Here is a 54,579-nt window from a genome sequence, read left to right as displayed (position 1 = left end):
GCCTTACGGGCCTTCTTGAGACCGGCCTTCTTGCGCTCGACCGCACGGTCGTCACGCTTGAGGTAACCGGCCTTCTTCAGCGCCGGGCGGTTGTTGTCCACGTCGGCCTCGTTCAGCGCGCGGGCCACGCCGAGGCGCAGGGCACCGGCCTGACCGGAGACGCCGCCACCCGAGATACGGGCGATGACGTCGTAGCGACCGTCGAGCTCAAGCACCTTGAAGGGCTCGTTGACTTCCTGCTGGTGGACCTTGTTCGGGAAGTAGTCCTCGAGCGTGCGCCCGTTGACCTTCCACTTGCCGGTGCCGGGCACGATGCGAACGCGCGCGATGGCGTTCTTGCGGCGGCCCAGGCCGGCGGCGGGCTGCGGGTCACCGAAGCGCGCCGGGTTGGACTCCGAGGTGTACTCGCCCTCGACGGGCGCGTCCGACTCGGTGGTGTAGCTCTCGACGTCGACGATCTCGGTCTCTTCGACCGGCGTCTCGGCAGTGGTCTCGGCCACGATTCTCCTCAGATTCTTTTCTGTCTTAGGGGGTGGCCGGAACTACTGCGCGACCTGGGTGATCTCGAACGGCACCGGCTGCTGGGCAGCGTGCGGGTGCGTGTCGCCCGAGTAGACCTTCAGCTTCGAGAGCATCTGACGGCCCAGGGTGTTCTTGGGGATCATGCCCTTGACGGCCTTCTCGACGGCCTTCTCCGGGTTGTTCGCCAGGAGGTCGTCGTAGCGCACGGAGCGCAGACCGCCCGGGTAGCCGGAGTGGCGGTAGGCCATCTTCTGGGTCTTCTTGTTGCCGGACAGGTGAACCTTGTCGGCGTTGATGATGATGACGAAGTCGCCCATGTCCATGTGCGGGGCATAGGTCGGCTTGTGCTTGCCGCGGAGGAGGTTCGCGGCAGTGGTGGCCAGACGTCCCAGGACGACGTCCTGCGCGTCAATGACGTGCCACTGGCGAGTCACATCGCCGGGCTTGGGGCTGTACGTACGCACTTCGCAGCCTTCTTCTTCAGTGGATGGGTGCTGAAACATGGCATCACTGAAGCGATCGTGCAGCTGGGGACGACAGTGCCGGTTTCAGCGCCCGTATGCCGCCCACTGGTAACTGCTCCAGGGAACCTGCGTACCGGCCTCTCACCTGAGGATGAGCAAGCCAATACACACAACGACTAGGCAGAATACCCGGGCCGCCCCGGATGGGTCAAAACGTGCTCGGACCTCGGCTCCGGAGCGGCCCCGTCGGAGGGGCGTCTAAGATGCGCCCCATGAGTTTCGGGCAGGGGGGACCCCAGTGGGGGTCCGGTGACAGCGGGGGCGCTCCGGACTGGGCGGCACTGGCCGAGGCCTCGGAGGCCCGCGCGCGCAAGAAGCGGTGGATGCTGATCGGCGGCGCCGTCCTCGCCACCCTCGCGGTCGGTTCGGCCGTCGCCTGGGGCATCGTCTCCGCGAACGGCGACAGCGAGGCCGCGAGCAAGCCGGCCGACGAGCTGCCGGGCACGGCGGACATCCCCAGCGCCGGAAAGACGCCCGGGCCCACCTTCGCGGAGACCACACCGCCGCCGCCGCTGAACCCGAACGACTTCATCGACAGCGCGGCCAAGGACAAGGCGCCGCTGACCCCGGACGCGCTCTACCCCGGCCCCTCGCTCACCATCGGCGGCCACGTCTACAAGAGGGGCGCGACAGCCCGTACGACGGACTGCGCCTCGGTGGGCACGAAGGGCCTGCCCGCGCTCCTGAAGAAGAACGGCTGCACGCAGGTCATCCGCGCCACCTACTACAAGGACGGCGCGGCCGTCACCATCGGCCTCGCCGTCTTCGACACCAAGGCCGCCGCGACGCGGGCCAAGGAGAGTTACGCCTTCGACGGCACGATCCTGTCGCTGCCCGGCTCCGGGGTCCCCACGTTCTGCCGCACGACGCGCTGCCGCCTCACCGCGAACTCGGTGGGCCGCTACGCGTACTTCACCAACGGCGGCCGGACCAACGGCACGGACGCCACCCCCAAGGACACCGGCATGTACGCGCTGGGCGACGACCTCCAGGAGTTCACGTTCCAGCAGATCAAGCGGCGCGGCGAGGCCCAGGCGTCGGCCGCTGCGACGGCGGGCTGACCGCGCGCAGCGTCAGCGTCTCCTCGACCGACTCGACGAAACCGGCCGTGTCGAAGCCGTGCGGGACCACCGGCGCCTGCGGGGCGCTCTTGAACACCCAGGTCCGGTACGACCAGAAGCGGAACAGCGTCGCGACACCGATCCCCGTGAACTTGAAGAAGTTGCTCCACACGGCGTCGTGCAGGCCGAGGCCGTACGTCGCCCCGTAGAGCACCCCGTTCTCGATCAGGAGGCCGACGGCGCTGAAGAAGGCGAACAGCGCCATCTCGCGCCGCCGGCTGACGGCCGACTCACGGTCCCGGTACGTGAAGTACCGGAACCCCACGTAGTTGCCGACGATCGCGATCGCGGTGGCGGCGACACCGGCACGCACCGTCTGGAGCTGCGTGGCCCAGCGCAGCAGGTTGAAGGCCGCGAGGTTCACGACGATGCCGAGCAGACCGACCACGCCGAACTTGGCGATCTCGGCGTACAGCCTGCTCAGTGCGGACGGGGCGCCCCCGTGCCGGTCGGTCACCGGCGTCACGCCCCGCGGTAGCGGCGGCGCAGCCGCAGCGGGATCATGGCCGACTCGACCTGGGTGGCGAGGCCCATCTTGGAGACGCCCTCGGTGCGCTCCTCGAAGCGGATCGGGATTTCCACGACCTCGCACCCGCCACGCACCGCCTTGTACTTCAGCTCCACCTGGAAGCTGTAGCCCGCGCTGTCCAGGGACCGCACGTCGACGGCGGCGAGCACGTCCGCGCGCCACATGGTGAACCCGGCGGTGATGTCGGAGATCTGCCGCGTCCCGAGCACGGTGCGCGCGTACCCGTTGGCGAACCGCGACAGGGCCTTGCGGTGCCAGCCCCACTCCTCGTCCAGGGAGCCGCCCTCGACGTACCGGCTGCCGATGACGAGCCCGGCGTCGTGCGCCAGCGCCGCCTCCAGCATCCGGGGCAGCGCCTCCGCCGGGTGCGAGCCGTCGGCGTCCATCTGCACCACGTACCGGGCGCCCTCCTCCAGCGCCGCGCTCATCCCGGCCGCGTAGGCGCGCCCGAGCCCGTCCTTCTCCACCCGGTGCAGCACGCTCATCCGGCTCTGCCCCGCGGGCAGGTCGGCGTTGTACTTCTCGGCGAGCTCCTCCGCGAGCCGGCCGGTCCCGTCCGGGCTGGAGTCATCCACGATCTTCAGGTGCAGCCCCGGCACCGGCTGGCCGAGCACCAGTTCGGCCACGCGCGGCAGGTTCGCCGCCTCGTTGTAGGTGGGCATCACCACGGTCACGGCGACGTCGGGTCTCCCCTGGTCCCGGCGATCCCTTGCGTACGTCATCCTCTTCCCCTCCCCACCGGGGGCCTCCCCGGCCCCCGGACGTCCCAGCCCGCCGCGGCCCATGCGACCGCGTCGAGCGCCCCGCGCCCGTCCACGACGGACTCGGCCCATTCCGTCAGATGCGGCTCGACGTCCGCGCGTTCCAGCGTCTCCCGCACCGACAGCGCGTACCCGAGCAGGCGTGTTACCTGAGGGTCTCGTCTCTTCTCCGCCGACCCGTACAACCGTCAAGGGCTTTCGGTCGCCGTCTCAGCAGCATCCGGCCCCCGGCAGCGTCCGCCGATTCCTGGCCTCCTTGTTCCGGGCCGCCAGCAGCTCGTCGGCGGGGTAGCCGACTTCCTCCAGGGTCAGCCCGTGCGGGCGCACCACGTGCACCGCGGAATCCCGCACTCCGGCGGCCAGCACCTTGCCCGGCCAGTCGGCGTCCCGGTGCCCGTCGCCCACGAACAGCAGCGCGCCGATCAGCGACCGCACCATGTTGTGGCAGAACGCGTCGGCCCGCACGGTCGCCGTGATCACCCCGTCGTCGCCGCGCACGAGGCTCAGCTCCTGCAACGTACGGATGGTCGTGGCGCCCTCACGCTTCTTGCAGTACGCGGCGAAGTCGTGCTCCCCCAGCAACCGCTCGGCCGCGGCGTTCATCGCGTCGACGTCCAAGGGCCAGTCGTGCCAGAGCACATGACCGCGCAGCAGCGGATCGACGCCGCCCGGGTGGTCGGTCACGCGGTACGCGTAGCGCCGCCACACCGCCGAGAACCGGGCGTTGAACCCGTTCGGCGCCTCCCGCACCGACCAGATCCGCACATCCTTGGGCAGCCGCCCGGCCAGCCGCTTCAGCAGCTTCTCCCGGTGCTCGTCCCACACGGCCTCCGGCAGGTCCACGTGCGCCACCTGCCCGCGCGCGTGCACCCCGGCATCGGTCCGCCCGGCCACGGTCAGCTCGTACGTCTGCTCGGACCGGGTCACCGTCCGCAGCGCGTCCTCGATCTCCCCCTGCACGGTCCGCCGCCCGCCGGCCTGCTTGGCCCACCCGGAGAAGTCCTTGCCGTCGTAACTCAGATCGAGCCGTACGCGCACGAAACCGTCCGCCACTTCATCACTCACCCGTAGATCCTCTCAGCAACGCGAAAGCGGGCCCGCCCCCGAAAGGGAACGGGCCCGCCATGCGCGGACGACTAGGCGTCCTTCGACTCCTCGTCGGCAGCCGGCTTGGCGTCCTCGACGGTCTCGGCGGCCGGAGCGGCAGCCTCGGTGTCCTTGGCGGCACGCTTGGTGGCGGCCTCGGCCTCACCGGTGGCCTGCTGCGCGACCGTCAGGGCCTCGACCAGCTCGATGACGGCCATGGGCGCGTTGTCGCCACGGCGGTTACCGATCTTGGTGATACGGGTGTAACCACCCGGACGGTTCTCGTAGCGCGGGCCGATCTCGGTGAAGAGCGTGTGGACGACGCTCTTGTCCGTGATCACCTGGAGCACCTGACGGCGGTTGTGAAGGTCGCCCTTCTTCGCCTTGGTGACCAGACGCTCCGCGTACGGGCGCAGACGACGGGCCTTGGCCTCGGTCGTCGTGATCTTGCCGTGCTCGAAGAGCGACTTCGCGAGGTTCGCGAGGAGCAGCTTCTCGTGCGCGGCGCTGCCGCCCAGACGGGCACCCTTGGTGGGCTTCGGCATGGTGTTTCTCCTTGTGATCTGCCCCGGCCGTATCAGGTACCGGGGTCAGCGGCCGCACCCCGAGAGGGGCGCGGAAAACCTAGTACTGCTCAGTCTCCACGAACCCGGCGTCCGCGTCGTCGTCGGCACCGAAGGCGTCGGCGGCGGCGGTCGGGTCGAATCCGGGCGGGCTGTCCTTGAGCGCGAGGCTCATACCGGCCAGCTTCGCCTTGACCTCGTCGATCGACTTCGCACCGAAGTTGCGGATGTCGAGCAGGTCGGCCTCCGAGCGGGCGACGAGCTCACCCACGGAGTGGATGCCCTCACGCTTGAGGCAGTTGTACGACCGAACGGTGAGCTCCAGCTCCTCGATCGGCAGTGCCAGATCGGCGGCCAGGGCGGCATCCGTCGGGGACGGACCCATGTCGATGCCCTCGGCGTCGATGTTCAGCTCACGGGCGAGACCGAACAGCTCCACCAGCGTCTTGCCCGCCGAAGCCATGGCGTCACGGGGACGCATGGCCTGCTTGGTCTCGACGTCGACGATCAGCTTGTCGAAGTCGGTGCGCTGCTCGACACGCGTGGCCTCGACCTTGTACGTGACCTTGAGAACCGGCGAGTAGATCGAGTCGACCGGGATGCGCCCGATCTCCTGACCGAGCTGCTTGTTCTGCACGGCGGAGACGTAGCCGCGACCGCGCTCGACGGTCAGCTCCATCTCCAGCTTGCCCTTGCCATTGAGCGTGGCGAGGACGAGGTCGGGGTTGTGCACCTCGACACCGGCCGGGGGCGCGATGTCGGCGGCGGTGACCAGACCCGGGCCCTGCTTGCGCAGGTACATCACGACCGGCTCGTCGTGCTCCGAGGAGACCACGAGCTGCTTGATGTTGAGGATCAGGTCGGTGACGTCCTCCTTGACGCCCGGCACGGTGGTGAACTCGTGCAGGACACCGTCGATACGGATGGACGTGACCGCCGCACCCGGGATCGAGGAGAGCAGAGTCCGGCGGAGCGAGTTGCCGAGGGTGTAACCGAAGCCCGGCTCCAGCGGCTCGATCACGAACCGGGAGCGGAACTCGTCGACGACCTCTTCGGTCAACGAGGGACGCTGAGCGATCAGCATGAAATGAATTCCTTCAGTTCAGGGGCACCCACTATTTGATGCCCTGAGTACTTCAAGGGTACGGGCGGCACGGCTCACCGGAGCCGTACCGCCCGAAGACCTCAGACCAAGCGGCCCGCGCCGAGAGAACTCAGACGCGGCGGCGCTTGGGCGGACGGCAGCCGTTGTGCGGGGTCGGCGTGACGTCCTGGATCGAGCCGACCTCGAGGCCGGTCGCCTGGAGCGAACGGATGGCGGTCTCACGACCGGAACCCGGGCCCTTGACGAAGACGTCGACCTTGCGCATGCCGTGCTCCTGCGCGCGGCGGGCGGCCGACTCGGCAGCCATCTGCGCGGCGAACGGCGTGGACTTGCGGGAGCCCTTGAAACCGACGTGGCCGGCGGAGGCCCACGAGATCACGTTGCCGGACGGGTCCGTGATGGACACGATCGTGTTGTTGAACGTGCTCTTGATGTGCGCGTGGCCGTGAGCGACGTTCTTCTTTTCCTTGCGGCGCACCTTCTTGGCAGCGCCCTGACGTCCCTTGGGGGGCATGTCGTTCTCCTACGGGAGGTGGTCGGTCCTACAGCGAAGACCGCTGAAAAGCGTCCGCTGAGGACTACTTCTTGCCCGGCTTCTTCTTACCGGCGATGGCGCGACGCGGGCCCTTGCGGGTGCGGGCGTTCGTGCTGGTGCGCTGACCGCGGACCGGCAGACCACGACGGTGCCGCAGACCCTGGTAGCAACCGATCTCGACCTTGCGGCGGATGTCGGCCTGGATCTCGCGACGGAGGTCACCCTCGGTCTGGAAGTTCTGGTCCACGTACTCGCGGATCTTGACGAGGTCTTCCTCGGTCAGGTCGCGGACGCGGGTGTTGCGGTCCACACCGACGGTGTCCAGCGTGAGCTGGGCGCGCGTACGGCCGATGCCGAACACGTAGGTGAGGGCAACCTCGATGCGCTTGTCGCGCGGGAGGTCAACGCCTTCAACGCGTGCCATTCATGGCTCCTGTTGATTTTCGGAGGTCTGTAGCAGAGCCACTCCCCGACGCCGTCCCCGCTGCGTTGAGCGGTTCGGTACGACGGGGTCCCCGGCCTCCGACCGAAGGTGTCGTCGCGGTGTCCAGCGTGCTGTCCACTGCCGACGGGCCCTGCATATGTACTCGATGTGTTGCGTGCGTCGCGCGAAACTCTGCGAACGAACTGCAGTCAGTCGTGCGTCAGCCCTGGCGCTGCTTGTGGCGCGGGTTGTCGCAGATCACCATGACCCGACCGTGACGGCGGATCACCCTGCACTTGTCGCAGATCTTCTTGACGCTCGGCTTGACCTTCATGGGTGAGGTTCTCCGGGTCAGTTGCCGGCGTCCCGCCGGAAAGCGGGACCGGGCAAGATCTACTTGTACCGGTAGACGATCCGGCCACGCGTCAGGTCGTACGGAGACAGCTCCACCACGACCCGGTCGTCAGGGAGGATGCGGATGTAGTGCATACGCATCTTGCCGCTGATGTGAGCCAGGACCTGGTGGCCGTTCTGGAGCTCCACCCTGAACATGGCGTTCGGAAGAGACTCGACGACAGTGCCTTCGATCTCGATGGCACCTTGCTTCTTGGCCACGCTTCGCCCTTCGAATCGACTACCTTGATCGACTCTCGCCACGCATGCGGACATGCAGATACACGAGAGCCGACGAGTCAGTCTACGTCAGCACCTCTGGAAAGACGAATCCGAGAATTCTGCCCTGCCGGAGAGATCCCTAAGCCCCCCACCACCACCTCTACTCCAACGGATCAGGCGCCGCCACCACACCCAGCTCCGCCAGCTTCTCCCGGCCGCCGTCGGGGGACGTGAGGACCAAGGGGCCCTCCTCCGTCAGCGCCACCGAGTGCTCCCAGTGCGAGGACCAGGTGCCGTCCGTGGTGATGACCGTCCAGTCGTCCTCCAGGACCTCCGTGCGCGGGGTGCCGAGGGAGACCATGGGCTCGATCGCGAGGCACAGGCCGGGGACGAGCTTGGGGCCCTTGCCGCGGCGGCGCTCGACGTAGTTCAGGAGGTGCGGGTCCATGTGCATCTCGGTGCCGATGCCGTGGCCGCCGTAGTCCTCGACGATGCCGTACTTGCCGCCGCCGGGCTTGGGCTGGCGGCGGATGTAGGTCTCGATGGCGCGGGAGACGTCGACGAGACGGTTGCCGGCCTTCATGGCGGCGATCCCGGCCCACATCGACTCCTCGGTCACCCGGGACAGCTCGATGAGCTCCGGGGCGTGCCCCGAACCGACGAAGGCGGTGTACGCGGCGTCACCGTGCCAGCCGTCCACGATCGCGCCCGCGTCGATGGAGATGATGTCGCCGTCCTCCAGGACGACCTTGTCGCTCGGGATGCCGTGGACGACGACCTCGTTCTTCGAGGTGCAGATCGTCGCGGGGAACCCGCCGTACCCGAGGAAGTTCGACTTGGCGCCGTGCTCGGCGATGACCTTGCGGGCGACCTCGTCCAGGTCCTTCGTGGTCGCGCCCGGCACGGCCGCCTCACGGGTCGCGGCGTGGATCGCCGCGACGACAAGCCCCGCCTCCCGCATCTTGCGAATCTGGTCGGGGGTCTTGATCTGCACCATGGGGGCCTGCGCTCTCCGTCATCCGGTACGAGGTGTACGTACGCCACCAACACTAAGGCCGCGGCCCCCGGAGCAGGGAACCGCGGCCTCAGCCACGTACAGGACGGAAGGGCTAGCGGCCCAGGGCCTCCATGGCCCGCGCCGTGACCTCTTCGACCTTGCCGAGGGCGGAGATCGTCTTCACGAGCCCCTGCTCCCGGTAGTAACCGATGATCGGCTCGGTCTGCGTGTGGTAGACCTCGAGCCGCTTGCGCACGGTCGCTTCCTTGTCGTCGTCACGCTGGTACAGCTCGCCACCGCAGACGTCACAGACGCCCTCGGTCTTGGGCTGCTTGTACGTGACGTGGAAGACGTGCGCCGAGTCGTTGCGGCAGATGCGGCGGCCGGCGATGCGCTTGACCACCTCGTCCTCGGGGACCTCCAGGTCCAGGACCGCGTCCAGCTTCATGTCGTCCGTCTTGAGGGCGACGTCGAGCGCCTCGGCCTGCGAGACGTTGCGGGGGAAGCCGTCGAGCAGGAAGCCGTTCCCGGCGTCCGGCTGCTCCATGCGGTCCTTGGCCATCCCGATGGTGACCTCGTCCGGTACGAGCTGACCCGCGTCCATGAACGACTTGGCCTGCTTGCCCAGCTCCGTGCCCTGGCTGATGTTGGCACGGAAGAGGTCGCCCGTGGAGATGTGCGGGATCGACAGGTTCTGGGCAAGGAACGCGGCCTGCGTTCCCTTGCCTGCACCAGGCGGCCCGACGAGGACGATTCGCATCAGCGGAGGAACCCTTCGTAATTGCGCTGCTGGAGCTGGCTCTCGATCTGCTTCACCGTCTCCAGACCAACACCCACGATGATCAGGATGCTGGTGCCGCCGAACGGGAAGTTCTGGTTTGCCCCGAAACCAACCAACGCCATCGTCGGTACGAGAGCGATCAGCCCCAAGTACAGCGAACCCGGCCAGGTGATCCGATTGAGCACGTACGAAAGGTACTCAGCGGTCGGTCGGCCAGCCCGGATGCCCGGGATGAAGCCACCATACTTCTTCATGTTGTCCGCGACTTCCTCGGGGTTGAACGAGATCGCCACGTAGAAGAAGGCGAAAAACACGATCAGGAGGAAGTACGTAACGATGTAGATCGGGTGATTTCCCTTGGTCAGGTGGTCGTCGATCCACAGCTTCCACGACGAGTCGCCACCCGCGAACTGGGCGACGAGCGCGGGGATGTAGAGCAGCGACGAGGCGAAGATGACCGGGATCACACCCGCCTGGTTCACCTTGAGCGGGATGTACGTAGACGTACCGCCGTAGGAACGGCGGCCGATCATGCGCTTCGCGTACTGCACCGGGATACGGCGCTGGGCCTGCTCGACGAAGACCACCAGGCCGACCATGAACAGGCCGACGAGGATGACGGTGCCGAACTCGATCCAGCCGTCGGCCAGCGAGCCACCCTGCTTGATCGCCCACAGGGCGGACGGGAAGGTGGCGGCGATCGAGATGAACATCAGGATCGACATGCCGTTGCCGATGCCGCGGTCGGTGATCAGCTCACCGAGCCACATCATCACGCAGGTACCGGCGGTCATCGTGATGACCATCGTGATCGTGACGAAGATCGACTGGTCCGGCACGACCTGGCTGGCGACCGGACACCCTGGGAAGATGGCACCGGTCCGCGCGGTGGCGACCAGACCCGTGCCCTGGAGGATGGCCAGCGCCACCGTCAGGTAGCGCGTGTACTGCGTGATCTTCGCGGTACCGGCCTGCCCCTCCTTCTTGAGGGCTTCGAGGCGCGGGATCACTACGGTGAGCAACTGCAGAATGATGCTCGCGGTGATGTACGGCATGATGCCGAGCGCGAAGACCGTGATCTGCAGCAGCGCGCCACCGCTGAACATGTTGACCAGACCGAACAGGCCGGTGCTGGACTTGGCCACGTCCATGCACGTCTGGACGTTCGAGTAATCCACACCGGGGATCGGGATATGGGCCCCGAGCCGGTAGATCACGACGATGCCCAACGTGAAGAGCAGCTTCTTGCGCAGGTCGGGCGTCTTGAACGCCCGGGCGAACGCGGTGAGCACGGTGCCTCCTGCGACCCCCGCGCGCGTGCGTCAGAGGTGACGGTCTTGAGGATTCGACGAATGGGTAACGGTCAACATCCGGGATTGGTGCCGGGAGCACTCAACTAGCCCGCAAATTAACAGCGGACGCCACCTTACCGGCGTACATGCCCCCCTAGGAACGACCAACCGGGGATACCCCTTTTGTGGGGTATCCCCGGTCGGGATCGCTCATGTCATCGAGACGGCGTCTGGACTCAGACGAGCTCGGTGACCGTGCCGCCCGCGGCGGTGATCTTCTCCTTGGCGGAGCCGGAGACGGCGTCGACCGTCACCTGCAGCGCCACGGAGATCTCGCCCTGGCCCAGGACCTTGACGAGGCTGTTCTTGCGGACAGCGCCCTTCTCCACCAGACCCGCGACGGTGACTTCGCCACCCTCGGGGTACAGCGAGGCGAGCTTGTCCAGGTTCACGACCTGGAACTCGACCTTGAAGGGGTTCCGGAAGCCCTTGAGCTTCGGAAGACGCATGTGGAGGGGCATCTGGCCACCCTCGAAGCGCTCCGGAACCTGGTAACGGGCCTTCGTGCCCTTGGTACCACGACCGGCCGTCTTACCCTTCGACGCCTCACCACGACCGACACGGGTCTTCGCGGTCTTGGCACCGGGGGCCGGACGGAGGTTGTGGATCTTCAGCGGGTTGTTCTCCGCCATGATCAGACCTCCTCAACCGTCACGAGGTGGCGGACGGTGTGCACCATTCCGCGGAACTCGGGGCGGTCCTCCTTGACGACCTGCGTGTTGATCCCCTTGAGACCGAGGGAACGCAGGGTGTCGCGGTGGTTCTGCTTGCTGCCGATGTACGACTTCGTCTGCGTGATCTTGAGCTGAGCCATTACGCAGCACCAGCCCCGGCACGCGCACGCAGCAGAGCCGCGGGAGCGACGTCCTCGAGCGGCAGACCACGGCGGGCCGCGATCTCCTCGGGACGCTGCAGACCCTTCAGGGCCTCCACGGTCGCGTGCACGATGTTGATCGCGTTCGACGAGCCGAGCGACTTCGACAGGATGTCGTGCACGCCGGCGCACTCGAGCACGGCACGCACCGGGCCACCGGCGATAACACCGGTACCGGGGGAAGCAGGCTTGAGCAGGACGACGCCCGCGGCCTTCTCGCCCGTGATCGGGTGCGGGATGGTGCCCTGGATACGGGGGACCTTGAAGAAGTGCTTCTTGGCCTCCTCAACACCCTTGGCGATGGCGGCCGGCACCTCCTTGGCCTTGCCGTAACCGACACCCACGGTGCCGTCACCGTCGCCCACTACGACGAGCGCAGTGAAGCTGAAGCGACGACCACCCTTCACAACCTTGGCGACGCGGTTGATCGCGACGACGCGCTCAACGTACGCGGTCTTCTCGGCGGCGGCGTTGCCACCGTCGCGACCCTTCCGGTCCCGCCGCTCGCCGCCACCGGCACCGCCACCGCGGCGCTGGGGTCCAGCCATTGGAATTACCTCTCTCTTTTTCCGCTAGCTACGCAGTGCACGAACCACTGCGTGGCGGGCGACTCAGAACTTGAGTCCGGCTTCGCGGGCGGCGTCCGCCAGGGCGGCGATGCGCCCGGCGTACTGGTTACCACCACGGTCGAACACGACAGCCTCGACACCGGCGGCCTTGGCGCGCTCGGCAACCAGGGCGCCGACCGACTTGGCCTGCGCGGACTTGTCGCCCTCGCCACCGCGGATCGAGGTGTCCAGGGTCGACGCCGACGCGAGGGTGTGACCCTTAACGTCGTCGATGACCTGGGCCACGATGTTCCGGTTCGAGCGCGTCACGACCAGGCGCGGACGCTCGGCCGTACCCGAGATGTGCTTGCGGATACGGATGTGGCGGCGCTTGATGGCCGCACGCTTGTAAGCGTCGCCCTTAGCGATCTTCTGACCGTATGCCATGGCTTACTTACCCGCCTTTCCGACCTTGCGGCGGATGACTTCGCCTTCGTACTTGACGCCCTTGGCCTTGTACGGGTCGGGCTTGCGCAGCTTGCGGATGTTGGCCGCAACCTCGCCGACCTTCTGCTTGTCGATGCCCTCGACCGAGAACTTGGTCGCCGATTCGACCTTGAACGAGATGCCCTCGGGCGCCTCGATCACGATCGGGTGGCTGTAGCCGAGCGAGAACTCCAGGTTGGAGCCCTTCGCCAGGACGCGGTAACCGACACCGCTGATCTCGAGCTTCTTCACGTAACCCGTGGTCACGCCGGTGATCATGTTCGCCACCAGCGTGCGGGACAGGCCGTGCAGGGCCTTGTTCTGACGCTCGTCGTTGGGGCGGGTGACGTTCAGGACGCCGTCCTCACCCTTGGCGATCTCGATAGGCGCGACGATGGTGTGGCTCAGGTTGCCCTTGGGGCCCTTCACCGAGACCGTCTGGCCGTCGATGGTGACGTCCACGCCGGCGGGAACCGTGATGGGGAGCTTGCCAATACGCGACATAGCTGTTTCCTCCGTTCCCTTCCGCTACCAGACGTAGGCGAGGACTTCCCCACCCACGCCCTTCTTGCCTGCCTGCTGGCCGGTCAGGAGACCGTGCGACGTGGAGATGATCGCCACGCCGAGGCCGCCGAGGACCTTCGGCAGGTTGGTGGACTTCGCGTAAACGCGCAGACCCGGCTTGGAGATCCGCTTGATGCCGGCGATCGAACGCTCACGGTTCGGGCCGAACTTCAGCTCCAGGACGAGGGACTTGCCGACCTCGGCGTCCTCGACCTTCCAGCCGGTGATGAAACCCTCCTGCTGGAGGATCTCGGCGATGTGCGACTTGATCTTGCTGTGCGGCATAGCCACGGTGTCGTGGTACGCCGAGTTCGCGTTCCGCAGACGCGTAAGCATGTCTGCGATCGGATCAGTCATGGTCATGAATTGGCCTTCGGCCTCTCTCGCCGGGGTTTCCTGTATGCGCCATCCCTCTCCCCACACAGGGGCGGGACGGGTGCGGCGCGGGGACCTACGGCGTAGTAAGCATCCATTTGCGGGCTTCGCCCGCGGGCGGTGAGGGCGGCAGAGCACGCCCAACCCTCCTAGCCTAAGCCATGAGAGCGGGGGTCTCTGCCGACCTCGTACTTACCGAGAGATCCAAGCAGTCCCGAAAAGGGGGAACTACCAGGAGCTCTTGGTCACGCCCGGCAGCTCGCCACGGTGAGCCATCTCACGAAGGCAGACGCGGCACAGGCCGAACTTGCGGTACACGGAGTGCGGGCGGCCACAGCGCTGGCAGCGGGTGTAGGCACGCACACCGAACTTGGGCTTACGAGCAGCCTTGGCAATAAGAGCCTTCTTCGCCATCTCGCTTACGCCTCCTTGAACGGGAAGCCGAGGTGACGAAGGAGGGCGCGGCCCTCGTCGTCATTGGTCGCCGTGGTGACCACGGTGATGTCCATACCCCGGACGCGGTCGATCTTGTCCTGGTCGATCTCGTGGAACATGACCTGCTCCGTGAGACCGAAGGTGTAGTTGCCACGGCCGTCGAACTGCTTGGGGGACAGACCACGGAAGTCGCGGATGCGCGGCAGCGCGAGCGACAGGGTGCGGTCCAGGAACTCCCACATGCGGTCGCCACGGAGCGTGACGTGGGCACCGATCGGCTGACCCTCACGCAGCTTGAACTGCGCGATGGACTTGCGGGCCTTGGTGATGGCCGGCTTCTGACCGGTGATGGTGGTCAGGTCGCGGACGGCACCGTCCATGAGCTTGGAGTCACGCGCGGCGTCACCCACACCCATGTTGACCACGATCTTGACGAGGCCGGGGATCTGCATGACGTTCTCGTACGAGAACTCTTCCTGCAGCTTGCCCTTGATCTCGTCGCGGTACTTCTGCTTCAGACGCGGGTTCGTGGTGGTAGTCATCAGATGTCCTCACCCGTCCGCTTGGCAACGCGGATCTTGTTGCCCTCGTCGTCGAAGCGGTAACCGACGCGCGTGACGACCTTGTTGCCGTCCTTCTCCACGACCAACTGGACGTTGGAGACGTGGATCGGGGCCTCGGTGGTCACAATGCCGCCGGCCTGCGAGCCGGAAGCCGTGGGACCGGCCTTGGTGTGCTTCTTGACCCGGTTGACACCCTCGACCAGGACGCGCTCGTCGCGCGGGTAAGCGGCAATGACCTTGCCCTGCTTGCCCTTGTCCTTGCCGGTGATGACCTGAACCAGATCACCCTTCTTGATCTTCATGCTTACAGCACCTCCGGCGCGAGCGAGATGATCTTCATGAACTTCTTCTCGCGCAGCTCACGGCCGACAGGGCCGAAGATACGGGTGCCGCGAGGGTCGCCGTCGTTCTTCAGAATGACGGCGGCGTTCTCGTCGAAGCGGATGTACGAGCCGTCCGGACGGCGGCGCTCCTTGACGGTGCGAACGATGACCGCCTTGACGACGTCACCCTTCTTCACGTTGCCACCGGGGATCGCGTCCTTGACGGTGGCGACGATGACGTCACCGATGCCCGCGTAGCGGCGACCCGAGCCACCGAGAACACGGATGGTGAGAATTTCCTTCGCACCCGTGTTGTCGGCGACGCGCAGTCGCGACTCCTGCTGGATCACGTCTATCTCCTGATTGTCTGCCGGTTCCCGGTGCAGAAGCGCTACTGACTAGCGCTTCTGCACCGAGCCTGGCGGAACGAACTCCGAGGGATACCCCTCAGAGAATTACTTGGCCTTCTCGAGGATCTCGACGATGCGCCAGCGCTTGGTGGCGGACAGCGGACGCGTCTCCATCAGGAGGACGCGGTCGCCGACACCGGCAGCGTTCTGCTCGTCGTGCGCCTTGAGCTTGTTCGTACGGCGGATGACCTTGCCGTACAGCGCGTGCTTGACGCGGTCCTCGACGGCGACGACGACGGTCTTGTCCATCTTGTCGCTGACGACCAGACCCTCACGGGTCTTGCGGAAGCCGCGGGCGGCAGTCTCTTCAGTCACAGTCTTCTCGCTCATCAGGCGCTCTCCACCGTCTCGATGCCCAGCTCGCGCTCACGCATGAGGGTGTAGATCCGCGCGATGTCCTTGCGGACGGCCTTGAGCCGGCCGTGGTTCTCGAGCTGACCCGTCGCCGCCTGGAAGCGGAGGTTGAACAGCTCTTCCTTGGCCTCGCGGAGCTTGTTGAGAAGCTCCTCGTTGCCCAGTTCGCGCAGCTCCGACGCCTTGGTACCGGTCGACATCACGCTTCACCTGCCTCGCGCTTGACGATCTTGCACTTCATCGGCAGCTTGTGGGCCGCGCGAGTCAGCGCCTCACGCGCGATCTTCTCGTTGGGGTACGACAGCTCGAACATCACGCGTCCGGGCTTGACGTTGGCGACCCACCACTCCGGAGAACCCTTACCGGAACCCATGCGGGTCTCGGCGGGCTTCTTGGTGAGGGGACGGTCCGGGTAAATGTTGATCCAGACCTTGCCGCCACGCTTGATGTGACGCGTCATGGCGATACGAGCGGCCTCGATCTGACGGTTCGTCACGTACGCCGGCGTCAGCGCCTGGATGCCGTACTCGCCGAACGCAACCTGCGTGCCACCCTTGGACATACCGCTGCGCTTCGGGTGGTGCTGCTTGCGGTGCTTGACCCTACGGGGGATCAGCATTTCGGTCAGGCCTCCGTTCCGGTGCTCTCAGCAGCCGGAGCGGCGGCGGCGGGCGCCTCGGCCTTGGGGGCCTCGGCGGCCGGAGCCGACTGCTGCGGCTTACGACCGCGACCGCCACGCTCGCCGCCACGGCCACCACCACGGGCCGGGCGGTCGTTGCCGCCACGAGCCGGACGGTTACCGGCGCGGGCCGCGGCGTTCTCGGCGCGAACCTCGGCGATGTTCTTGACGTCGCCCTTGTAGATCCAGACCTTCACGCCGATGCGGCCGAAGGTCGTCTTGGCCTCGAAGAAGCCGTAGTCCACGTTGGCGCGGAGCGTGTGCAGGGGCACGCGGCCCTCGCGGTAGAACTCCGAACGGGACATCTCGGCACCGCCGAGACGACCGCCACACTGAATCTTGATGCCCTTGGCGCCCGCCTTCATCGCCGACTGCATGCTCTTACGCATGGCGCGACGGAAGGAGACGCGGGAGGACAGCTGCTCCGCGACGGCCTGGGCCACGAGCTGAGCGTCGACCTCGGGGTTCTTGACCTCGAGGATGTTCAGCTGGACCTGCTTGCCCGTGAGCTTCTCGAGGTCACCGCGGATGCGGTCGGCCTCGGCGCCACGGCGGCCGATGACGATGCCGGGACGAGCGGTGTGGATGTCCACACGCACGCGGTCACGGGTGCGCTCGATCTCCACCTTCGAGATGCCGGCGCGCTCCATGCCGGACGTCATCATCCGACGGATGGCGACGTCTTCCTTGACGTAGTCCTTGTACAGCTTGTCGGCGTACCAACGCGACTTGAAGTCGGTCGTGACACCGAGCCGGAACCCGTGCGGGTTTACCTTCTGGCCCATTACCGGGTTCCTTCCTTGCTGCTGACGACCACGGTGATGTGGCTGGTCCGCTTACGGATCCGGTAGGCACGGCCCTGGGCACGCGGACGGAACCGCTTCAGGGTCGGACCCTCGTCCACGTACGCCTCGCTGATGACCAGCGAAGAGGCGTCGGTGTGGTCGTAGTTGTGCGCGGCGTTGGCAATGGCGCTGTCCAGCACCTTGCCGACCGGCACGCTCGCGGCCTGCGGGGCGAAACGCAGGACCGCCTGAGCCTCCGTGGCATCCATGCCACGGATGAGGTCCACCACGCGGCGGGCCTTCATGGGCGTGACGCGGATGTACCGCGCCTGGGCCCTGGCTTCCATGGTTGTCCCTTCGGTGTTAGTCATAGTCGATTCCACCCCGCCTTAGCGGCGCTTCGACTTCCGGTCGTCCTTGACGTGACCCCGGAAGGTGCGCGTCGGCGAGAACTCGCCGAGCTTGTGGCCGACCATCGACTCGGTGACGAACACCGGGATGTGGGTCTTGCCGTTGTGCACCGCGATCGTGTGGCCCAGCATGCTGGGAATGATCATCGAGCGGCGGGACCAGGTCTTGATGACGTTCTTGGAACCAGCTTCGTTCTGAGCGTCCACCTTCTTGACGAGGTGGGTGTCGACGAAGGGTCCCTTCTTGAGACTGCGCGGCATCTAAACCCGCTCCTAGCGCTTCTTGTTCGTCTTGCGGCGGCGGACGATGTACTTGCTCGAAGCCTTCTTCGGCGAGCGAGTACGACCCTCCTTCTGACCCCACGGGGAGACCGGGTGGCGACCACCGGAGGTCTTGCCCTCACCACCACCGTGCGGGTGGTCGACCGGGTTCATCGCCACACCGCGGACGGTCGGGCGAACACCCAGCCAGCGCTTACGGCCGGCCTTGCCCCAGTTGATGTTCGACTGCTCGGCGTTGCCGACCTCGCCGATCGTCGCGCGGCAGCGCACGTCGACCAGACGGATCTCACCGGACGGCATACGAAGGTGGGCCATCGAGCCCTCCTTCGCGAGCAGCTGCACGGAGGCACCGGCGGAGCGGGCGAACTTGGCGCCGCCGCCCGGACGGAGCTCGATCGCGTGGATCGTGGTACCGACCGGGATGTTGCGCAGCGCCAGGTTGTTGCCGGGCTTGATGTCGGCCGCGGGGCCGTTCTCCACCCGGTCACCCTGCGACAGGCCGCGCGGAGCGATGATGTAGCGCTTCTCGCCGTCTGCGTAGTGCAGGAGCGCGATGCGCGCGGTGCGGTTCGGGTCGTACTCGATGTGCGCGACCTTCGCCGGCACGCCGTCCTTGTCGTGACGACGGAAGTCGATCACGCGGTAGGCGCGCTTGTGGCCACCACCCTGGTGGCGAACGGTCACACGACCGGCGTTGTTACGGCCGCCCTTGCTGTGCAGAGGGCGGACCAGCGACTTCTCCGGCGTGGACCGCGTGACCTCGACGAAGTCGGCGACGCTGGAGCCACGACGCCCCGGCGTAGTCGGCTTGTACTTGCGGATTCCCATTTCTCAGTCCTCGTCCGATATTCGGACCAGGGCGCTCCGTTAGGAGGCCTGGCCGAAGATGTCGATACGGTCGCCCTCAACGAGGGTCACGATCGCGCGCTTGGTGTTCGCACGCTGGCCGAAGCCGGTGCGGGTCCGCTTGCGCTTGCCCTGCCGGTTGATCGTGTTGACCCCGGAGACCTTGACCGAGAAGACCGCCTCGACGGCCTGCTTGATCTGGGTCTTGTTGGCACGCGGGTCGACGATGAAGGTGTACTTGCCCTCGTCGAGGAGCGCGTAGCTCTTCTCCGAGACGACCGGCTTGACGAGGACGTCACGGGGGTCCGTGAAGCTCTTGCTCAGCGGCGTCTCAACGGTGTTCTTGCCCTCGGTGGCGTGGCGCTTCGCCTTGGCGACGCGCGCGGCCTTGGCGGCCTTGGCGGCCTTCGAGGCGATGCTCGGGTGACGCGTAGCCATCAGGCTTCGCTCCCTTCGGTGTCGGCGGCCTGCGGGCCAGACACGAAGGACTCGAAAGCGGCCTGGGTGAAGACCACGTCGTCCGAGACGAGAACGTCGTACGTGTTCAGCTGACCCGGCTCCAGGATGTGCACCTGGGGCAGGTTGCGAGCGGAGAGCAGCGAGGCCTCGTCCGCACGGTCGATCACGAGGAGCAGGTTCTTGCGCTCCGAGATCTTGCCGAGCAGCGACTTGGCGGCCTTGGTGGAGACTCCGCCGTCGACCACGCCGGTGACGACGTGGATGCGAGCGTTGCGGGCCCGGTCGGTGAGGGCGTGGCGCAGGGCCGCGGCCTTCATCTTCTTCGGGGTCCGCTGCGAGTAGTCACGCGGCGTGGGGCCGTGGACGACGCCACCGCCGGCGAACTGCGGCGCACGGGTCGAACCCTGGCGCGCGCGGCCGGTGCCCTTCTGGCGGTAAGGCTTCTTACCGCCACCGCGGACCTCGCCACGACGCTTCACCTTGTGCGTGCCCTGGCGGGCCGCGGCGAGCTGCGCGACGACGACCTGGTGAAGCAGCGGAACGCTGATCTTCTCCACGTCGAAGATCTCGGCCGGGAGCTCTACGGTCCCGGTCTTGTCGCCGGAGGGCGACAGAATGTCAATGGTGCTCATAGTCCTCAGGCCCCCTTGGCCGCGGTGCGGACCAGGACGAGGCCGCCGTTCGGACCAGGAACCGCGCCCTTGATGAGGAGCAGGCCCTTCTCCGCGTCAACGGCGTGAACGGTCAGGTTCTGGGTGGTGACCCGCTCGTTGCCCATACGCCCCGCCATGCGGAGGCCCTTGAACACACGACCCGGGGTGGCGCAGCCACCGATGGAGCCGGGGGAGCGGTGCTTGCGCTGGGTGCCGTGACCGGCGCCGAGGCCCTTGAAGTTGTGACGCTTCATGACACCGGCGAAGCCCTTGCCCTTGCTCTTGCCGGTCACGTCCACCTTGACGCCGGACTCGAAGGTCTCAGCGGTGATCTCCTGGCCGAGGGTGTACTCGCTGGCGTCAGCGGTACGGATCTCGACGAGGTGACGGCGGGGGGTGACGTCGGCCTTGGCGAAGTGGCCCTTGAGGGGCTTGTTCACCTTGCGAGGGTCGATCTCGCCGAAGGCGATCTGGACCGACTCGTAGCCGTCGGTGTCGTTCGTACGGACCTGGGTCACGACGTTCGGGCCGGCCTTGACGACGGTGACCGGAACAACACGGTTGTTCTCGTCCCACACCTGCGTCATGCCGAGCTTCTCGCCCAGGATGCCCTTGATCGGCTTAGTCATCTTCAGATCACCGGCCCTCAGAGCTTGATCTCGATGTCGACGCCGGCCGGAAGGTCGAGTCGCATCAGGGAGTCAACGGTCTTGGGCGTCGGGTCGAGGATGTCGATCAGGCGCTTGTGCGTGCGCATCTCGAAGTGCTCGCGCGAGTCCTTGTACTTGTGCGGCGACTTGATGACGCAGTACACGTTCTTCTCGGTAGGCAGCGGCACCGGGCCCGCGACCGACGCACCAGTACGCGTCACCGTCTCGACGATCTTCTTCGCCGAGGAGTCGATGACCTCGTGGTCGTAGGCCTTGAGCCGGATGCGGATCTTCTGTCCCGCCATGGCTACTTAGTAGTCCTGTCTCTCGTGACGCTCTGGAACCCGGGGGTCCTGTTTCACACTTCCTCCGCCCCACGCGGTCGGGCGTGTCGCAGTCCCGCTGACAGAAATATCCGTAAGGATTTCCCTGCTAAGGGGTCTGCGGCCCAGGGCCGCGGGTCCGGGGGAAGAAACCCACCGGGTGCCTGGTTCAGACACCGCACCGCACTTCCCGAAAGATTCCCGTACGTCCGCCCCAGCGCTGCCGCAAGCGACAGATAAGGCGACGAGTACTGTGGGACTCGCTTCCGGTCCTCCCGGCGGGAGGCGCACAGCATCGGCACTCAACCGAGCAACCCCGACAGTCTGCCATACGGGGCACGCCGGGGGCCAATCGAAGCTCTAGAGGTTACCCCGTGTGTGACGGAGGTCAAACCGGGGTGGGCGGCCCGCGCACAGCGAGGGGTCTTGCGCTCCCGCCGGGCCGAGCTGTGATGATGGGCGCCATGTCCGAGCACGGGGGTGCGGCGGCCGAACCGCCGCGAATGCCGAAATCACGTCTCGCGGAGTACGCGGACCAGACAGTGCGGGCGCACGAGCCGCCCGCGCCCGCCGAGGAGCCGCCGCCCGCGGCCGAGGCGGAGCGCGAACCGACGACCGCGGAGCCGCCACCGACCGAGGATCCCGAAGTCGCCGCGCGCAGACGGGAGTTCGCCGAACTGCTGGGCGAGTTCCGGCGCACGGCGGTCCTGGTCCCCCTGGGCGTGCCGGAGGGGCCGGGCGACGAACCGGCGATGCTGACGGCCGATCTGAACGGGATCCGGTTCATCCTTGCGTTCTCCGACGAGCAGGCACTGGCCCGCTACGCGCAGGCCCGCGGTGAGTACTCCCGCGAGTGGACCTACCGGACGGTGCTGGGCGCCAAGCTCCTCGATGTCGCGGTGCCCGCGGCCGGGGTCCCCTGCGGGGTGGCGCTGGACTGCGCGGACGGGCCGGACGGGATGGTCTTCCCGCCGGTCATGGGCATCGTGCCGGACGAGGCGGCCGTCGACCGTGACGTCGTCGACGAGCGGGGGGAGCGGGCGTGACGGGCGGTGGAGGCGGTGGCAAGGACCTCCAGGCGGACGGTCTGGGCCTGGTCGCCAAGGGACTGACCGAGGCGCTGGCGGAGCTGAAGGAACTCGGCATGGTCGGCGAGGCCGGGGCCGGGCGCGGGTTCGGTGACATCGCCCTGTCGGGTCTGGAGCTGGGCCACGAGGGCCTGACGGGTGAGTTCAAGTCCTTCTGTGAGCGCTGGGAGTGGGGGGTGCGTTCGCTGGTCAACGAGGGCAACGCCTTCGCGGTCAAGACCGGTCTGTCGGCGGGCACGTACTACGAGACCGAGCAGTACGTCGAGGGCTCGCTGAAGGTCATCACCAACTCCGCGATCGGCAACCCCTACGCCTCGGAGGAGGACGTCACCCAGCAGGGCTGGGGTGACATCGCCACCTCGGGCGTGCTCTCGGGCCCGGACTACAGCAAGGAGTCCTTCGACCAGGCGCTGGCCAACAGTGAGCAGGGGTGGAAGGACGCCGGGCGGGATGTGATGACCTCGCACACCGTGGGTCCGCTGGGTCTCAACCCGGAGAACCTGCACGGGGCGGCCGGGATGTCCGACGCCGAGTACGACCAGTGGCTGGACAGTACGTTCGGGCCGTCCCCGGAGGCCCGGGCCAAGGCCGCCGAACAGCAGCAGGGCGGGGGTGAGTAGCCGTGGGTCTGCTCGGAGACATCGGCAACGGTCTCAAGGACGCCGGTGGTGCGCTGAAGGACGGGATCAACGACGGCCTCGGCAAGCTGGAGGACGGTTACGAGGAGGGCAAGAAGCTCGTCGGTGAGGGCATCGACTGGGGCACGAACAAGGTCGGTGAGGGCCTGGACAAGGTCGGTCTGCACGATGCCGCCGACGCGGTCGAGGACTGGGGCGACGACGTCGCATCCGATCTCGGTGCCACCCCCGGTGAGCAGCAGCTCGGCCAGACCGAGGAGGCCGACGAGCTCGTCCACGGCAAACCCGACACGATCCGCGAGTCCGCCAAGCACCTCAAGGACTTCCACACCGCCTTCGACCATGTCGCCTCCGGCATGCGCAAGGTCGATTCCTCCGGCTGGGCCGGTGAGGGCGGTGACGCGTTCCGCAAGAAGTTCGAGATGCACCCCACCAAGTGGGCCCAGGCGGCGGATGCCTGTGAGACGGCGGCCGGGGCGCTTGAGTCCTACGCGGACACGGTCACGTGGGCACAGGGACAGGCGAAGGAGGCCGTCGAGCTCTACAAGAAGGGCAAGAAGGCCTCCGAGGACGCGGTCGACGCCTACAACAAGAAGATCGACGCCTACAACGCCAAGATCAGGGCGGACCAGGACCCGGGTCCGGAGCCGGAACCGTTCCACGACCCCGGCAAGGCCGACATCCAGGCCGCCCGGGAGAAGCTCGGCACCGCGCGCAAGCAGCGCAACACCGCCGCCTCCGACGCCCAGACCAAGGTCAGGGCCGCCCTCGCACACGCACCCGCCGAGCCCCCGCCGCTCGACCGGCTCGGCAACAACCTCGTCGACGGCTACCAGGCCTACAACACCGAACTCACCCACGTCGTCGGCGGCGTCCTCAAAGGCACCGCAGGCCTGGTCAACTTCGCCCGCGGCCTCAACCCCACCGACCCCTACAACCTCACCCACCCCGCCGCCTACCTCCAGAACGTCTCCATGACGCTCTCCGGCCTCGTCTCCACCGCCGCCCACCCCGAACGCATCGTCACCGCCGCCGTCGACGGCTTCAAGAACGACCCCTCCGAATTCGTCGGCCGCCTCCTGCCCGAACTCGTCGGCACCAAAGGCGCCGGACTCGCCCGCGGCGGAATGCGCATGGCGATGAAGGAGGGCCTGGAGTCGGGCGCCTCGCAGGTCGCGAAGGGCGGGGCGAAATACGCGGACGAGGCGGCGGGGGCGGCGCCGAAGAAATGGGACGACCTCGCCCAGAGCACCGGGCATGTCAAAGAAAAAGCCATTCACTACGACTCGGTGGACCCGCACAAGGCACAGGAATTCCTTGATTCCGAGTATCCGTGGCTCAAGGACGTGAACAACACCGGCCAGCCCGGCTACACCCTGAACTGCAGCCACAACACGGTCACCGTCGACCGCAGGCTGGACGGCATCGACGTCAGCGCGGCCCCCAAGCAGGCCGGTGACCACATCCCGCCGGAACAGCTAGGACTGCCCAACCGGGCCAAGGGCCATTACGACATGGTCAATGACTACGATGACATCATCCGCGACCTCCAGGCCCGCGGGGAGGGCTCGCGCAGCGCGGTCTATATCAGCCGTCCCGATGGTTCGGCCCACGTCTTCAACGCCGTGAACACCCCGCACGGAGTGGTATTCCTCGACGGCCAGAGCGGCACTCTCGGAAGACTGGAACAGAACGTCTCCGGAATTGGACATATTCCGTATCGCAATGGAGCTCCCTGATGGTGACCAAGGACGAAGCCGTAACAGCCGCTGAAAAGTTCCTGAAGAACATCGCTTACCCGGACCGGGCCGCTTCCGTCGTCGTACTCCCGGACACGGTCAAGCACCATCCGTACGCCTGGACCGTGCGGTTCGACTTCCAGGAGCACATCGACACCGGGGATCCGACCCAGGCCCCCTTCACCTCCCTGATCGTCGTGCCCCACGACGGTTCACCGGCCCACTTCCCCCCGACCTTCCCGCCGCCGGCGGAGTACCTGGACATGCAGGCCACCGGCAACTGGCCCCCCAAGTAAGGCCCTCCCGCTGATGCCCACTCCCGCCGACGCCGCCGCGGCCTGGCTCCACCACACCTACCGGGGCCTGGTGGAACTCGCCACGCCCCACCCCGTGCACGAGTCGCCCGCCGCCTGGCTCTTCCCCTGCCGCACCCTGCCCCAGCCCGGCTACCCCGGCACTCCGATGCTCGCGGCGTCGGTGGTCGTGCCCAGGGACGGCAGCAGCCCCTTCCATCCGTCGCCGAGCGCCCCGTTCGACGACCTCGCGCCCCCGGCGACGCAGGACGAGGCCGTCGCCCGCGTGGCGAACCAGCCGCGCCGGATCAACGCCCGCGGCTGTCTCGTCACCCTGCACTCGATGATCGACGGCGGGCCGTCGACACCGCTGCCGTGGCAGCCGTCGGACGAGGCCCCGGGCTGGTGGGACCGGCTGCTGCGGCGCTACTTCCCGGAGTTCGAGCCGGTGCCGGTGCGCACCTGGGACGAGGCCGTACGGGCGATCGCCGAGCCCGGACCCGACACGCGGGGCGTGGTGTGGGTGCGCCGCGAGGTCGCAGGGCACGAGGTGTCGGGGCACCTGCTGTACGCCCACAACAACAAGGGCCGCGTCGTCTTCCTCGACGGGCTCACCTCCTCCCTGGCCCGTCTGGACACCGACAACGTGCGGGAGCTGGTCCTCCTGCGCGGGACTCCGGGGGCTCCGCGGGCGGCGTGGGAGCGGGCCGCGCCCGACTTCGAGACCGCCCGCGACAAGGCGCGGCAGTGGCTCGACAGCACGTACGGCGGCGAGGTGGAACTCGTCGAGCCGGGCCCCGGTGACGAGACGCGGCGCGGCTGGGTCTTCTCCTGCGACACGCGACGCCATCTGCGTACCGGCCGCTGGCAGGACACCTTGCTGGACGCGACGGTCGTCGTGCCCAAGGAGGCGACCGCCCCCTTCCACGTACCGAACTCCGCGCCATGGGCCTGGCTCGCGCACTGGGACCAGGGCGGGACTCCCGGCACGGGCGGGTTCCCCGCGCCTCCGGCCCCCGGTCGCGCGTACTGGTTCGAGCCGACGCTGGCCGAGCTGGGGCAGATCCTGTCGGCCTCCGACCACCAGCAGTGGCAGTCGGCGGCGGAGGAGCTCTCGGCCTTTCCCGCCGGCTCGCGCGCGCTGGTCTGGGTCCGGCGCACGGACGGGCGGGGCCGCGAAGCGGTGGGCTGGCTCGTGACGGCCCTGACCACCGAGACGGGCGTCCTCCTCTTCGACGGCTCGTCCGAGGACCCGGTGTCGCTGGACGAGACCGGCGTACGGGCCCTGCACGTGATCCGGTACCGCTGACACCGGCGTCCGCTTCCAGGTGAACAGAACATGTACGCGCATGGAACCCACCGCCCCCTCACCACCCTCTAGACAGGTGAACCACAGCAACACCACCTGAACAGAGGCGAGCGCCACGAAGTCCGCTGCCTCACCAGCGGACGGAGTGAGCGTCACCGTGCGGAAGCGACCTGCGATATCCGGGTCCGAAAAGACCGTTGGGCGAAATACGTCCCAGCGGTCCGGTCCGGAGATACCCCGCCGTTCCCTCCTCGCCACCGGCGCCGCCCTCGCCGGAGCCGGCGCCCTCGGCGCCTGCTCCCGCGCCACCCCCGCTCTCCCGCCGCATACCACCGCCCCCTCCCCCGCGACCGGCCGCGCCGCCGCCCAGGCGGAGCGCGCGCTGTTGATGCAGGTCCTCGCCCACCCCGACGACGACCTGTACTTCATGAACCCGGACACGCAGCACTCGCTCGACGCGGGCACCCCGCTGGTCTGCGTCTACGTCACGGCCGGCGAGGCCAACGGCATGAACAAGACGCCGACCGACCGCGACCCCGCCCCCGACAAGGCGGCCTACTCCGCCGCCCGCCACCAGGGCCTGCGCCAGTCCTACGCGACCCAGCTCGGCCTGCCCGTCTTCACCCGCTGGAACAGCGGTGTCATCCGCCTGCGCAACGGCTTCAGGGCCGAGGTCGACTCCCTCGAACACCGAGGACGCCGCGTCGAGCTCGTCCACCTCGACCTCGGGATGCACACCCCGGCCGGCCACATGGGCGTCCCCGCCCTGTGGCGCGAGCGCGGCCTGCTCCTGCGCACCCTCGTCCCCGAGGGCTCACCGCTGCGCACGGTCCAGACGTACGACTACGACTCCCTGGTGGACACGCTCGTCGCCCTCTTCGAGCGGTACCGGCCCACGCTCGTACAGACGCTCGACCCGGACCCCGACATCCAGCACAGCGACCGGGAGACGCAGCTCCGGGACAGCGAGCAGATCGGCTACTCCGACCACGCCGACCACACCGCGGTGGCGTCCTTCACCTGGGCGGCGCTGATCCGCTGGGCGCAGACGGCCAAGGGCGGCCCGCCCGCGTTCCTGGCCACCGCCTTCCGCGGCTACTACAACCACCACTGGCCGAAGAACCTCCCACCGAGGGTCCTCGACCAGAAGGCCGCGCACCTCGTCCCCTACGGCGCCGCGCCCGACTGGGACTGCGGCAACCCTGCGGGCTGCGGTGACTACAACGTCGGTGGCGACCGCCCCCTCACCAATCGCAAGGGCTGGGTCCGCTCCACCCACTACCGCTACCCCGGCCCCCGTCTCGCCCTCCTGAAGAACTCCGACGGCGCGCTCACCGCGTACGGCGTCCTCGGCCTGCGCGCGGTCCGCTACGACGAGAGGAACGGGGCGTTCGGCGCGCCGGCCGACCTCGGCGGCGGCCCGCTCGCCCCGGTGCTCGGCGGCGCCGCACTCCCCGACGGCCGCCACCTGGTGTGCGGGCTGCGGCTCGCCGCGATCGAGGGCCGGGGCGCGACCGGCCTGCGCGAGATCGTCGTCCTGGAACAGCGCGGCCCGCACACGTACGGCTCCTGGAGCAGCCTCGGCAACCCGGAGGCCGACGCCGACCGTGGCCGCCGCATCGGCGTCCCCGTGATGGTCACCGCCCCCGACGGCCGCGTGCACCTCTTCGTCCGCAACGCCGACCAGGGCATCAGCACGCGCGTCCGCGCCGCCTCCGGGACGTGGGCGCCCTGGCGCGACCTCGGCGGCGGCCCCGTGCAGGACGGCCTCACCGCCGTGGTCGGCGACGACCGGCAGGTGCACCTGTACGCCCCCGGCCACGACACCGTGCACCACTGGACCCCGCAGGGCCCGGACCCGCTGCCCCGCCTCCCCACCCCCGCGGACGCGATAGCCGCCTCCGGCAGCCGCCTGTACTTCCGTCCGCCGGCCTCCGACCGCCTGCTCTCCCCGGGCGGCCCGGACGTACGTTTCCCCGGCTACGGTCCGGTGACGGCGGCGGGCCCCTACCTCCTCGGCCGCGACGACGCGGGCCGCGTCCAGCTCCTCCACGAGGGCCGCGTCACCCGCCCCACCGGCACCCCGCCCACCCTGGCGGGCCCCGCCCTCATCGCCGACCGGCACGGCCCCACCGTCGCGGGCCTCTCCCCGGACGCCCACCCGTGGCTGTGGCGCCCGACGCAGACGCAGGTGTGACCCGCACGCGGTAGCCGCGAGCACACGAAAAGGGCCCGTACGACCGAAGTCGTACGGGCCCTTTCAGAGCTCGTGGGAGCTACCAGGCATCAAGCCCCGAAGGGACTCAACAGGTAAGCGGATGCTTACTTGTTGATCTTGGTGACCTGGCCGGCGCCGACGGTCCGGCCACCCTCACGGATGGCGAACTTCAGGCCCTCTTCCATGGCGACGGGCTGGATGAGCTCAACGGTCATCTCAGTGTTGTCACCCGGCATGACCATCTCGGTGCCCTCGGGGAGGGTCACGACGCCGGTCACGTCCGTGGTACGGAAGTAGAACTGCGGGCGGTAGTTGTTGAAGAACGGGGTGTGACGGCCACCCTCGTCCTTCGACAGGATGTAGGCCTGGGCCTCGAACTCGGTGTGCGGCGTGACCGAACCGGGCTTGATGATGACCTGGCCGCGCTCGACGTCCTCGCGCTTGATGCCACGGAGGAGCAGACCGACGTTCTCACCGGCCTGGCCCTCGTCGAGCAGCTTGCGGAACATCTCGATGCCGGTGACCGTGGTGGTGGTCTTCTCGGTCTTGATGCCGATGATGTCGACGGTCTCGTTGACCTTGAGGACACCACGCTCGATACGACCGGTGACGACCGTGCCACGACCGGTGATCGTGAAGACGTCCTCGATCGGCATGAGGAACGGCTTGTCGACGTCGCGCTCGGGCTCCGGGATCGACTCGTCGACGGCCTTCATCAGGTCGAGGACGGTCTGGCCCCACTCCTTGTCGCCCTCAAGGGCCTTCAGAGCGGAGACCTTGACGACCGGAAGGTCGTCGCCCGGGAACTCGTACTCGGAGAGGAGCTCACGGACCTCGAGCTCGACGAGCTCCAGGATCTCCTCGTCGTCCACCATGTCGGCCTTGTTCAGGGCGACGACGATGTACGGAACGCCGACCTGGCGGGCCAGGAGCACGTGCTCCTTGGTCTGCGGCATCGGGCCGTCGGTGGCGGCGACCACGAGGATGGCGCCGTCCATCTGCGCCGCACCCGTGATCATGTTCTTGATGTAGTCCGCGTGACCGGGGCAGTCGACGTGGGCGTAGTGACGCGTCTCCGTCTGGTACTCGACGTGCGCGATGGAGATGGTGATACCGCGCTGGCGCTCCTCAGGAGCCTTGTCGATCTGGTCGAAGGCCGAGGCCTCGTTCAGGTCCGGGTACGCGTCGTGCAGCACCTTGGTAATGGCGGCCGTGAGGGTCGTCTTACCGTGGTCGATGTGACCGATGGTGCCGATGTTGACGTGCGGCTTAGTCCGCTCGAACTTCGCCTTCGCCACTGGGTCCTCCTGGGAGTGGTTCTGTACGCCTTGCTTCATCGGCGCCAGGTGATCTTTGCTGGAAAGCCCGGGCCCCGGGGCACTTCACGACGGTTGTCGGGAAATGCCCCGAGAGGCTCCGGAGTCAAGCCTAAAGCGTGAACTCGAGTGAGTTACTCGCCCTTGGCCTTCGCGATGATCTCCTCGGCGACGTTCCGCGGAACCTCGGCGTAGGAGTCGAACTGCATTGAGTAGCTTGCGCGACCCGACGTCTTGCTGCGGAGGTCTCCGACGTAGCCGAACATCTCCGAGAGGGGCACGAGGCCCTTCACGACGCGAGCGCCGCTGCGCTCCTCCATGGCCTGGATCTGGCCACGGCGGGAGTTGATGTCGCCGATGACGTCACCCATGTAGTCCTCGGGCGTGGTGACCTCGACGGCCATCATCGGCTCGAGCAGCACGGGCTTCGCCTGCCGCGCGGCCTCCTTGAAGGCCTGCGAACCGGCGATCTTGAAGGCCAGCTCCGAGGAGTCGACCTCGTGGTAGGCACCGTCGAGAAGCGTGACGCGGACGCCCGTCATCTCGTAACCGGCGAGGATGCCGAACTGCATGGCCTCCTGCGCACCGGCGTCCACCGACGGGATGTACTCCCGCGGGATACGGCCACCGGTGACCTTGTTCACGAACTCGTACGAGGCGTCGCCGCCCTCGATGGGCTCGATCGCGATCTGCACCTTGGCGAACTGACCGGTACCACCGGTCTGCTTCTTGTGGGTGTAGTCCACGCGCTCGACGGCCCGACGGATCGTCTCGCGGTACGCGACCTGGGGCTTGCCGACGTTCGCCTCGACGCGGAACTCGCGCTTCATGCGGTCGACGAGCACCTCGAGGTGGAGCTCACCCATACCACCGATGATGGTCTGGCCGGTCTCCTCGTCCGAGTGCACCCGGAAGGAGGGGTCCTCCTCCGAGAGACGCTGGATGGCGACACCCAGCTTCTCCTGGTCGCCCTTGGACTTGGGCTCGATCGCGACCTCGATGACCGGCGCCGGGAAGTCCATGGACTCCAGGATGACCGGGGCCTTGTCGTCCGACAGCGTCTCACCGGTGGTGGTCTGCTTCAGGCCCATGACGGCGACGATGTCACCGGCGCCCACCGACTCGATCTCCTCACGCTTGTTCGCGTGCATACGGTAGATCTTGCCGATGCGCTCCTTCTTGCCCTTGACGGGGTTCAGCACCGCGGTGCCGGACTCCAGGCGGCCCGAGTACACCCGGACGAAGGTGAGCTTGCCGAGGTGCGGGTCGCTCATGATCTTGAAGGCCAGAGCGGCCAGCGGCTCGTCGTCCGACGGCTTGCGCTTGACGACGACCTCGGGGTCCTTGACGTCGTGGCCCTCGATGGCCTCGACGTCGAGCGGGGTCGGCAGGTAGCGCACGACGGCGTCGAGCAGGGGCTGAACGCCCTTGTTCTTGAACGCGGTGCCGCAGAAGACGGGGGTGACGGTGGTGTCGCCGCCCTTGCCCGAGGCGATGGTGATGCGACGCACGGCGGCGTACAGCTGCTCCACGGTGGGCTCGGTGCCCTCCAGGAACAGCTCCATCATCTCCTCGTCGTTCTCCGCGACGGCCTCGAGCAGCTTGCCGCGGTACTCGGCGGCAGCCTCGACGTGCGTGTCGGGGATGTCGACGATGTCGTAGGCCTCGCCCTTGGCGGCCTCGGCCGACCAGACGAGCGCCTTCATCGTGACGAGGTCGACGACGCCCTTGAAGTCGGCCTCGGCACCGATCGGGAGCTGCATGACCAGCGGGGTCGCACCGAGGCGGTCGACGATCATGTCGACGCAGCGGTGGAACTCGGCACCCGTACGGTCCAGCTTGTTCACGAAGCAGATGCGCGGCACGCCGTAACGGTCGGCCTGACGCCACACCGTCTCGGACTGCGGCTCAACGCCGGCGACACCGTCGAACACCGTCACGGCACCATCGAGGACACGCAGGGAGCGCTCCACCTCGACGGTGAAGTCGACGTGACCCGGGGTGTCGATGATGTTGATCGTGTAGTCGTCGTTCTCGAGCGGCCAGTGACAGGTGGTCGCAGCGGAGGTGATGGTGATACCACGCTCCTGCTCCTGCTCCATCCAGTCCATCGTGGCAGCGCCGTCGTGGACCTCACCGATCTTGTACGAGACGCCGGTGTAGAACAGGATCCGCTCGGTCGTCGTCGTCTTGCCCGCGTCGATGTGGGCCATGATCCCGATGTTGCGGACCTTGGCCAGGTCAAGTGAAGTGGTAGCCATAAGGCTTCAGTCTTCTCTCGGTCTCGATGTGGGTAGCGACTACCAGCGGTAGTGCGCGAAGGCCTTGTTGGACTCGGCCATCTTGTGCGTGTCCTCGCGCTTCTTGACGGCCGCACCGAGGCCGTTCGAGGCGTCGAGCAGCTCGTTCGTCAGACGCTCGGTCATCGTCTTCTCGCGGCGGGCACGCGAGTAGCCGACGAGCCAGCGGAGCGCGAGGGTGTTGGCGCGACCGGGCTTGACCTCGATCGGCACCTGGTAGGTGGCGCCACCGACACGGCGGGACTTGACCTCGAGGGTCGGCTTGATGTTCTCCAGCGCGCGCTTCAGCGTGATGACCGGGTCGTTGCCCGACTTCTCACGCAGACCCTCCATGGCGCCGTACACGATGCGCTCGGCGGTGGAGCGCTTGCCGTTCAGCAGCACCTTGTTGATGAGGGAGGTCACCAGAGGAGAACCGTAGACCGGGTCGATGATGACCGGGCGCTTCGGGGCGGGGCCCTTACGAGGCATTCTTACTTCTCCTTCTTGGCGCCGTAGCGGCTGCGGGCCTGCTTGCGGTTCTTGACACCCTGGGTGTCGAGCGAACCGCGGATGATCTTGTAACGAACACCGGGCAGGTCCTTCACACGGCCGCCACGCACGAGCACGATGGAGTGCTCCTGCAGGTTGTGTCCCTCACCCGGAATGTAGGCCGTGACCTCGATCCCGGAGGTCAGACGCACACGCGCGACCTTACGGAGGGCCGAGTTCGGCTTCTTCGGGGTGGTCGTGAACACACGCGTGCAGACACCACGGCGCTGGGGCGAACCCTCGAGCGCGGGCGTCTTGTTCTTCTCGACCTTGTCCTGCCGGCCCTTCCGGACCAGCTGCTGGATCGTAGGCACTACTTCTCCGGTTTCTGTGTGCCGAATAGTAAAGCTAACCTGGAACGCCCTCCGACCCACGCGGTCGGGTGTGTCGAATACTGCAGACCCCCGCGAAAGAGCGGGAAGGCGGCAGATTGCGGTGGCCTTGATCTCAACCTTCAACGGCATCGATCGGGACTCGCCGTGCGGTTGAAGACACGCACACGAGCCCAGGCACACCCCAGGCACAAGGTCTGAGCGTACCTATCTCATACGCTGCGGTCAAAACAAATACCCCGCAGCCAGGACACGCCGGGCGCAGCTCAGCCGCCCTGGGAGGCCGCGGCCAGCACCACGAACGTGATGAACAGCACCCAGCCCACGACCGACAGCCATCCGAGCACCAGCCCGGCCACCGCCATCCCGTCGCCCTGCTGCCCGGTCCGCCTGATCTCGCCCCGGGCCATATGGCCGAGGATCACGGCGGGAATCCCGCTCAGACCCGCCGAGAAGAACGTCGACACCCCGCACACCAGCGCCCCGATGGCCTTCCCGTTGGTCGGCACGGGCAACGGCGGCGCCGGCAGGAACGTCCGCGGCACGGGTGCCGTCTGGAAGGACTGCTGCGGTACGGGCCCCTGCGGCAGATCCGCGACCAGGGCACTCAGCTCGCCGACGGTACGCGCCTGATAGGCCCGCTCGACCCGGTTCTCGTACTCCCCCTGCGGCATCCGCCCCTCGGCGAACCCGGCCCGCAACACATCGACCGCCCGCTCCCGGTCCGCGTGCGCGGCCAGCATCGACGGCTGGTGGCTGTGGGACGGCGGCCAGGGCGCCGGCTGCCACGACGAATTCGACACGAGACCACTCCCCCGGACCGGACTGCGTAGGTCTGCTGTCCTCATCATGCTCCAACGCTGATTATCCGCCACTGGTTCCCGGTCCGCCTCTACTACGACTGATAGTCGCCAATCCTTGTGTGGGCGCTTCAAGTACGTTGACTGGTTGCGAAATGACGCGGCTGATCACGGGGGCGGGGCCGATGGCGACGGTACGTACACGGGCGTGGGACGACGACGGCTTCGACGACGCGGTGCCCTTCCTCGCCCGGCTGGACCAGGAGGACCGGGCTGCCCTGCTGGCCACCGGCCGGCTGCTCCGCTACCCGGCACGGCGCGTGCTCATGCAGCAGGACGAGCCGTCGGCCCACGTCCTGCTGCTCCTGCGCGGCTGGACGAAGGTCACGGCACTCGCCGCCAACGGCTACGAGGCGCTCCTCGCCCTCCGGGGGCCCGGCGACATCATCGGGGAGGGCGCCGCGCTCAGCGGCCGTCACCGTTCGGCGACCGTGACGACGCTGGAGGCGGTCGAGGCGGTCGTCATCGACGAGAGCCGGTTCACTTCCTTCCTCGCCGACAACGCACGCGTGGCCTTGCAGCTGCTCGGCCTCACGACGGACCGGCAACGCTCCACGGACCGGCGACGGCTGGAATGGGCGGCCCTGTCGGTGCGGGTACGGCTGGCCGTCCTGCTCCTCGAACTCGTCCGCACCCACGGTTCCAGGACCGAGGAGGGCATCGAGCTGACGATCAGGCTCAGTCAACAGGAGTTCGCCGGCTCGGTCGGGGCGTCGCGGGAGGCCGTGGCCCGGCTGCTCAGGGACCTGCGCGCCCGGGAGGTCGTCGTGACCAGACGGCGTCGCATCGTCGTCCTCCGGCCGGACGTCCTGCGCCGCATCATCGGCGGGCACCCCGACTGACCCCGCGCCGGCGCCCTTTCGGCTCTGTGTACACGGTCACAGTTCCTCCGTGTCACCGTGCCTCTGCGGATCGCCGTCGGGACGCCATCGTGCTGGACAACGATCCGGCTCACGAGAGGCAGTCATGGACGACCCCGTGTTTCGCACCCTCCTCCTCTTCGACATCGAGCAGTACGGCCGACGCGACAACGTCGAGCAGGCGTTCCTGCGCCGCCTGCTCTACGAGGTGGCCAACGCCACGCTGCTCAGCGGCGCCGTCGACGAGACCTCGCGGCTGCGCGCGGACCGCGGTGACTCGGTCATGGAACTCATCGACGCGCAGGCCTCGGTACCCAGGCTCGTGAAGACCCTGCTGACCGAGACCCCGGCCCTGCTGCACAGCAAGAACCGGCTGATGGCCGAGAGCGCCAGGATGCGGCTGCGTATCGTGCTGGCCTCGGGCTACGTGGCCGTGGACGAGCATGAGGGCTGGGTCGGTTCGGACCTGAACCACGCCGTTCGCCTGCTCGACTCCGATCCGCTGCGCGAAGCGCTGAGGAACCGGACGGACGACTGCGTCCTGTGCGTGTCGGACAGCATCTACCAAGGTGTCGTGAGCCACGGACCGCTCGGTGTGCGGCCGGAGACCTTCCACCGCATCACCGTGGACACCAAGGAAGGGCCGACGGTGGCGTGGCTGCACGGCGAGCCGGGCCCGACGCCGCCCTCGGAACCCGCCACCGGCTCCGTCCCCGCCGCCGGGTCCGTCCCCACCAGCGGGTCCGTCCCCACCCCCGGTACAGCCGCGCCCCAGCACAGCGAGACCCACGTCGACGGTGACCAGTACGGACAGACAGGCGGCGCCCACCACGGGGACACCACCTTCCACTTCACCCGTTCCCGTCGGGACGAGCAGCGATGAGCCAGGGCGGCCCGGCAGCGCAGGGTGCGGCGAACCCGCCTGAAGAAGCGGCCCAGGACGGCGACCAGAAGCGGCCGGCCGACGGGGACGACGCTCAGGAGAAGCGGAGGCAGTCGGCCTGGTCCGCGCGTCGCGACCTGCTCACCCACGCGCCCGACTTCGTCGCGACTTTGGTCGGCGGGGACCAGTACGGGCAGACGGGCGGCGCGCACTACGGCGACAAGATCTACCAGTTCGGGCCCCGCACCGATCGTGCCCGCGCTCTGTCCGGACCGATACCGAGCGCGGAGATCGCGTCCTTGGTGGGCGTGTTCCAGGAATGCCCGCGCTTCGGCGAGGCATACGCGCGGCTCAAGGAGGACAAGGTCGTCTTCCTGTCCGGCGGCCGGGACACCGGCCGGCGCACCGCGGCTCTGATGCTGCTGCACCGGATGGGCGTCGAAGGGATGCGCTCCCTCGACCTGCGGACGTTCTCGGCGCTTCCCGACCAGTTGGACCCGGCGATCGGCTACGTCGTATGCGATCTGGCCGTCAGCGGGAACAACCCCGTACGGGAGGCTCAGCTGCTGGCGCTGCGGGAGCGGCTGGAGAAGTCCCGCGCCTTCATGGTGATCACCGTGGAGCCTTCGGCGCCGCTGACCGGCGTCCCGTTCGTGCCCTGGGAGCCTCCACCTCCCGAAGCGATACTCGGCGCCCACGTCGTCCCCGAGGCCGGTGCGGCCTCCTGGGCGTCCCTGTCCGGACTGACCGCGGTCAAGGAGTTCCTCGGCCACCGCCACAGCCCGGAAGAGATCAAGCAGTTCGCACAGCAACTGCTCGCCCACCACCGCGGCGAGATCAGCGAGGCGCAACTGGCTGCGATCGGGGACACCGCGGTCGCGGCGCAGGTGACCCGATGGCTGCGCCAGGAGGACTCCACCCTGCACGACAAGGCGTTCCTCATCTCCCTCGCCGTCTTCGACAAGGCGCCGTACGCGGTGACGGCAGAGCTCAGCGACAATCTCTTCACCCGTTTACACAAGATCCAAGACCCCGGAGTACCACCCAGGATCCAAGTCTTCGGCAGTTCCCGGGAAGAACGGCTCCACCTCGCCCGGGCCGACGGCTACGTGACCGCGGAGGTCACCGAGTGGGGCCCCCTGGAGGGCAAGTTCTGCGCCGCGTTCCACGACGACCGCACCGCGCAGGTGCTGCTCGAGGAGGTCTGGAATCTCCACCCGTCCGCGCGTCCGGCCCTCGTGGACTGGATCCGCGCCCTCGCGGAGGACCGCCGCCCGCTGGTGCGGACCCGGGCCGCGACCGCCGCCGCGCTGCTGGCCGCGGCCGACCTCTCGTCCGCCATCGCCCACCTCGTCGAACCCTGGGCCGACGGCCGTCATCCGCACTCCTGGCTGACCGCCGCCAACGCCCTGACCATGGCCCAACTCCTGGGCGTACCGACGGTCATCCGGATCCTGCACGACTGGTGCACCGGTGATGACGACAGCCGCCGGTGGACCGCGATCCGCGCCTACGGGCTCCTCGGGCCGGTCCACCACGAGGCCGTGCTGGAGGCGCTCGTCGAAGCCATCCACCACCAGCCGCCCGAAGACCCGGACCCGCGGGCCGAGGACACCGAGGACGCCGAGGACATCCCGGAATCGGAGCGGCAGTTCGCCGACGCCCTCCAACTCCTGCTCCTGGCCGTGGGCGAACCCGTCCTGTCCGCACTGGCCGAGCTGATCGAACACGACCGCGCCGTCCGGCCGCACGCTCTGCGCGCCTTTCGACAGGCCTGTGAGCAGCCCGCCGACGAAGGCGGCCAGGTCCCCCCGGTACTGCTCTGGTACGCGCAGGCCGACGCCGAGGAGGATCTGTCGGCCGCCCAGCACCTGACCCGCTTCTGGGAGGCGATCCTGGCCGACCGCGCCCACCAGGAGCAGGCCCTCCTCGTCGTCCGCGACTGGGTGCACGCCGCGGACTCGGCTCCGGCCGTCGAGACCGCCCTCGCCGCACTGCTGCCCGCTCTGGCCCGGACCGCCATCAACCACCGGCGCGTCAGCCATCTCCTGCGTACGGTCCACGACTCCACGGGTTCCCGGTCGCCGGCCGCCGACCGGTTGCAGGCGCTCCTGCCCGTCCCCCGACCGACCTGACCGGCGCCGAAAGGTATGGACATGAACAATGTCGATAACGCCAACAAAGCCGACAAAGCCGTGGAAGAACAGCCCGACCGACTCGACTGGTTCCGCCAGCAGCCCCAGCGACCCGCCGTCCCCCACCTCGACGCGGACCCGGTCCGCACCGTGTGGCAACTCCCCCGCTTCCGCATCGGCAGCCGACGATTCACCGGGCGCATCGACCACGCCCTGGTCTGCGTGACACGCAAGGGCGGCTACGAGACCTTCCTGCCGCCGGATCGTCCCCCGTCCGTTCGCCGCTTCGTCGCCCTGTACGAGGTGGACACCGAGCACCACGCGTTCCCGCTGAGCGTGCCCCTTCCCAGTCGGCTCGACAGCTTCGAGTTCGAGGCGACCGCCGACATCTCCTGGCGGGTGACCGATCCCGAGCGGTTCGTGCGCAGCCAGGAGCGCGACGTACCGGGGCTCATCACACGCGAGTTGCTACCGGTGCTGCGGAGGGCGAGCCGGGATCACGCCATCGAGGCGAGCGCGGAGGCGGAGCACTGCGTCCAGGAGGCAGTGGCGGCGGCCTCGTGGATCGGTGTGCCCCAGGGTCTGCGCATCGCCTGCTCCCTGCGCCTGCGCCGGGACGCCGCCGAACGCTTCCACCAGTCCCGGCTGCGAAACGCCCGGCACGAGATGGAAGCGGCGACGCCCGAGCACCGGGCGTCCCGGCTCCGGGAGGAACAGGAAGCCGAGCGCATCGCCGCCCGCATCACCTTCTACGAGGAGACCCTGGCCAGGGGAGGCACCGCCGCGCTCGCGCTGCACCTGGCCACACACCCCGAGGAGACCAAGCACGTCCTGCAACACCTCAGCGCCGGGCAGGACAGGTTGCTGGACACCCAGGTGCATCTGATCAACGAAGCCCTCCAGACCAAGCGCCTGGAGCACCACGAACTCGAGATACCGCGCCGCCTCGTCGCCGAGCGCATGGAGGCCATCCTGCGAGCCCCGGGACCCGCCGAGGAGGGTCTCCCCGTGCCGGTGGAGACACGCGGGAACGACCGACCGGAGGCCGACGCATGACCCGGCCCGCTTCCACCGTCCAATTCCCGCAGGCCGGTGCCCCGCTGCTCGCCGAGTTACGTGTCGACATCGCCCGCGCCGACGCCAAGGCGGCCGTTCTCATCGGCGCCCTCGGCCTGACGGCAGGCGTGCCCGGCGCCCTGCTGGCAGGCCGGGGCTGGACTCCCGGCCCCCTCCCCGTACCCGTCGCGTCGTTGTGGTGGGCGGGAACGCTCTGCCTGCTCACAGCGCTCCTCGCGGTACTGCTCGCCGTGGCGCCCAGACACCGGGCACGCCGCTGGGCACCGGGCCGACCGCTCACCTACTTCGACGACGTGCGGCGAGCCGCCGAAGCAGGGCTGCTCGCCGAAGCCCTCGCTCAGACCGAGAGCGATCCCGCGAGCGCGCTGATCCTCGCCCTGGCCGACACCAGCCGCATCGCCGCCCGCAAGCACTTCTGGATCCGGGCGGGGCTGACCGCCTTCGGCGGCGCGGTCCTCCTGCTCCCCGCAGCGCTGCTCCTCAGCTGACCCGCGCACTCGTCAGCCCTCGCCATCACCCCACGCCGAAGGAGACCGCCATGCCGGTGCCGCCCGGACCTCACGGGCCCGACCTGCCCGAGAACCCATCCGCTCCTGACCCCCTGCCCCGAGATCCCTTACCCCGCCGCCCCGGCCGAATCCACATCGCCGCGCGTCAGCGCCGGACCGACCTCACCGCCGTCGGTGCACTGGCCCTGCACCTGCCGCACGTAGCACTGAGTGTCGCCCTCGTCCTTGTGCTGTCGTACGCCCTCGATGTCCTCGTGAGCGGCCCGCCCTGGTGGCTCCTCTTCGGCGGGTGGGCGCTGAGCGGCGCGCTCGCCTTTCACCCGCCCTTCGAGCGCCTCCTGGCACGACGCCTCTTCGGCCTGCGCCATCCCACACCTGAAGAGGCGCGGCTTCTGCACGCCGTCTGGCGTGAGGTGACCGCTCGCAGCGGTGTGGACGGACGTCGCTACCAGCTGTGGGTCGAGGAGAGCGACGACATCAACGCCATGGCGGCGGCGGGCCACATAGTCGCCGTGACCAGCCACTCCCTGGCGTCCTTGCCGCCTCCCCACCTGGCCGGCGTACTCGCCCACGAGCTGGGCCATCACGTACGAGGCCACGCGTGGGTGTCGCTGTTCGTGTTCTGGTACGCGCTGCCGGGGCGTCTCGCCTGGCAGCTGCTGCTCCGCGCGGCCTCCCACGTGGAACGCCTGTCCGTGGGTGCCGCGGCGGCGGTCATCGCGGCGGCCGGAGCGGTCCTGCTCGCGCTGGCGACGGCCACGTACGGGCTGATCCTTCTGCCGTTGATCACCCCGTATCTGGCCGCGTCCCTCTCCCGCCGCTCGGAACTACGCGCCGACGAGCACGCCGCCGGGCTCGGGTTCGGCGAGCAGCTGATGGTCGTGCTCCGTGCCGACCTGACCTGTCCGAGCCCTGGGGCGGCACCGCGAAAGCACGGCGAGGAGCAGCGCCTGATGACGCGCCTGCTCGACTCCCATCCCGACGTCCACACGCGCCTGCACCACCTTCAGGCATATGTGGACCGACGGCCCTGACACGCCGAAGGGCGGCCACCCCGAGGGGTGACCGCCCTTCAACTCAGACGACGTGCCTACTGGTTGTACGGACCGTAGTCGTAGTCCTCCAGCGGAACGGCCTGGCCGGAGCCCGTGCCGAACGGCGAGTAGTCGATGTCGTCGTAGCCGACGGCCGAGTACATCGCGGCCTTGGCCTCCTCGGTGGGCTCCACCCGGATGTTGCGGTAGCGGGACAGACCCGTACCGGCCGGGATGAGCTTACCGATGATGACGTTCTCCTTGAGGCCGATGAGGCTGTCGGACTTGGCGTTGATCGCCGCGTCCGTCAGCACTCGGGTCGTCTCCTGGAAGGAGGCGGCCGACAGCCAGGATTCCGTCGCCAGCGAGGCCTTGGTGATACCCATCAACTGCGGACGGCCGGAGGCGGGGTGACCGCCCTCGGTGACCACACGACGGTTCTCGGTCTCGAACTTCGAGCGCTCGACGAGCTCGCCCGGCAGCAGCTCCGCGTCGCCGGACTCGATGATCGTCACACGGCGCAGCATCTGCCGAATGATGATCTCGATGTGCTTGTCGTGGATCGACACACCCTGCGAGTTGTAGACCTTCTGGACCTCGCCGACCAGGTGGACCTGGACGGCACGCTGACCCAGGATGCGCAGCACGTCGTGCGGGTTGGTGGCACCCACGGTGAGCTTCTGGCCCACCTCGACGTGGTCGCCCTCGCTCACGAGCAGACGGGCACGCTTCGAGATCGGGAACGGGATCTCGTCGCTGCCGTCGTCGGGAGTGACGACGATCTTCTTGGTCTTCTCGGTCTCCTCGATGCGGACACGGCCCGCGGACTCGGAGATCGGGGCGACACCCTTCGGCGTACGAGCCTCGAAGAGCTCGACGACACGGGGCAGACCCTGGGTGATGTCGTCACCGGCCACACCACCGGTGTGGAAGGTACGCATCGTGAGCTGGGTACCGGGCTCACCGATGGACTGGGCGGCGATGATGCCGACCGCCTCACCGATGTCGACCAGCTTGCCGGTGGCCAGCGAACGGCCGTAGCAGTAGGCACAGGTACCGACCGCCGACTCACAGGTCAGGACCGAGCGGGTCTTGACCTCCTCGACGCCGTGCAGGACGAGCTGGTCGATGAGCACGTCACCGAGGTCGACGTTGGCCGGCGCGATGACCTTGCCGTCCACGACGATGTCCTCGGCCAGCATGCGGGCGTAGACGCTCGTCTCGACGTCGTCCGTCTTGCGCAGGACGCCGTCGGCGCCACGCTCGGCGATCTTGAGGCGCAGACCGCGGTCGGTGCCGCAGTCCTCCTCGCGAATGATGACGTCCTGGGAGACGTCGACCAGACGACGGGTGAGGTAACCCGAGTCGGCGGTACGAAGCGCCGTGTCCGCCAGACCCTTACGAGCACCGTGGGTCGAGATGAAGTACTCCAGCACCGACAGGCCCTCGCGGAAGGAGGCCTTGATCGGACGCGGGATCGTCTCGTTCTTGGCGTTCGACACCAGACCACGCATACCCGCGATCTGGCGCATCTGCATCATGTTTCCTCGGGCACCCGAGTCGACCATCATGAAGATGGGGTTGGTCTTCGGGAAGTTCGCGTTCATCGCCTCGGCGACCTCGTTGGTCGCCTTGGTCCAGATCGCGATGAGCTCCTGAGTGCGCTCTTCCTTCGTGATGAGACCACGCTCGTACTGCTTCTGGACCTTTTCGTCCTGCGCCTCGTAGCCCGCGACGATCTCCTTCTTCGCCTCGGGAACGACGACGTCGGAGATGGCCACGGTGACACCGGAACGGGTCGCCCAGAAGAAGCCCGCCGCCTTCAGGTTGTCGAGCGTCGCCGCCACGATGACCTTGGGGTAGCGCTCGGCCAGGTCGTTGACGATCTCGGAGAGCTGCTTCTTGCCCACCGAGTAGTCGACGAACGGGTAGTCCTCGGGCAGCAGCTCGTTGAAGAGCGCGCGGCCCAGGGTCGTACGCAGCCGGAAGCTGTCGCCCGCCTGGTACTCGGGCTCGCCCTCCTCGGCGGCCGGCGGGGTCCAGCCGCGCGGCGGGATGGTGCCCACCGGGAAGCGGATGTCGACCTGCGACTGGAGCGCCAGCTCGCCGGCGTCGAACGCCATGATCGCCTCGGCGACGGAGCCGAAAGCGCGGCCCTCGCCCTTGGTGTCACGGAGCTCACCGTCGGTGGTGAGGAAGAACAGACCGAGGACCATGTCCTGGGTCGGCATCGTCACCGGACGGCCGTCGGCGGGCTTGAGGATGTTGTTCGAGGACAGCATCAGGATGCGGGCCTCGGCCTGCGCCTCCGCGGAGAGCGGCAGGTGCACGGCCATCTGGTCACCGTCGAAGTCCGCGTTGAACGCGGTGCAGACGAGCGGGTGGATCTGGATGGCCTTGCCCTCGACGAGCTGCGGCTCGAAGGCCTGGATGCCGAGGCGGTGCAGGGTGGGAGCACGGTTCAGCAGAACCGGGTGCTCGGCGATGACCTCTTCGAGGACGTCGTACACGACCGTGCGGCCGCGCTCCACCATGCGCTTGGCGCTCTTGATGTTCTGCGCGTGGTTCAGGTCGACCAGGCGCTTCATCACGAACGGCTTGAAGAGCTCCAGCGCCATCGCCTTCGGCAGACCGCACTGGTGCAGCTTGAGCTGCGGACCGACGACGATCACGGAACGCGCGGAGTAGTCCACACGCTTACCGAGCAGGTTCTGACGGAATCGACCCTGCTTGCCCTTGAGCATGTCGGACAGCGACTTCAGCGGACGGTTGCCGGGGCCCGTGACCGGGCGACCACGACGGCCGTTGTCGAAGAGCGCGTCGACGGCCTCCTGGAGCATGCGCTTCTCGTTGTTCACGATGATCTCGGGCGCGCCGAGGTCGAGAAGCCGCTTCAGGCGGTTGTTGCGGTTGATCACGCGGCGGTACAGGTCGTTCAGGTCGGAGGTCGCGAAGCGGCCACCGTCGAGCTGCACCATCGGACGCAGGTCCGGCGGGATGACCGGCACGCAGTCGAGCACCATGCCCTTGGGGCTGTTGCTCGTCTGCAGGAACGCGGAGACGACCTTGAGGCGCTTGAGCGCACGGGTCTTCTTCTGGCCCTTGCCGGTACGGATGATCTCGCGGAGGCGCTCGGCCTCCTCGTCGAGGTCGAAGGACTCCAGGCGCTTCTGCAGCGCCGCGGCACCCATCGAACCGTCGAAGTACGTGCCGAAGCGGTCCCGCAGCTCGCGGTAGAGCAGCTCGTCGCCCTCCAGGTCCTGGACCTTGAGGTTCTTGAAGCGCGACCAGACCTCGTCCAGACGGTCGATCTCGCGCTGCGCGCGGTCGCGGAGCTGCTTCATCTCGCGCTCGGCACCTTCGCGCACCTTGCGGCGCACGTCGGCCTTGGCACCCTCGGCCTCGAGCTCGGCCAGGTCGGTCTCGAGCTTCTTGGCGCGGGCCTCCAGGTCGGAGTCGCGACGGTTCTCGACCTGCTGACGCTCGACCTGGACGTGCGCCTCAAGCGAGGGCAGGTCGCGGGTACGGCGCTCCTCGTCCACGTACGTGATCATGTACGCGGCAAAGTAGATGACCTTCTCGAGGTCCTTCGGGGCGAGGTCGAGCAGGTAGCCCAGACGCGACGGGACGCCCTTGAAGTACCAGATGTGCGTGACGGGCGCGGCGAGCTCGATGTGGCCCATCCGCTCACGGCGCACCTTGGCGCGGGTGACCTCGACGCCACACCGCTCACAGATGATGCCCTTGAAGCGGACACGCTTGTACTTGCCGCAGTAGCACTCCCAGTCCCGGGTGGGGCCGAAGATCTTCTCGCAGAAGAGCCCGTCCTTTTCCGGCTTGAGCGTGCGGTAGTTGATGGTCTCGGGCTTCTTGACCTCGCCGTGGCTCCACTGACGGATGTCGTCAGCGGTGGCCAGACCGATCCGGAGCTCATCGAAGAAGTTGACGTCGAGCACTATGCGTCAATCCCTCTCAGGGTTGTAAGTCTGTGGTCTGAAACGGGGGTCCCGGGGTCGGCCGGGGGCTCGTGAAAAGCCCCCGGCCGGACTCCCGTCAGACCTCTTCGACGCTGCTCGGCTCGCGCCGGGACAGGTCGATGCCGAGCTCCTCCGCTGCGCGGAAGACGTCCTCGTCGGTGTCGCGCATCTCGATGGACATGCCGTCCGAGGACAGCACCTCCACGTTGAGGCACAGGGACTGCATTTCCTTGATGAGCACCTTGAAGGACTCAGGAATGCCGGGCTCGGGGATGTTCTCGCCCTTGACGATGGCCTCGTAGACCTTCACGCGGCCGGTCACGTCGTCGGACTTGATCGTCAGCAGCTCCTGGAGGGCGTAGGCGGCGCCGTATGCCTCCAGCGCCCACACCTCCATCTCACCGAAGCGCTGGCCACCGAACTGGGCCTTACCACCCAGCGGCTGCTGGGTGATCATCGAGTACGGACCGGTCGACCGGGCGTGGAGCTTGTCGTCGACCAGGTGGTGGAGCTTGAGGATGTACATGTAGCCGACCGAGATCGGCTCCGGGAACGGCTCGCCGGAGCGGCCGTCGAACAGCGGCGCCTTACCGGTCGGGAGCACCATGCGCTCGCCGTCGCGGTTCGGGATCGTGTGGTTCAGCAGACCGGCCAGCTCGTCCTCACGCGCACCGTCGAAGACGGGGGTGGCGACGTTGGTGCCGGGCTCGACCTTGTCGGCCTCGATGGCCTGGAGGCGCTGCGCCCAGTCGTCCGCGAGGCCCGAGACGTCCCAGCCGCGGCTGGCGAGCCAGCCGAGGTGGATCTCCAGGACCTGTCCCGGGTTCATTCGGGACGGCACACCCAGCGGGTTCAGGATGATGTCGACCGGGGTCCCGTCCTCGAGGAACGGCATGTCCTCGATGGGCAGGATCTTGGAGATGACACCCTTGTTGCCGTGACGGCCGGCGAGCTTGTCACCGTCCGTGATCTTGCGCTTCTGCGCCACGTAGACACGAACCAACTGGTTCACGCCCGGCGGCAGCTCGTCGCCCTCTTCACGGTCGAAGACGCGGACGCCGATGACCTTGCCGATCTCGCCGTGCGGCACCTTCAGCGAGGTGTCGCGCACCTCGCGCGCCTTCTCACCGAAGATCGCGCGGAGCAGGCGCTCCTCCGGCGTCAGCTCGGTCTCACCCTTGGGCGTGACCTTGCCGACGAGGATGTCGCCGGCGACGACCTCGGCACCGATCCGGATGATGCCGCGCTCGTCGAGGTCGGCGAGGACCTCCTCGGAGACGTTCGGGATGTCCCGGGTGATCTCCTCCGGGCCGAGCTTGGTGTCACGGGCGTCGACCTCGTGCTCCTCGATGTGGATCGAGGAGAGGACGTCGTCCTGGACCAGCCGCTGGCTGAGGATGATCGCGTCTTCGTAGTTGTGGCCCTCCCACGGCATGAACGCCACGAGGAGGTTCTTGCCGAGCGCCATCTCGCCGTTCTCGGTCGCGGGACCGTCGGCCAGGACCTGGCCCTCGATCACGCGGGCGCCCTCGTCCACGACAACCTTCTGGTTGACCGAGGTGCCCTGGTTCGAGCGGGAGAACTTGTGCAGGCGGTACGTGGTGTACGTGCCGTCGTCGTTGGCGGTGGTGATGTAGTCCGCGGAGACCTCCTGGACCACACCGTCCTTCTCGGCCTTGAGCACGTCACCGGCGTCGGTGGCGCAGCGGTACTCCATGCCGGTGCCGACGAGCGGCGCCTCGGACTTAATCAGCGGCACGGCCTGACGCATCATGTTCGCGCCCATGAGGGCACGGTTGGCGTCGTCGTGCTCGAGGAACGGGATCATGGCGGTCGCGACCGACACCATCTGGCGCGGCGAGACATCCATGTAGTCGACGTCGTCACCGGGGACGTAGTCGACCTCTCCGCCACGACGGCGGACCAGGACACGGGACTCCTCGAAGCGGAACTCGTCGCTCAGCGGCGCGTTGGCCTGCGCGATGACGAACCGGTCCTCCTCGTCCGCGGTCAGGTAGTCGACCTCGTCGGTGACCTGACCCTCGACGACCTTGCGGTACGGCGTCTCGATGAAGCCGAACGCGTTGATCCGGCCGTACGAGGCGAGCGAACCGATCAGGCCGATGTTCGGGCCTTCCGGCGTCTCGATCGGGCACATGCGGCCGTAGTGCGAGGGGTGCACGTCTCGGACCTCGAAGCCGGCCCGCTCACGGGAGAGACCACCCGGGCCCAGGGCGTTGAGACGACGCTTGTGCGTCAGGCCCGAGAGCGGGTTGTTCTGGTCCATGAACTGGGACAGCTGCGACGTACCGAAGAACTCCTTGATCGACGCCACGACCGGGCGAATGTTGATCAGGGTCTGCGGCGTGATCGCCTCGACGTCCTGCGTGGTCATGCGCTCGCGCACGACGCGCTCCATACGGGCGAGACCCGTACGGACCTGGTTCTGGATGAGCTCGCCGACGTTACGGATACGACGGTTGCCGAAGTGGTCGATGTCGTCGGTCTCGACGATGATCGAACGTCCGGACTCGCCGACCGTCTCGGTCTCACCGGCGTGCAGCTTCACCAGGTACTTGATCGTGGCGATGATGTCGTCGGTGGTGAGCACGCCGGCGTCCAGCGGCTCGTCCGCGCCGAGCTTCTTGTTCACCTTGTAGCGGCCGACCTTCGCGAGGTCGTAGCGCTTCGGGTTGAAGTAGAGGTTCTCGAGCAGCGTCTGAGCGGCCTCGCGCGTGGGCGGCTCGCCCGGGCGGAGCTTGCGGTAGATGTCGAGCAGCGCGTCGTCCTGGCCCTGGGTGTGGTCCTTCTCCAGGGTGGCGCGCATGGACTCGTACTCGCCGAACTCCTCGAGGATCTGCTCGGTCGTCCAACCGAGAGCCTTGAGCAGGACGGTGACGGACTGCTTGCGCTTGCGGTCGATGCGGACACCGACCATGTCGCGCTTGTCGATCTCCATCTCCAGCCAGGCACCACGCGAGGGGATGACCTTGGCCGAGAAGATGTCCTTGTCGGACGTCTTGTCGATGGAGGAGTCGAAGTAGACACCCGGCGAACGGACCAACTGGGACACCACGACACGCTCGGTGCCGTTGATGACGAAGGTGCCCTTGTTGGTCATGAGCGGGAAGTCGCCCATGAAGACCGTCTGGGACTTGATCTCGCCGGTCTCGTTGTTGGTGAACTCGGCGGTGACGAAGAGCGGGGCCGCGTACGTGAAGTCGCGCTCCTTGCACTCGTCGATCGAGTTCTTGGGAGGCTCGAAGCGGTGGTCGCGGAAGGTCAGAGACATCGACCCGGAGAAGTCCTCGATCGGGGAGATCTCCTCGAAGATCTCCTCCAGACCGGACTTGGTGGGGACGTTCTGTCCGCTTTCGAGAGCCGCCTCGACACGAGCCTTCCACGCGTCATTGCCGAGCAGCCAGTCAAAGCTTTCGGTCTGCAGCGCAAGAAGGTTCGGAACCTCGAGGGGCTCCTTGATCTTTGCAAAGGAGATGCGCAGCGGGGCGGTGCTGGCGCCGTTGTTCGTATTCGCGGTCGAGGCGTTGCGCGAGGCGGCCAAGAGGGGGTCCTTCCGAGGGCTCGGACTCACTACGCGCGTACCGGTCCCAAGCCGGCAGAGGGACAGAGCCTCCCCCGGCTTGGCCATCTGGCCAGGTCAGGGCTGATTCAGTCCACTGTGCTCAAGCGAGGGCATGCCCCTGGTGACGGGCAGGGAGCAGCTAACAGGCAGCGCAAAGGGACAGTGTAGCCAGAAGGCTCACTGATGTCCAGTGCGGGTTTCTTGACACCCTCGTTGTTCTCAACCGTCCATCGTCTGCGGCATGCCTTGTGCGCTGAGCGCACATCTTTACTGCCCTCTTCGTCGCCGATCCATGCCTCGGATCCCGGATCGATGTGACGACGCGTCCTGAGAATTGCGCGCTACGTGCGGTTCGTCAAGGCCCTCTCCTGGCCGAACAGGAGGGCCCAGGCACAACGAAGATCACCATACTCCGCGGGACCGACAGTGCAAGGCATCCTCGGGGCGCGAGCCAGGAGACGCCGAAGGGCGACCACCCAGTTGGGTGATCGCCCTTCGGCGCGTCGGCGTTACAGCCCCCGAGAGGGCTTCTTCACCGAGCGTGAGTCATCAGCGGACTCGTGAGGTCACTTGACCTCGACGGAGGCGCCGGCGGCCTTGAGGGACTCGGCAGCCTTCTCGGCGGCCTCCTTGGCGACCTTCTCGAGGACCGGCTTCGGGGTGCCGTCGACGAGGTCCTTGGCCTCCTTCAGGCCGAGGGAGGTCAGCTCACGCACGACCTTGATGACCTGGATCTTCTTCTCGCCGGCACCGGTGAGGATGACGTCGAACTCGTCCTGCTCCTCAGCGGCCTCGACCGGGGCGCCCGGGCCCGCGGGGCCGGCGACGGCGACGGCCGCGGCGGCGGTGACGTCGAACTTCTCCTCGAAGGCCTTCACGAACTCGGAGAGCTCGATGAGGGTCATCTCCTCGAACTGGGCGAGCAGGTCTTCCTGGCTGAGCTTCGCCATGATGGGCGATCCTTCCACTAATTCGGCTGGTGCCGGATGTACAAGTGAGGCGGGCGTACGTTCGGCCCGCTACGACCTTTCGCCTGTGCGGCGAGGGTCAATGCGCGAGCCGAATTACTCGGCACCGCCCTGCTCGGCCTGCTTGGCACGAAGCGCCTCCGCGGTGCGGACGAACTTCGAGGGCAGCGCCTGGAAGAGCTGAGCAGTCTGGGACTGCTTGCCCTTGAAGGCACCGGCCAGCTTGCTGAGCAGAACCTCGCGGGACTCGAGGTCCGCGAGCTTCTTGATCTCGTCGGCGGACAGCGCCTTGCCGTCAAGGACACCGCCCTTGATGACGAGGTTGGGGTTGTCCTTGGCGAAGTCACGAAGACCCTTCGCCGACTCCACCGGGTCACCGGTGACGAAGGCAACTGCCGTCGGACCCGTGAACAGGTCGTCCAGCGTGTCGATCCCGGCCTCGTTGGCCGCGATCTTGGTCAGCGTGTTCTTCACCACGGCGTACTCGGAGTTCTCACCGAGGGAGCGGCGAAGCTGCTTGAGCTGCGCCACGGTGAGACCCCGGTACTCGGTCAGCACGGCGGCGTTCGAGCTGCGGAACTTGTCCGTGAGCTCGGCTACCGCGGCAGCCTTGTCGGGCGTCGGCATAGAGCGTCAGCCTCCTTCCGGGTGATGAGGACCGCTCGCAAGGAGGCTGGGAAAAACGAAACGCCCCGGCGCAGGCGCACGGGGCGTGAGCTCGACCGGAGTCCATACGGATCCGGGAGCACTTCCACGGTCACCTGCGCGGGTCGTCCGCAAAATCAGCGGATCCTTCGGCCACCGCACTCCCTTTCGAGAGCACGGCAACGACCAGCGGTCTTTGGCTTCTGTGGAAGGTTACGTGAGAAGTACGGCGTCGAGCAAATCCGCTCAGACGCCGCTGTCGGCGCCCTTGAGATCCTTCATGTCCTCGCCGAGGTCCTTCAGCATCTCCATGATGTCGAAGGTCTGGCCCGCGGGCGGGACGTCGACCTTCACGGCGGCGCCGTAGTCCGAGTACTTCATCGACATGTCGACGGCGCCTTCCGGGCTGTCCATCGTGACGTCCATCCGGACCGGCAGGTCGTCCTCGTTGACCCACAGCTCGGTGTCGTAGTCCTTGATGCCGGCCTTCTTGACGTTCTTCAGCACCTCGCTGCGCTCGGAGGGGCTGAGGAGCTTCAGCGAGTCGTTCTTCGCCATCATCTCGTCGACCGTCAGCTTGCCCTTGTAGTGCTGGGTGCGGACGCCGTCGACGTCGTCGGAGCCGACATGCTTGAGGTTCGGCGAGTCCAGCAGGACCGCGATCTGCTGGGCCGGGTCCTGGTTCATGCTGTCCACGCTGCCGGTCATCTGGCGCGTGAGCTTCTCGTCGCCCGCCTGCTTCGCGACGGCGCCGAGGTCCATCTTCATCCAGCGCTTGCCGTCCATGTCCTTGGCCGCCTTGGCGCCCATGTCCATGTACATGACGTTGTCCTGCCACACCATGCGGACGTTCTCCGGAGCGTCCGGGTCGCCGGCGGTGAGCGCGGAACCGGTCATGGTCATATCCATGACGGTCGGGTCCCAGCCCATCGTGCCGGTCAGCTTCATGGTGCCGCCCCCACCGAGCGAGGCCGGTGTCTTCATGGTCATCTCGACCTTGGCGGACTTGGCGTCGGCGGTCTTCTTGTACGCCGCTGTCAGCGCCTGGGTCATCTGCGAGCGGGACTGGACCTTCTCCCCGGCCTGGTCCTCCCCGGTCCCCGTCCCGCAGGCCACGGCCCCGGTACACAGCAGCGCGGTCGCGGCGGCAGCGCCGAACGCACGTCGTACGACAACAGTCATCTCAATCCCACCCCTAGGAACATCTGTACTGATCGCACGATAACCGACGGCTCCGACAACGGCCCAGGCTTATCGGCCCCGCCCCGCGCCCGTCACGTCCGCGAAGTCGACGGTGTCGTGCGCGGGCGGGCGCCGGGCGGCGGCGGCCGTGCCCCAGTCTCGGTAGTGGACGGTGCTGGTGAAGTCACCCGCGCGCTGGGTGCGCCGCACCAGGAGGTGGCGGGCGTCGATCCAGACGTCGATGCGCTGCCCGTCGGAGGTCCCCCGGTAGTGACCGGCGCGGGTGCCGCGCACGGTCTCCTCGCCCACCTTCCGGACGTCCTTCGCGGCGGCGAGCGCCCTCAGGGAGTCGGCCGGGGCGAGATCGCCGCCGGAGTCGTACGGGTGACGGATCCAGTGCCGGCCGCCCTGGCGAGCGGCGAACGCGTCGGTCATCCGCGTGTAGTAGGCCTCCGGCAGAAAGCGCGTCTGGGACGGGTCGCCGCCCAACTCGCGGGTGGAGGCGGCCAGTTCACCGCCGGTGACGCGGACGGTGAGGGTGCCCTCGACACCGTCGGACCACCTGAGGGTGCCCGCGCTCGTCGAGGCGAGCCGGTCGCCGGTCCGCATCGTCGCCTCGATGCGCGCCGAGCCCGCCGCGTCGACCTTCTGCTGGGCGGTGCGCAGCGCGTCGACGGCGCCCTGGTCCCGTGCCTGCCCGCCGCAGGCCGCGAGGAGCGCGCACGCCGCGGTGACGCCGTATATCCGCCGTAGGTACGTCACCGCTGTCTCCGCTCCCCCGGCCGCACGGTCAGGGCGACGCTAGCGCAGGGCCACGCGCGCGTGGGGCGGAAAAAGGGAACGGGCCCCGCACCTGGTGAAGGTGCGGGGCCCGTCGCCGACGTGAGGCGAGCTATGCAGCTCAGACCGCCGCCGGGTCCTCCTCGACGAGGAGGTTGCGGGTGCGGTTCGGGTCAACCGGAACGCCGGGGCCGATCGTGGTGCTGATCGCGGCCTTCTTGATGTAGCGACCCTTGGCGGCGGACGGCTTGAGACGGAGGATCTCCTCCAGCGCCGCGCCGTAGTTCTCCACCAGCTTGGTGTCGTCGAAGGACGCCTTGCCGATGATGAAGTGCAGGTTCGAGTGCTTGTCGACGCGGAACTCGATCTTGCCGCCCTTGATCTCGTTCACGGCCTTGGCCACGTCCGGGGTCACGGTGCCGGTCTTCGGGTTCGGCATGAGGCCACGGGGACCGAGCACGCGGCCGAGGCGGCCGACCTTGCCCATGAGGTCCGGGGTGGCGACGACGGCGTCGAACTCGTTCAGGCGGTTGCCCTGAGCGATCTCCGCGATCAGTTCGTCGGAGCCGACGATGTCGGCGCCCGCGGCTTCCGCGGCCGCAGCACGGTCACCGGTCGCGAAGACCAGGACCCGGGCGGTCTTGCCGGTGCCGTGCGGGAGGTTCACGGTGCCACGGACCATCTGGTCGGCCTTGCGCGGGTCAACGCCCAGGCGGAAGGCGACCTCGACGGTGCCGTCGAACTTCGACGTGGAGGTCTCCTTGGCGAGACGGACGGCCTCGAGCGGGGCGTAGAGCTTGTCCGCGTCGATCTTGGCGTCCGCAGCGCGGAGAGTCTTGCTGCGCTTGCTCACTTACTGCTCCTGAGTTCTAGAGGAGTCGTGGTGCGGGCCGAGCAGGCCCTTCCACGGTGTTGCCTACGGGGGTGAGGTCAGCCCTCGACCGTGATGCCCATGGAACGGGCGGTGCCGGCGATGATCTTGGACGCGGCGTCCAGGTCATTGGCGTTGAGGTCGGCCATCTTCGTGGTGGCGATCTCGCGGACCTGCGCGTCGGTGATCTTCGCGACCTTGGTCTTGTGGGGCTCGCCGGAGCCCTTCTCGACACCAGCGGCCTTGAGGATCATCTTCGCGGCCGGCGGGGTCTTGGTGATGAAGGTGAAGGAGCGGTCCTCGTAGACCGTGATCTCCACCGGGATGACCCAGCCACGCTGCGACTCGGTCGCGGCGTTGTAGGCCTTGCAGAACTCCATGATGTTGACGCCGTGCTGGCCCAGCGCGGGGCCGACCGGCGGGGCCGGGTTGGCAGCGCCGGCCTGGATCTGGAGCTTGATGAGCCCCGTGACCTTCTTCTTCTTGGGAGGCATGTGCTCTCTCTCCGGGTCTTAGTGAGAGTGTTCAGCCCCATCCTGGTGAATGATCGTCCGGATCATCCGGATGGAGGCATACCGCACAAAGATAACGGGTATCTATGCGCAGCTAAAAACCGAGCAGGTCAGACAGGCTTTTACGAGCCCGTCTGACCTGTTCGGAAGCGTGTGTCCAGAAGGTGCTGGTCGGTGCTAGTTCTTCTGGATCTGGTCGAAGCTGAGCTCGACCGGGGTCTCACGGCCGAAGATCTCGACGAGGCCCTTGACCTTCTTCGAGTCGGCGTTGATCTCGTTGATCGTGGCCTGGAGCGTCGCGAACGGGCCGTCGGTGACGGTGACCGAGTCGCCGACCTCGAAGTCCAGGACCTGGACCTCGACCTTGCGGGACGGAGCCGGCTTGCCCTCGGCCTCGGCGGCCTCGCGGGCGGCCTTCTCCTCGGCCTCCGGGGCGAGCATCTTGACGATCTCGTCCAGGGTCAGCGGGTACGGGTCGTAGGCGTTGCCCACGAAGCCGGTGACGCCGGGGGTGTTGCGGACGACGCCCCAGGACTCGTTCGTCAGATCCATGCGGACGAGAACGTAACCGGGCAGCTTGTTCTGCCGGACGTTCTTGCGCTCGCCGTTCTTGATCTGGACGATCTCTTCCTCGGGGACCTCGGCCTGGTAGATGAACTCCTCGACGTTCAGCGAGACGGCACGCTGTTCGAGGTTGGCCTTCACGCGCTTCTCGTAGCCCGCGTAGGTGTGGATCACGTACCACTCGCCGGGCAGGCCGCGCAGCTCGTCACGGAGGGCGGCGACCGGGTCCACCGGCTCCTCGACGACGTCCTCGGCCTCGGCCGCGACGGCCTCGTCCTCGGTGTCGTCGGTGGCCTCGTCGGCCCCGTCGGTCTCGGTGTCAGCCTCGACGGCTTCGGCGTCGGTGTCGTCACCGGCGTCGGTCTCGACCTCGCGGGCCGCTTCCTCGGCGGGCTCGTCGGCGGCGGTGTCGGCAGCCTCGGCCTGGTCCGGCTCCTCGGCGTCCGCCGCCTCGACGATGTCGAGCTCGTCCTCAACGGACTCGACGGGCTCGATCGCCTCGTTCAGGTTCGGGTCAGACACTGTGGCTGCTTCTTCCTGGATACATAGGGGTGGAACATGCGAAAGGGGCGCCGGTCCCGGCGCCCTCCGCTGTCGGCTCAGCCGAAGACGTACTTGACGAGATGGTTGAACCCATAGTCAATCACGGTCACCAGGCCGATCATGATGACGACGAACACAATCACCACGGTGGTGTACGTGGTGAGCTGGTTGCGAGTCGGCCAGACGACCTTGCGGAGCTCCGCGACGATCTGGCGGTAGAAGAGAGCGAGGCGGCCGAAGGGGCCCTTCTTGCCGCGCTTGCCGCCCTTGCGGGCCTTCTTCTTGGACTCCGGCGCCTCATCCTGGGCATCAGGCATGTCGATGGAGCCCACGGCGTCCGTCACTCGTCCTCACCTGATTCCGGGTCGTGGCCGTGCCGCGCCCGGTTGAGCCGCACGGCGGTGCAATGCAGTACGTACATCCGCACACATCCTGGCGAAGGAGTGTGAGCAGGGCCGGAGGGACTTGAACCCCCAACCGCTGGTTTTGGAGACCAGTGCTCTACCAATTGAGCTACGACCCTTTGTTTCCCCCAACGTACCGCATCCGCCCAAAGGCACGGAGTGCGCTCGGAAGGTGCGGCCGGTGAAGGCCAACGAGCAGTGAGTGTACGTGCTCCGCGGCCCTCCGTCGAACAGATGAGGACCGTCAGTGGATCAAGAGCGGTGCGGCCGGTCTCGGAATCCCGTGTGCCGGGCGGGTTTCGGGTCTGGAACGATGGGGTTATGAGCGCTGCAACTCCTTCTCCGTCCGCAGGTTCCTCCCCTACCGAGCGCCGGGTCTCGGCTCGCGTCGGTTCCATCTCCGAGTCCGCGACCCTCGCCGTCGACGCCAAGGCCAAGGCCCTGAAGGCCGCCGGGCGTCCGGTGATCGGCTTCGGCGCCGGTGAGCCCGACTT

Annotated in this window: 64 protein-coding genes and 1 tRNA gene (2 of these 65 cut by a window edge); 14 read left to right on the top strand and 51 right to left on the bottom strand. The window is 67.6% G+C overall.

Features of this window, described 5'->3' with window-relative positions:
- Together rpsI and rplM are read right to left on the bottom strand one after the other, a co-directional pair.
- Positions 1–500 carry the 5' portion of a 30S ribosomal protein S9 gene (gene rpsI, locus ACIRF8_RS02200; protein ID WP_018528376.1) on the bottom strand. It extends 22 nt beyond the left edge of the window, so 500 of the gene's 522 nt are visible here — the first part of the coding sequence; it begins with the start codon at positions 498–500; its stop codon lies off the left edge, out of view.
- A gap of 42 nt (positions 501–542) precedes the next feature.
- A complete protein-coding gene (gene rplM / locus ACIRF8_RS02195; protein WP_404209941.1) occupies positions 543–986 on the bottom strand; it encodes a 50S ribosomal protein L13 in 444 nt (147 codons plus the stop codon).
- A 272-nt stretch (positions 987–1,258) separates the two neighbouring features.
- On the opposite strand from rplM, the gene ACIRF8_RS02190 reads away from it, so the two are divergent.
- On the top strand, positions 1,259–2,107 hold the full coding sequence (locus tag ACIRF8_RS02190) for a hypothetical protein (protein WP_404209939.1): 849 nt from the start codon (positions 1,259–1,261) through the stop codon (positions 2,105–2,107).
- Here the strand turns inward: ACIRF8_RS02190 and ACIRF8_RS02185 are convergent.
- From ACIRF8_RS02185 to rpsJ, 33 genes are all read right to left on the bottom strand, one after another.
- A complete protein-coding gene (locus ACIRF8_RS02185) occupies positions 2,058–2,624 on the bottom strand; it encodes a GtrA family protein (protein ID WP_404209937.1) in 567 nt (188 codons plus the stop codon). The genes ACIRF8_RS02190 and ACIRF8_RS02185 overlap by 50 nt on opposite strands.
- 5 nt (positions 2,625–2,629) lie before the next feature.
- Positions 2,630–3,418, bottom strand: a complete 789-nt coding sequence (locus ACIRF8_RS02180; RefSeq protein ID WP_404209935.1) for a polyprenol monophosphomannose synthase — start codon at positions 3,416–3,418, stop codon at positions 2,630–2,632.
- Between the two features lie 249 nt (positions 3,419–3,667).
- Positions 3,668–4,522: a tRNA pseudouridine(38-40) synthase TruA gene (truA, locus tag ACIRF8_RS02175; protein WP_404209933.1), complete on the bottom strand. Its 855-nt coding sequence runs from the start codon at positions 4,520–4,522 to the stop codon at positions 3,668–3,670.
- 71 nt (positions 4,523–4,593) lie between these two features.
- A complete protein-coding gene (gene rplQ / locus ACIRF8_RS02170; protein WP_404209931.1) occupies positions 4,594–5,088 on the bottom strand; it encodes a 50S ribosomal protein L17 in 495 nt (164 codons plus the stop codon).
- Positions 5,089–5,167: 79 nt separating this feature from the next.
- Entirely contained in the window at positions 5,168–6,190 is a 1,023-nt protein-coding gene (locus ACIRF8_RS02165; RefSeq protein WP_404209929.1) for a DNA-directed RNA polymerase subunit alpha, read from the bottom strand.
- A 130-nt stretch (positions 6,191–6,320) separates the two neighbouring features.
- Positions 6,321–6,725: a 30S ribosomal protein S11 gene (rpsK, locus tag ACIRF8_RS02160; protein WP_003956432.1), complete on the bottom strand. Its 405-nt coding sequence runs from the start codon at positions 6,723–6,725 to the stop codon at positions 6,321–6,323.
- A 64-nt stretch (positions 6,726–6,789) separates the two neighbouring features.
- Positions 6,790–7,170: a 30S ribosomal protein S13 gene (gene rpsM / locus ACIRF8_RS02155; RefSeq protein WP_404209927.1), complete on the bottom strand. Its 381-nt coding sequence runs from the start codon at positions 7,168–7,170 to the stop codon at positions 6,790–6,792.
- A gap of 220 nt (positions 7,171–7,390) precedes the next feature.
- A complete protein-coding gene (gene rpmJ, locus ACIRF8_RS02150; RefSeq protein WP_003974245.1) occupies positions 7,391–7,504 on the bottom strand; it encodes a 50S ribosomal protein L36 in 114 nt (37 codons plus the stop codon).
- A gap of 59 nt (positions 7,505–7,563) precedes the next feature.
- Positions 7,564–7,785, bottom strand: a complete 222-nt coding sequence (gene infA / locus ACIRF8_RS02145) for a translation initiation factor IF-1 (RefSeq protein WP_004927214.1) — start codon at positions 7,783–7,785, stop codon at positions 7,564–7,566.
- 160 nt (positions 7,786–7,945) lie between these two features.
- Positions 7,946–8,782, bottom strand: coding sequence for a type I methionyl aminopeptidase (gene map, locus ACIRF8_RS02140; RefSeq protein WP_404209924.1), 837 nt, complete (start codon positions 8,780–8,782; stop codon positions 7,946–7,948).
- A gap of 112 nt (positions 8,783–8,894) precedes the next feature.
- Positions 8,895–9,542, bottom strand: coding sequence for an adenylate kinase (locus ACIRF8_RS02135; protein WP_404209921.1), 648 nt, complete (start codon positions 9,540–9,542; stop codon positions 8,895–8,897).
- Positions 9,542–10,855 carry a preprotein translocase subunit SecY gene (gene secY, locus ACIRF8_RS02130; RefSeq protein ID WP_404209919.1) on the bottom strand — a complete coding sequence of 438 codons (1,314 nt, stop codon included), beginning with the start codon at positions 10,853–10,855 and terminating at the stop codon, positions 9,542–9,544. Before secY ends, ACIRF8_RS02135 begins: the two co-directional genes overlap by 1 nt.
- Positions 10,856–11,091: 236 nt before the next feature.
- A complete protein-coding gene (gene rplO / locus ACIRF8_RS02125; protein WP_404209917.1) occupies positions 11,092–11,547 on the bottom strand; it encodes a 50S ribosomal protein L15 in 456 nt (151 codons plus the stop codon).
- Between the two features lie 2 nt (positions 11,548–11,549).
- Entirely contained in the window at positions 11,550–11,729 is a 180-nt protein-coding gene (gene rpmD / locus ACIRF8_RS02120; protein WP_013001408.1) for a 50S ribosomal protein L30, read from the bottom strand.
- Positions 11,729–12,337, bottom strand: coding sequence for a 30S ribosomal protein S5 (gene rpsE, locus ACIRF8_RS02115; RefSeq protein ID WP_161304255.1), 609 nt, complete (start codon positions 12,335–12,337; stop codon positions 11,729–11,731). Before rpsE ends, rpmD begins: the two co-directional genes overlap by 1 nt.
- 63 nt (positions 12,338–12,400) lie before the next feature.
- Positions 12,401–12,784 (bottom strand): 50S ribosomal protein L18, encoded by a 384-nt coding sequence (gene rplR, locus ACIRF8_RS02110; protein ID WP_018528362.1) that lies wholly within the window; start codon positions 12,782–12,784, stop codon positions 12,401–12,403.
- Positions 12,785–12,787: 3 nt separating this feature from the next.
- A complete protein-coding gene (gene rplF / locus ACIRF8_RS02105; RefSeq protein WP_404209914.1) occupies positions 12,788–13,327 on the bottom strand; it encodes a 50S ribosomal protein L6 in 540 nt (179 codons plus the stop codon).
- A gap of 24 nt (positions 13,328–13,351) precedes the next feature.
- On the bottom strand, positions 13,352–13,750 hold the full coding sequence (gene rpsH / locus ACIRF8_RS02100) for a 30S ribosomal protein S8 (RefSeq protein ID WP_028812365.1): 399 nt from the start codon (positions 13,748–13,750) through the stop codon (positions 13,352–13,354).
- Between the two features lie 240 nt (positions 13,751–13,990).
- On the bottom strand, positions 13,991–14,176 hold the full coding sequence (locus ACIRF8_RS02095) for a type Z 30S ribosomal protein S14 (protein WP_003956452.1): 186 nt from the start codon (positions 14,174–14,176) through the stop codon (positions 13,991–13,993).
- A 5-nt stretch (positions 14,177–14,181) separates the two neighbouring features.
- Positions 14,182–14,739, bottom strand: a complete 558-nt coding sequence (gene rplE, locus ACIRF8_RS02090) for a 50S ribosomal protein L5 (RefSeq protein ID WP_324772721.1) — start codon at positions 14,737–14,739, stop codon at positions 14,182–14,184.
- On the bottom strand, positions 14,739–15,062 hold the full coding sequence (rplX, locus tag ACIRF8_RS02085) for a 50S ribosomal protein L24 (protein WP_018543913.1): 324 nt from the start codon (positions 15,060–15,062) through the stop codon (positions 14,739–14,741). The genes rplE and rplX overlap by 1 nt, the downstream gene beginning before the upstream one ends.
- A gap of 2 nt (positions 15,063–15,064) precedes the next feature.
- Positions 15,065–15,433 carry a 50S ribosomal protein L14 gene (gene rplN / locus ACIRF8_RS02080; protein WP_003974257.1) on the bottom strand — a complete coding sequence of 123 codons (369 nt, stop codon included), beginning with the start codon at positions 15,431–15,433 and terminating at the stop codon, positions 15,065–15,067.
- A gap of 105 nt (positions 15,434–15,538) precedes the next feature.
- Positions 15,539–15,823: a 30S ribosomal protein S17 gene (gene rpsQ / locus ACIRF8_RS02075; RefSeq protein WP_018528358.1), complete on the bottom strand. Its 285-nt coding sequence runs from the start codon at positions 15,821–15,823 to the stop codon at positions 15,539–15,541.
- Positions 15,823–16,047, bottom strand: a complete 225-nt coding sequence (gene rpmC / locus ACIRF8_RS02070) for a 50S ribosomal protein L29 (RefSeq protein ID WP_018528357.1) — start codon at positions 16,045–16,047, stop codon at positions 15,823–15,825. Before rpmC ends, rpsQ begins: the two co-directional genes overlap by 1 nt.
- Complete coding sequence (rplP, locus tag ACIRF8_RS02065) at positions 16,047–16,466, bottom strand: 50S ribosomal protein L16 (RefSeq protein ID WP_059424836.1); 420 nt, start codon at positions 16,464–16,466, stop codon at positions 16,047–16,049. Before rplP ends, rpmC begins: the two co-directional genes overlap by 1 nt.
- Positions 16,467–16,471: 5 nt before the next feature.
- Complete coding sequence (gene rpsC / locus ACIRF8_RS02060; RefSeq protein WP_404209909.1) at positions 16,472–17,311, bottom strand: 30S ribosomal protein S3; 840 nt, start codon at positions 17,309–17,311, stop codon at positions 16,472–16,474.
- On the bottom strand, positions 17,311–17,658 hold the full coding sequence (gene rplV, locus ACIRF8_RS02055) for a 50S ribosomal protein L22 (RefSeq protein WP_004571827.1): 348 nt from the start codon (positions 17,656–17,658) through the stop codon (positions 17,311–17,313). The genes rpsC and rplV overlap by 1 nt, the downstream gene beginning before the upstream one ends.
- 42 nt (positions 17,659–17,700) lie before the next feature.
- Positions 17,701–17,982 (bottom strand): 30S ribosomal protein S19, encoded by a 282-nt coding sequence (gene rpsS, locus ACIRF8_RS02050; RefSeq protein ID WP_404209907.1) that lies wholly within the window; start codon positions 17,980–17,982, stop codon positions 17,701–17,703.
- A gap of 12 nt (positions 17,983–17,994) precedes the next feature.
- Positions 17,995–18,831: a 50S ribosomal protein L2 gene (gene rplB, locus ACIRF8_RS02045; RefSeq protein ID WP_164304030.1), complete on the bottom strand. Its 837-nt coding sequence runs from the start codon at positions 18,829–18,831 to the stop codon at positions 17,995–17,997.
- A 39-nt stretch (positions 18,832–18,870) separates the two neighbouring features.
- Positions 18,871–19,287, bottom strand: a complete 417-nt coding sequence (gene rplW / locus ACIRF8_RS02040; RefSeq protein ID WP_164304029.1) for a 50S ribosomal protein L23 — start codon at positions 19,285–19,287, stop codon at positions 18,871–18,873.
- Positions 19,287–19,940: a 50S ribosomal protein L4 gene (rplD, locus tag ACIRF8_RS02035; protein WP_404209904.1), complete on the bottom strand. Its 654-nt coding sequence runs from the start codon at positions 19,938–19,940 to the stop codon at positions 19,287–19,289. Before rplD ends, rplW begins: the two co-directional genes overlap by 1 nt.
- Positions 19,941–19,945: 5 nt before the next feature.
- Positions 19,946–20,590: a 50S ribosomal protein L3 gene (rplC, locus tag ACIRF8_RS02030; RefSeq protein ID WP_361080973.1), complete on the bottom strand. Its 645-nt coding sequence runs from the start codon at positions 20,588–20,590 to the stop codon at positions 19,946–19,948.
- Between the two features lie 17 nt (positions 20,591–20,607).
- Complete coding sequence (rpsJ, locus tag ACIRF8_RS02025; RefSeq protein ID WP_003948644.1) at positions 20,608–20,916, bottom strand: 30S ribosomal protein S10; 309 nt, start codon at positions 20,914–20,916, stop codon at positions 20,608–20,610.
- Between the two features lie 482 nt (positions 20,917–21,398).
- Between rpsJ and ACIRF8_RS02020 the strand changes: the two genes are divergently transcribed.
- From ACIRF8_RS02020 to ACIRF8_RS01995, 6 genes are all read left to right on the top strand, one after another.
- Entirely contained in the window at positions 21,399–21,980 is a 582-nt protein-coding gene (locus tag ACIRF8_RS02020; protein WP_404209902.1) for a hypothetical protein, read from the top strand.
- On the top strand, positions 21,977–22,642 hold the full coding sequence (locus ACIRF8_RS02015; protein WP_404209900.1) for a hypothetical protein: 666 nt from the start codon (positions 21,977–21,979) through the stop codon (positions 22,640–22,642). Before ACIRF8_RS02020 ends, ACIRF8_RS02015 begins: the two co-directional genes overlap by 4 nt.
- A 2-nt stretch (positions 22,643–22,644) precedes the next feature.
- Positions 22,645–24,399 (top strand): putative T7SS-secreted protein, encoded by a 1,755-nt coding sequence (locus tag ACIRF8_RS02010; RefSeq protein WP_404209898.1) that lies wholly within the window; start codon positions 22,645–22,647, stop codon positions 24,397–24,399.
- On the top strand, positions 24,399–24,695 hold the full coding sequence (locus ACIRF8_RS02005) for a YrhB domain-containing protein (protein ID WP_404209896.1): 297 nt from the start codon (positions 24,399–24,401) through the stop codon (positions 24,693–24,695). The genes ACIRF8_RS02010 and ACIRF8_RS02005 overlap by 1 nt, the downstream gene beginning before the upstream one ends.
- A gap of 13 nt (positions 24,696–24,708) precedes the next feature.
- Positions 24,709–26,001, top strand: coding sequence for a YrhB domain-containing protein (locus ACIRF8_RS02000; RefSeq protein WP_404209894.1), 1,293 nt, complete (start codon positions 24,709–24,711; stop codon positions 25,999–26,001).
- Between the two features lie 157 nt (positions 26,002–26,158).
- Positions 26,159–28,198, top strand: a complete 2,040-nt coding sequence (locus tag ACIRF8_RS01995) for a PIG-L family deacetylase (protein ID WP_404209892.1) — start codon at positions 26,159–26,161, stop codon at positions 28,196–28,198.
- Positions 28,199–28,323: 125 nt separating this feature from the next.
- Here the strand turns inward: ACIRF8_RS01995 and tuf are convergent, their stop codons facing one another.
- From tuf to ACIRF8_RS01970, 5 genes are all read right to left on the bottom strand, one after another.
- Positions 28,324–29,517 carry an elongation factor Tu gene (gene tuf, locus ACIRF8_RS01990; RefSeq protein ID WP_404209890.1) on the bottom strand — a complete coding sequence of 398 codons (1,194 nt, stop codon included), beginning with the start codon at positions 29,515–29,517 and terminating at the stop codon, positions 28,324–28,326.
- A 152-nt stretch (positions 29,518–29,669) separates the two neighbouring features.
- Positions 29,670–31,796 carry an elongation factor G gene (gene fusA / locus ACIRF8_RS01985; protein WP_404209888.1) on the bottom strand — a complete coding sequence of 709 codons (2,127 nt, stop codon included), beginning with the start codon at positions 31,794–31,796 and terminating at the stop codon, positions 29,670–29,672.
- Between the two features lie 39 nt (positions 31,797–31,835).
- Positions 31,836–32,306, bottom strand: coding sequence for a 30S ribosomal protein S7 (rpsG, locus tag ACIRF8_RS01980; protein ID WP_119286186.1), 471 nt, complete (start codon positions 32,304–32,306; stop codon positions 31,836–31,838).
- Between the two features lie 2 nt (positions 32,307–32,308).
- On the bottom strand, positions 32,309–32,680 hold the full coding sequence (rpsL, locus tag ACIRF8_RS01975) for a 30S ribosomal protein S12 (protein ID WP_003948652.1): 372 nt from the start codon (positions 32,678–32,680) through the stop codon (positions 32,309–32,311).
- A 284-nt stretch (positions 32,681–32,964) separates the two neighbouring features.
- The gene (locus ACIRF8_RS01970; protein ID WP_404212222.1) at positions 32,965–33,441 is read right to left on the bottom strand and encodes a DUF1707 and DUF4190 domain-containing protein; all 477 of its coding nucleotides are present in this window, start codon (positions 33,439–33,441) and stop codon (positions 32,965–32,967) included.
- A 242-nt stretch (positions 33,442–33,683) separates the two neighbouring features.
- On the opposite strand from ACIRF8_RS01970, the gene ACIRF8_RS01965 reads away from it, so the two are divergent.
- The 6 genes from ACIRF8_RS01965 (at position 33,684) to ACIRF8_RS01940 (ending at position 40,056) form a co-directional block, all read left to right on the top strand.
- Entirely contained in the window at positions 33,684–34,400 is a 717-nt protein-coding gene (locus tag ACIRF8_RS01965) for a Crp/Fnr family transcriptional regulator (RefSeq protein WP_404209886.1), read from the top strand.
- Positions 34,401–34,524: 124 nt separating this feature from the next.
- Positions 34,525–35,301 (top strand): hypothetical protein, encoded by a 777-nt coding sequence (locus ACIRF8_RS01960; protein WP_404209884.1) that lies wholly within the window; start codon positions 34,525–34,527, stop codon positions 35,299–35,301.
- Entirely contained in the window at positions 35,298–37,436 is a 2,139-nt protein-coding gene (locus ACIRF8_RS01955; protein WP_404209882.1) for a hypothetical protein, read from the top strand. The genes ACIRF8_RS01960 and ACIRF8_RS01955 overlap by 4 nt, the downstream gene beginning before the upstream one ends.
- A 21-nt stretch (positions 37,437–37,457) precedes the next feature.
- Positions 37,458–38,492, top strand: a complete 1,035-nt coding sequence (locus ACIRF8_RS01950) for a hypothetical protein (RefSeq protein WP_404209880.1) — start codon at positions 37,458–37,460, stop codon at positions 38,490–38,492.
- Positions 38,489–39,001, top strand: a complete 513-nt coding sequence (locus ACIRF8_RS01945) for a Pycsar system effector family protein (RefSeq protein ID WP_404209878.1) — start codon at positions 38,489–38,491, stop codon at positions 38,999–39,001. The genes ACIRF8_RS01950 and ACIRF8_RS01945 overlap by 4 nt, the downstream gene beginning before the upstream one ends.
- A 50-nt stretch (positions 39,002–39,051) precedes the next feature.
- The gene (locus ACIRF8_RS01940; RefSeq protein ID WP_404209876.1) at positions 39,052–40,056 is read left to right on the top strand and encodes a M48 family metalloprotease; all 1,005 of its coding nucleotides are present in this window, start codon (positions 39,052–39,054) and stop codon (positions 40,054–40,056) included.
- Between the two features lie 56 nt (positions 40,057–40,112).
- Here the strand turns inward: ACIRF8_RS01940 and ACIRF8_RS01935 are convergent, their stop codons facing one another.
- From ACIRF8_RS01935 to ACIRF8_RS01885, 11 genes are all read right to left on the bottom strand, one after another.
- The gene (locus ACIRF8_RS01935; RefSeq protein WP_404209874.1) at positions 40,113–44,012 is read right to left on the bottom strand and encodes a DNA-directed RNA polymerase subunit beta'; all 3,900 of its coding nucleotides are present in this window, start codon (positions 44,010–44,012) and stop codon (positions 40,113–40,115) included.
- Positions 44,013–44,109: 97 nt separating this feature from the next.
- Positions 44,110–47,595 carry a DNA-directed RNA polymerase subunit beta gene (rpoB, locus tag ACIRF8_RS01930; protein ID WP_404209872.1) on the bottom strand — a complete coding sequence of 1,162 codons (3,486 nt, stop codon included), beginning with the start codon at positions 47,593–47,595 and terminating at the stop codon, positions 44,110–44,112.
- A 587-nt stretch (positions 47,596–48,182) separates the two neighbouring features.
- Positions 48,183–48,566 (bottom strand): 50S ribosomal protein L7/L12, encoded by a 384-nt coding sequence (rplL, locus tag ACIRF8_RS01925; RefSeq protein WP_404209870.1) that lies wholly within the window; start codon positions 48,564–48,566, stop codon positions 48,183–48,185.
- Positions 48,567–48,680: 114 nt separating this feature from the next.
- The gene (gene rplJ / locus ACIRF8_RS01920; RefSeq protein ID WP_404209868.1) at positions 48,681–49,211 is read right to left on the bottom strand and encodes a 50S ribosomal protein L10; all 531 of its coding nucleotides are present in this window, start codon (positions 49,209–49,211) and stop codon (positions 48,681–48,683) included.
- Between the two features lie 264 nt (positions 49,212–49,475).
- Complete coding sequence (locus ACIRF8_RS01915; RefSeq protein WP_404209866.1) at positions 49,476–50,411, bottom strand: hypothetical protein; 936 nt, start codon at positions 50,409–50,411, stop codon at positions 49,476–49,478.
- A gap of 69 nt (positions 50,412–50,480) precedes the next feature.
- Complete coding sequence (locus ACIRF8_RS01910; RefSeq protein ID WP_404209864.1) at positions 50,481–51,173, bottom strand: hypothetical protein; 693 nt, start codon at positions 51,171–51,173, stop codon at positions 50,481–50,483.
- 139 nt (positions 51,174–51,312) lie between these two features.
- A complete protein-coding gene (rplA, locus tag ACIRF8_RS01905) occupies positions 51,313–52,044 on the bottom strand; it encodes a 50S ribosomal protein L1 (RefSeq protein WP_404209862.1) in 732 nt (243 codons plus the stop codon).
- 77 nt (positions 52,045–52,121) lie between these two features.
- The gene (gene rplK / locus ACIRF8_RS01900; protein WP_111663830.1) at positions 52,122–52,556 is read right to left on the bottom strand and encodes a 50S ribosomal protein L11; all 435 of its coding nucleotides are present in this window, start codon (positions 52,554–52,556) and stop codon (positions 52,122–52,124) included.
- A gap of 195 nt (positions 52,557–52,751) precedes the next feature.
- On the bottom strand, positions 52,752–53,660 hold the full coding sequence (gene nusG, locus ACIRF8_RS01895) for a transcription termination/antitermination protein NusG (protein ID WP_404209860.1): 909 nt from the start codon (positions 53,658–53,660) through the stop codon (positions 52,752–52,754).
- A 77-nt stretch (positions 53,661–53,737) separates the two neighbouring features.
- A complete protein-coding gene (gene secE, locus ACIRF8_RS01890) occupies positions 53,738–54,025 on the bottom strand; it encodes a preprotein translocase subunit SecE (RefSeq protein WP_324772782.1) in 288 nt (95 codons plus the stop codon).
- A 106-nt stretch (positions 54,026–54,131) separates the two neighbouring features.
- Positions 54,132–54,204, bottom strand: a tRNA-Trp gene (locus ACIRF8_RS01885).
- Positions 54,205–54,406: 202 nt separating this feature from the next.
- On the opposite strand from ACIRF8_RS01885, the gene ACIRF8_RS01880 reads away from it, so the two are divergent.
- Positions 54,407–54,579 carry the 5' end (the start) of a pyridoxal phosphate-dependent aminotransferase gene (locus ACIRF8_RS01880; RefSeq protein WP_404209858.1) on the top strand. It continues 1,075 nt past the right edge of the window, so 173 of the gene's 1,248 nt are visible here — the first part of the coding sequence; the start codon lies at positions 54,407–54,409; the stop codon falls past the right edge of the window.

The sequence above is a fragment of the Streptomyces sp. NPDC102406 genome (assembly GCF_044765725.1).
GTDB lineage: Bacteria > Actinomycetota > Actinomycetes > Streptomycetales > Streptomycetaceae > Streptomyces.
The sequence above is the reverse complement of the archived record's forward strand: the minus strand, read 5'-3'. Positions and strand labels throughout refer to the sequence as shown.

What these genes read in the sequence shown, in the direction of transcription:
- ACIRF8_RS02190 (WP_404209939.1), top strand. Translation starts at nt 1,259, where the DNA reads ATGAGTTTCGGGCAGGGGGGACCCCAGTGGGGGTCCGGTGACAGCGGG.
- ACIRF8_RS02180 (WP_404209935.1), bottom strand. Translation starts at nt 3,418, where the DNA reads ATGACGTACGCAAGGGATCGCCGGGACCAGGGGAGACCCGACGTCGCC.
- rplQ (WP_404209931.1), bottom strand. Translation starts at nt 5,088, where the DNA reads ATGCCGAAGCCCACCAAGGGTGCCCGTCTGGGCGGCAGCGCCGCGCAC.
- ACIRF8_RS02165 (WP_404209929.1), bottom strand. Translation starts at nt 6,190, where the DNA reads ATGCTGATCGCTCAGCGTCCCTCGTTGACCGAAGAGGTCGTCGACGAG.
- rpsK (WP_003956432.1), bottom strand. Translation starts at nt 6,725, where the DNA reads ATGCCCCCCAAGGGACGTCAGGGCGCTGCCAAGAAGGTGCGCCGCAAG.
- rpsM (WP_404209927.1), bottom strand. Translation starts at nt 7,170, where the DNA reads ATGGCACGCGTTGAAGGCGTTGACCTCCCGCGCGACAAGCGCATCGAG.
- rpmJ (WP_003974245.1), bottom strand. Translation starts at nt 7,504, where the DNA reads ATGAAGGTCAAGCCGAGCGTCAAGAAGATCTGCGACAAGTGCAGGGTG.
- map (WP_404209924.1), bottom strand. Translation starts at nt 8,782, where the DNA reads ATGGTGCAGATCAAGACCCCCGACCAGATTCGCAAGATGCGGGAGGCG.
- ACIRF8_RS02135 (WP_404209921.1), bottom strand. Translation starts at nt 9,542, where the DNA reads ATGCGAATCGTCCTCGTCGGGCCGCCTGGTGCAGGCAAGGGAACGCAG.
- rplO (WP_404209917.1), bottom strand. Translation starts at nt 11,547, where the DNA reads ATGGCGGAGAACAACCCGCTGAAGATCCACAACCTCCGTCCGGCCCCC.
- rpmD (WP_013001408.1), bottom strand. Translation starts at nt 11,729, where the DNA reads ATGGCTCAGCTCAAGATCACGCAGACGAAGTCGTACATCGGCAGCAAG.
- rpsE (WP_161304255.1), bottom strand. Translation starts at nt 12,337, where the DNA reads ATGGCTGGACCCCAGCGCCGCGGTGGCGGTGCCGGTGGCGGCGAGCGG.
- rplR (WP_018528362.1), bottom strand. Translation starts at nt 12,784, where the DNA reads ATGGCATACGGTCAGAAGATCGCTAAGGGCGACGCTTACAAGCGTGCG.
- rplF (WP_404209914.1), bottom strand. Translation starts at nt 13,327, where the DNA reads ATGTCGCGTATTGGCAAGCTCCCCATCACGGTTCCCGCCGGCGTGGAC.
- rpsH (WP_028812365.1), bottom strand. Translation starts at nt 13,750, where the DNA reads ATGACCATGACTGATCCGATCGCAGACATGCTTACGCGTCTGCGGAAC.
- ACIRF8_RS02095 (WP_003956452.1), bottom strand. Translation starts at nt 14,176, where the DNA reads ATGGCGAAGAAGGCTCTTATTGCCAAGGCTGCTCGTAAGCCCAAGTTC.
- rplE (WP_324772721.1), bottom strand. Translation starts at nt 14,739, where the DNA reads ATGACTACCACCACGAACCCGCGTCTGAAGCAGAAGTACCGCGACGAG.
- rplX (WP_018543913.1), bottom strand. Translation starts at nt 15,062, where the DNA reads ATGAAGATCAAGAAGGGTGATCTGGTTCAGGTCATCACCGGCAAGGAC.
- rpsQ (WP_018528358.1), bottom strand. Translation starts at nt 15,823, where the DNA reads ATGAGCGAGAAGACTGTGACTGAAGAGACTGCCGCCCGCGGCTTCCGC.
- rpmC (WP_018528357.1), bottom strand. Translation starts at nt 16,047, where the DNA reads ATGTCGACCGGTACCAAGGCGTCGGAGCTGCGCGAACTGGGCAACGAG.
- rplP (WP_059424836.1), bottom strand. Translation starts at nt 16,466, where the DNA reads ATGCTGATCCCCCGTAGGGTCAAGCACCGCAAGCAGCACCACCCGAAG.
- rpsC (WP_404209909.1), bottom strand. Translation starts at nt 17,311, where the DNA reads ATGGGCCAGAAGGTAAACCCGCACGGGTTCCGGCTCGGTGTCACGACC.
- rplV (WP_004571827.1), bottom strand. Translation starts at nt 17,658, where the DNA reads ATGGAAGCCAGGGCCCAGGCGCGGTACATCCGCGTCACGCCCATGAAG.
- rpsS (WP_404209907.1), bottom strand. Translation starts at nt 17,982, where the DNA reads ATGCCGCGCAGTCTCAAGAAGGGACCCTTCGTCGACACCCACCTCGTC.
- rplB (WP_164304030.1), bottom strand. Translation starts at nt 18,831, where the DNA reads ATGGGAATCCGCAAGTACAAGCCGACTACGCCGGGGCGTCGTGGCTCC.
- rplW (WP_164304029.1), bottom strand. Translation starts at nt 19,287, where the DNA reads ATGGCTACGCGTCACCCGAGCATCGCCTCGAAGGCCGCCAAGGCCGCC.
- rplD (WP_404209904.1), bottom strand. Translation starts at nt 19,940, where the DNA reads ATGAGCACCATTGACATTCTGTCGCCCTCCGGCGACAAGACCGGGACC.
- rplC (WP_361080973.1), bottom strand. Translation starts at nt 20,590, where the DNA reads ATGACTAAGCCGATCAAGGGCATCCTGGGCGAGAAGCTCGGCATGACG.
- rpsJ (WP_003948644.1), bottom strand. Translation starts at nt 20,916, where the DNA reads ATGGCGGGACAGAAGATCCGCATCCGGCTCAAGGCCTACGACCACGAG.
- ACIRF8_RS02020 (WP_404209902.1), top strand. Translation starts at nt 21,399, where the DNA reads ATGTCCGAGCACGGGGGTGCGGCGGCCGAACCGCCGCGAATGCCGAAA.
- ACIRF8_RS02005 (WP_404209896.1), top strand. Translation starts at nt 24,399, where the DNA reads ATGGTGACCAAGGACGAAGCCGTAACAGCCGCTGAAAAGTTCCTGAAG.
- ACIRF8_RS02000 (WP_404209894.1), top strand. Translation starts at nt 24,709, where the DNA reads ATGCCCACTCCCGCCGACGCCGCCGCGGCCTGGCTCCACCACACCTAC.
- fusA (WP_404209888.1), bottom strand. Translation starts at nt 31,796, where the DNA reads ATGGCTACCACTTCACTTGACCTGGCCAAGGTCCGCAACATCGGGATC.
- rpsG (WP_119286186.1), bottom strand. Translation starts at nt 32,306, where the DNA reads ATGCCTCGTAAGGGCCCCGCCCCGAAGCGCCCGGTCATCATCGACCCG.
- ACIRF8_RS01970 (WP_404212222.1), bottom strand. Translation starts at nt 33,441, where the DNA reads ATGCTGGCCGCGCACGCGGACCGGGAGCGGGCGGTCGATGTGTTGCGG.
- ACIRF8_RS01965 (WP_404209886.1), top strand. Translation starts at nt 33,684, where the DNA reads ATGGCGACGGTACGTACACGGGCGTGGGACGACGACGGCTTCGACGAC.
- ACIRF8_RS01960 (WP_404209884.1), top strand. Translation starts at nt 34,525, where the DNA reads ATGGACGACCCCGTGTTTCGCACCCTCCTCCTCTTCGACATCGAGCAG.
- ACIRF8_RS01955 (WP_404209882.1), top strand. Translation starts at nt 35,298, where the DNA reads ATGAGCCAGGGCGGCCCGGCAGCGCAGGGTGCGGCGAACCCGCCTGAA.
- ACIRF8_RS01950 (WP_404209880.1), top strand. Translation starts at nt 37,458, where the DNA reads ATGAACAATGTCGATAACGCCAACAAAGCCGACAAAGCCGTGGAAGAA.
- ACIRF8_RS01945 (WP_404209878.1), top strand. Translation starts at nt 38,489, where the DNA reads ATGACCCGGCCCGCTTCCACCGTCCAATTCCCGCAGGCCGGTGCCCCG.
- ACIRF8_RS01940 (WP_404209876.1), top strand. Translation starts at nt 39,052, where the DNA reads ATGCCGGTGCCGCCCGGACCTCACGGGCCCGACCTGCCCGAGAACCCA.
- rplL (WP_404209870.1), bottom strand. Translation starts at nt 48,566, where the DNA reads ATGGCGAAGCTCAGCCAGGAAGACCTGCTCGCCCAGTTCGAGGAGATG.
- rplJ (WP_404209868.1), bottom strand. Translation starts at nt 49,211, where the DNA reads ATGCCGACGCCCGACAAGGCTGCCGCGGTAGCCGAGCTCACGGACAAG.
- ACIRF8_RS01915 (WP_404209866.1), bottom strand. Translation starts at nt 50,411, where the DNA reads ATGACTGTTGTCGTACGACGTGCGTTCGGCGCTGCCGCCGCGACCGCG.
- rplK (WP_111663830.1), bottom strand. Translation starts at nt 52,556, where the DNA reads ATGCCTCCCAAGAAGAAGAAGGTCACGGGGCTCATCAAGCTCCAGATC.